This is a genomic window from Synechococcus sp. MIT S9220 (genome assembly GCF_014304815.1).
In the GTDB taxonomy this organism is placed as follows: Bacteria; Cyanobacteriota; Cyanobacteriia; order PCC-6307; family Cyanobiaceae; genus Synechococcus_C.
The window spans coordinates 1585209-1639544 of record NZ_CP047958.1; the positions used below are offsets into that span (position 1 = coordinate 1585209).

Below are 54336 nucleotides of genomic sequence, written 5' to 3' on the forward strand. Positions count from 1 at the left end.
CTGCCAGAACCATCCGGCGAAGGTGGTCGTACGCAGTCCGACGTTGGTGATCGTGTAGGCCTCAATCCCTTTCACGAGCATCGTGTCATCCGTAATCGACTCCTGCAGACAGTCAAGAAATTCACTCACCCGCGGTGGATGACTCTCTTCGCTCTGATGGATTCCATCGAGGTAAACGACATAGTGACGATGCTGACCAGAACCCTCACGTTCTGAGGCAAATAGTTGCCGGGGGTCCGGAAGGCCATGCATCCAGCCTTCCCAGAACACGAAATCCACCATCACCGAATACACGCCGACCAGGGCGACCACCACGACCAGCACGCTTCCGAACCAGGTCAGCAGTTCCAGTAACGATTCGGGTTGCAACAGCGAAGCCGCATCCCTGCGGACGGCAGTCAGACCCAGCAGCCCGAGCATGGCAACACAGACCAAGGCCACCACCAGCCAACGACGCACATGGCGAAGACGACGGCGCTGATGCTGAACAGCCGCGACTGTTTCTGTCGAAGCGGACCCTGTCATGGCGACGTCAGGGCTGAGACCTCTGTGGCGAGCATGGCGTAGCTAGTGCGCCAACGCTGGGCGAAGAGCAAGCCCACCAGGAGCAGTGCGAGCACGAAACCAGGGAGCGCCACCACCAAACTCGTCTCCAGGGGAATGTTGTAAACCGCCTGAAGCAGCAGCATCACATTGAGATGGATCCAGGCCAGCAAGGTCACTGCAATCAGATCACTGACGTAAGGAGCAGCTGCCAGCACATAAAACAAACCGGGCCACATGGCTGCACCCATGTGATTGGCAAAGGTGATCGGCTGTAGAGGGACACCTTCCAGAAGCATCAGCATCAAGCTGTGGCAGAGGATTCCCAGGAGAAAAGCCAGGCTGAGCACGAGCGCATCAACGATCATGTGCATCAGGATCTGCATCGGAGTCAGACGGTTGGCGAGCAACGCAAACAGATGCGAAGCGGACATCGACAATCCAACGCCGATCAGCAGACCAACACCAGAGTCCATGGCCAGCAGCAGCTGCCCCATCGACTCAAGAGATGCCAACAACTGGTCAGCCATTGGCTTCAAGCCTGACGCAGATGGGGACGATTAACGATCCAAATCACCATGATCGAAAGCACGGCGCAATAGAAGCACCAGACCGAATTGAAGGTTGCGCTGTACGTCGCCCACGTCAGGAAGATCGACACGAAAATCAGCGCGCCGAACAATTTCACCGCCTTGTCTCTGACGGCCAGAAGCGGCAAAACAATAAAGCCCCAATACACCAACTCACCGACAGGTTCAGTGTTGACAAAGTTGTGAAAGATGCTGCGCAGACTGGCAATGTCGTAGAGAAGTCGACCATTGCTGTGAACCGCTGGCTGAATCGCCGGCGGGTTGAAGAGCATGGGCAGATAGAACGCGATCCCGAGAACCGTGGCCACAATCGCAACCCACTTCAAGCGGCGTTGCAATCCCTTGGAGTCGGTACTGCGGCTAATCGACCACGCGCTCCACGGAATCCAGATCATCCAGAAGCAGTAGGCGAAGAAGAGAAAGCCGAGACCACCAATCGTTGCAAGAGGTTCGATGTTTCCGCCGTCGATGGCTGTCCACTCGAGGCCCTCGACAAATTGCTGAACACCGAAGAAGAACGGCACCAGGGCGAGAGGCTTGTAGTCAGGCCGCTCATGACGCGTGGCCAGATGATGCGAATAAAGACCTAAAGGAACGAGCACGGCGGATGCCGTGAAACTTGCCGAAGCCGAAAAACACATGCGCGGCAGGACATGGATGACACTCAAAGTGTGCCCATCAGTACAGAACATGTCACTGTTCGTACCCCAATCAGTCACTCAGAAGCGTTCTCAGCAAAACATCGAGAGATTGGGGATGCGACATCAATTGCTGATGGGTGAAGACAGGAAGACTGCTCACGAGTCCACAAGGCAGATGGGCCTGCCATCCAGGGAAAACCATCAAATCCCAACGGCAGTAGTAACTGACGCAGTCCAATCTCTTGAGAACCTGAACATCATCATTGAGGGAACGCAACAGCGGACTGCCCCGTTTCATGTCGGCCAACCCGGCACAAAGCCACGAGGGAATCCACTGCGCCGTGACGGTACCCCGCTGCGGACTGCCAACACTCACAAAGCGACGGGTGCGTCGGGCACCGTCCAGCTGCTGCAGCCAGACTCGCCCGATGATGCCGCCCATCGAAAAACCAAGCAGGTCCACCTCAACGTCGCTACCCCAGCGCTGACGGATGTGATCGTCGAGTTGTTCCGCCAGGATGCGCAAGGGAACAGCGCCTAAGCGGTGCGGAAGATGAGGAACCAGAAGCGGAACCTCATGCTCCTCCAAGCGACGGACCAATCGACGAAACAGATGCGGCGTATCCCAGAGGCCATGCACAAGAACCAGCGGTCTCCGCAATCGAGAAGGCACCGTGGTGGTCATCTCATAACGGCTTGCGGCGCCAGCGCTCAAGGCTCACCGTACCTGCGAAACCTGGGATGGGTGCATGACATTTGCTCAGCCAAAGATGCATCGGCAAAGCTCCATAGATCCCCTCAAGCTCCTCAAACATGCGCTCACTGAAATGTTCGATGGTGTAGCAGGTGATCTCGGCAGCAAGACGCTGCAAAGCCTGAACTCCCAAGCTGTAATCAGCGGTTGCCGCCAGCGAGTCAGCAGAGGCCGACTGACTCAGATCAAGATGCAGCTCCAGATCAACGCGAAACCACTGACCGTGTTCACGCTCATGGTCAAGAACCCCCACATGGGCCCAAAGGCGAAGATTATCGACTCTGATGATGTCCAAAGGATGAGTGACGTTGCTCATCCCTCCAAGTCCACATGGCTGAAGCGACGTGCGCCCGAGGCATAGTCGGCAGCGGTATGGCCATCACCACGCAATCGATAGCGATAGGTCACCAACCCTTCCAAACCGACAGGTCCCCTTGGAGGCAGAGTCTGGGTCGAGATGCCCACTTCCGCGCCGAATCCGTAGCGAAAGCCGTCTGCGAAGCGAGTGGAACAGTTGTGATAGACACCGGCGCTATCGACTGAGCGCAGGAATCGCTCGGCAGTGGAGACGTTACGGGTTGCAATCGCCTCGGTATGACGCGAGCCGTAGCGACGGATGTGTTCAAGAGCTGCAGCGAGATCATCCACAACACGAACGGACAGGGTCAACGCCAAATATTCCGTGCTCCAGTCTGCGTCGGCCGCGGCCTCACTGATCCCGAGAGAGCAAGCGCCTGGATCACCGAGCAGCCGCACACCTTCGGCCTGGAAAGCAGGGATGGCCTTTTCCAGGAATATCTCGGCAATATCGGCATGAACCAGCAAAGTCTCCATTGCATTGCAGGCAGCCGGGTATTGCACTTTGCTGTCCAGGGCAATGGCCACAGCCTGATCTGGGTCCGCCTCGGCATCCACATACAGATGACACACCCCATCGGCATGGCCGAGCACGGGAATACGGGTGTTGTCCTGAATGAAGCGCACCAGTTCGTTGCTGCCCCTGGGAATGATCAGATCCACCAATCCCTCAAGCCGCAGCAAAGCAAGGCTGTCTTCACGGGTGGTGAGCAGAGCGAGGGCCTCGGAGGATACCGATGTGGCGACGAGGCCTTGCTGCAGCGCTGCCATCACCGCCTTGTTGGTGCACTCAGCTTCACGTCCTCCCTTGAGGATCGCCCCGTTACCTGAGCGGATGGCCAACGAAGCGATCTGAATCACAGCATCAGGACGGGCTTCGAAGATCACACCCACGACCCCGAGGGGAACGCTGACGCGTTCCAGCACAAGGCCGTCATCCAGTTCCCGATGCAACTGGCGTCGACCGAGGGGGTCAGCAAGCTCTGCCAGCTGTCGAACCCCGGCAATCGCACCTTCAAGCTTGACGTCATCGAGCTTGAGGCGGGCCATCAATGCCGAAGCCAGACCGTTTTGCTCAGCGTTTTCAAGGTCAACCTGGTTCGCGGCAACGATGGCGCCGGTGTTGGCACGGAGTGACTCCGCCATGGCCAGCAGCGCCTCCCGGCGCTGGTCATCGCTGGTCAGCCCCAGATCAGTGGCAGCACGGCGCAGGCCCGCCGCCAAAGACAGAAGCTCCGGGGAGGGGTCTGGAACGGCCTGCACGGGCAACATCTCAAAACGGCTTCCATCATCCCGCCTGGGGCGACGGAGAAAGCAGCAACCGTTGCATCGCCAGGCGAGCAGCACCGAGACGACCTGCGCCATTACCCAGGGCACACGCCTTAATTTGCAGGCCCTCGCGACTCACCGACTGAACACGGGTGGCGACCTCCTGACGCACCGCAGGAAGGAAATGCTCACTGGCACCAGCTAGCCCGCCCCCCACCAGCACCAACTGGGGCGTGAACAGATAAACCAGCGAGCTGATCCCCGTACCCAGAAGCTGGCCGTAGCGCTCCCAATGCTCCCTGGCCTGAACATCCCCACGGGATGCAGCCATGGCCAACGAAGACGGCTCAGCACCACTGAGTCGCTTCAGCCCGGCGATGCTCGCGAACTGTTCCAGAGAACCCCTGTTGCCGCTGTTGCACTCAGGTCCATCGGGAAACAGCGTGATCAGACCTGGTTCCGCGGCGGCTCCGTTGTGCCCTGTGAACAACTGACCCCCAAGCATCACACCTCCACCAACGCCGGTTCCGAGAGTGAGCAACACCACGTCGCTGCAGCCCTGAGCTGCGCCTTTCCAGGCCTCACCCACGAGAGCGCAATTACCGTCGTTGGCGAGGGTGACCCTTTTCTGGAGGCGTGATTCAAGCCAAGCGGCCAGTGGGACCTCTTCCCAGCCCGGCAGATTGATGCAAACGCGGGCCACCCGCGCTTCAGCATCCATGGGCCCCGGCAAACCAATCCCCACCACCGAAGCCAGACCATCAGGGTCAACGCTCCTAATGGCCTCGACAATCTCCACACAAACCGATCCGGGCGTAGCGGGTTGGGGTGTTGGTCGCTGGTGCTCTTCCAGCAACTCCCCTTCAAAGCTGAACAGACCAAGCTTGATCGCAGTTCCACCGAGATCAACACCCAGAACGCACCGATCTGCAACTCCTTCAGCCACTGATTGAGCCATCAATCAGAACCGCATGAACAGTTGAAGCTGACTTTGCCAAGTGCCCTGGCTATCGACCGATCCAGACAAACTCATGTTTGGGTTGAGTTGATACGTCACAGTTCCCTGCGGGGCGATGTCATTGCGGTTGGGGGCAGCCAGCACGGAAAAATCGAAGCGATCTGTGATGGACAAGCCCACATCCGTCACGAGAGCGAGCTGGGGTGGAACCTGACCAGAAACACGCTCCTCTTCATTCTGAACAACGGGACTGACGTAAGTCGGATAGAGGGCGAACTGCAGCCTCTGGTTGAAGGCGTCGGTCAAGGTACCCAGAACAGGGGACAGCAAGGATTGACCAAGCACGGCGGCCAGAGCTGTGCCGGCTCCGGCTCCGGAAAGACCCGCCAATGAGTTACCACCGATCAGCGCCATCAACTGCGGCTGGGGTAGCGAAGGTGAACTGCGCAGTTGGATGTTCTGCGCCAAACGATCAGCTGGACCGCTTGCGGCGAGCATCACTTTGATCAGCCTGAGCTGTCCTCCAGCTCCGAGGTTGCCGAGACCGTTGGAATCAAACACCGATGTAGAGAAAGCGTTGTTGTCATCGTTGTTGATGGTCACGTTGTCGGAAACCCTGGTAACCATGGCGATATCCACGTAGGGAATCAGCCCGAGGGCTGGAGTGAATACAGCGACGTTCGCAGCACTGCGATCAAGGCTGAAGGTTGTGGTGAACATGGACACCCGTCCAGACAGCAGCTGCACGACGCCCTGCAGCTCCAGGCTTTGGTCAAGGGCACCATTGACGCTGAGAAGACCTTGCGTGGTGAACGTGGCCAGGGGCTGCACCTCGACTTTCAGCTTGGGACCAAGCGTGAGGCGCAGGTCACGGAATCCGATGAAAGGAAGCTTGGGCAGAGAGGCCTTGATCGAGCGGCTGGTCGCCGCCTCCACATCAGCCCCCCGCAGCACCAGAGGCTCTTTGAAGTCCCACTGATCCTCGATCAGTTCATCAATGGAGACTGCCTTGGTGGAGCCAGAGTTTCGAGACTGTGGATTTCTGACGCGGGAAAGCAGGGAGCGGTTCGGGCGAATCGCTCCGTGACTGACCTCAAGAATTCCGCCAATCTGTGGGTTCACCACAGCTCCGGTGAGCATCAGGTCAGCGCCAACCTCGACATCGGCATTCGGAATTTTGATGCTTGCCTTTTCGAGCTGGATGCGTAGTGGATTGGGCTCGGAATAGGGGCGTAGAAGCGCCAGGGCACCACTGCCTTTGAGCTGACCACCCGAACCGAAACGACCCTTGAGCGACTGCACTTCCAGCCGATCAAAGTCGAAGACCATGGAGCCGTTGACTTTGGCAAGGCTCTGGCCCTGAGCCTTAAAGGCAGCATCCTTGATCACGATGTAGCCGTTGGCCTTCGGCGCTCGAAGCGTGCCGCCGAGCAACAGGCGAAGATCCACATCACCCTTGTCCCAAGACACGGTGTCATTGGTCAGCCCGGTGAGAAAGTTCAGGCCATCGCCAAGACTCACGATGCGGACATCAAGCGGCTGATCAGCAGCAAAGGGAATCCTGCCGGTGACGGTTACGGGCTCTGTGGAGGTCTCGGAGACGAGAGCCAGATCCAGCTTGAGAGCCTGATCGCTGAGCAGCACCTGGCCGCGTTTCAACGCAATCGGGTTGGGGCCGAGGCGTGCATCCTCGAGAACCAGCTCGCTACTGATCGCTGCCTTGGAACCATCGAGGCGGTAGGTCCCCCTCATACCCAGTGCTCCCAGCAGTGACCTCGGCACGGGAGCGACGAGGGCCAAGAGGCTGAAGGGGAAGTGAGCAAAGGAGAACTGCCCCTCTCCTCCCTGCAGTGGACCTTCAATCCGTGCAGTGAAGGGTTTCACCTGCAAGGCGTAATCCGCATCCTCACCCTCGATCCAAAGATGACCTCGGGCCTTGAGATCAAGATTGAGACGACTGAGCCGAGGACCGGTCAGATCGATCACCGCATCCACTTGCCCGCGGAGATCCTCAAGACGGAATGGTTCCCGTTCACGGTTCTGCAGACGCGCTTGCAGCAATGCCGTCCGGGCGTTCCGCAGGGCCTCCAGTTGCCCATCGAGATTGCCGCCGAATGTCTTGATCAGCAGCGTGCCCAGATCGGATGCTGAGCCCTGCTCTGAGGGAGCATCCTTGTTCAACCTGGGCAGGCTGAGAGCACTGTTGCTGAGCCAGCGTGCGCTCAGTCCCCTCGCCACAGCCTGTCCCTTGAAAAAGCCATCAAGCTGTCCTTCGGCATCCACGGTGATCTGGCCCGTATCCGGCGGCAGAAGTTCGCTCGTGATGGCATAACGACGGTCCGCGTAACGGCCCGTGAGCAGTATCTGCTGCAGCTGCAAGCCCATGATTCCAGGGCGACTGATGCTCAGATCGCCCGTCATGGCGAGCGGTTGCAGTCCGAGAGTGCCGTCACCACTCAAACGGCCATAAACCCCTTCCCAGCGTTGCCTAGGGGGAAGCGCCAGTTCCAGTCCATCGACCGTTAAATCAGTGGCTGTCCATCGGTAACCGGCAGGCGTTCCACGGAGCTGCAGATCCCCCTTGCGGCGACGCAGCATCACATCAGTGGGAAGCCAGTTCGCACCAAGCCGGGCCTCAAGAGATCCAGCAATGACTGATCCCACCGAAGCCATCGACAGCACACCACCGCCGCCGGTGCGACCGAGGAAGGTTCCACTCCAGTCCTCCATGAGGCGCACAGCACCCGCCCGCGGATGATTCACGGCAAGGCGCAGATCAGGTCGCAATGCATCGAGAGGACCAAGAACCCGACCGGATGCAGCAATCGTTCCATCCATCTCAGTGCCCAGAAGAGGACCCAGACGCTTGAGGGGATAGGAGTCAAGCCGTAGATCGGCCTCCAATGGACCGGGTTTCAGCCCACCTGCACCAAGGCTGAGCGGCATCCTGGCGCTGGCGGTGAAATCAGGACTGCGGAACTTCTCAAGCTCCAGCAGTCCTGATTGCGCAGTCCAACCAGCCTGCAGCGACCATGCTTCAAGCAAGGGATTACTGGCCTGAGCCATGTCCAGAGACAACTCAGGCTTTAACGATGCACCGCTCAACTGGAGCTTTCCCTTCAAGGGAGCTGCCGTACCGAGCAGAGGCGAGACGAGAGGAAGGCGCTTCCAGGCGGGCCCCGCCAGCTCAAGCCGCTGGGTGGCGACCTGCAGCTGAGGATGCAGGGCCCCTTTGGCCTTCACATCCACACCAGGCGCTTGAAGAACAAACCGATCCAGCGTTGCCGACCAGTCCTGGCGGTCCCGCCAATCGGCACTCAGCTGAGCTGCAAGGCGAAGAGGTCCGTCCAACGGAATGGAGTCAGGCAAGGCCCAGAGCCCATTGACGCGCAGATTCGGTTGAGACCAATCACCCTCGAGCCGAAACGCCAGATTGCGGTTCTCATCCAGTTCCTTGAGGGCTGCCTTCAGAGCAAAGGTGCGGTTGAGACGCACGTTGCCGCCCAGGGAAGCCACATAGGGCCCGTAAGTCCATCGACTGTTCGCGACTTTGAGCGTGTCCCCGCGACAACTGACTCGCAACTGCGGAGACTCCAGCCTGTGCTCCATGGCCTGGCCACTGAACTGCGCTCTCTGCAGAGACAGCCCGCCGCTGCAGTTGGCTTGTCCTCCACGCCAACCCAGGCGCAGATTGCCACCAAGCTGCCCCTGCATCTGAACGGGGAGCTTCAACGGCAACAGGCCCTGATAGCGAGCCAACTGAATCCGTTCCAGCTGGGTGGTGAGCTCAAATTCCGGGCGGACCCAACGGCCTCGTGCCTTGACGGTGATACGCCCCCTGTCTGGGAGCACGAGCTTGAGCACGCCATCAGCCCTGTGCTCATCAAGACGGATGCCGGTCCAACCAGCAGCTGTCAAGCTGAGACCCGCAGAGTCGATCTTGATCCTGGCGGGGTCGCTGAAACGCACCTGCAGATCCAAGCGGGGTGGGTCGCCTTGCTCTGGGAAGGGTCCTGGAACCCAGTAATGGCCCTGGTCATTACGCCGTAGATCGAGCTGAGCTCCTCTGACCCGCACCGTGAGAACGGGCTTGAATCGCAGAAGACTGGCGAAGGGATCGAGGCCGATGGTGAGGCGCTGAATCTCTGCAGTCGACTGATCAAGTGGACCTTTGCGGACCTGAACAGGACCTAGCGCAAGTCCCTGCAGACCCAGGCCGCGATAGCGACCGATGCTGACGGGGTGACCAAGAGGCTTGGAGATCTGAGCCTCGATGTCTGGACGCAGCCGCTGAAACAGCGAACTGGCCCAGTGATCGGCGGCAAACCACACCACTACCCCACCGATGAGGGATCCACCCAAAACAGACAGGACGAGCCTGTTACGCCGCATGCTGGTTGGACCTCCTCGCATCGATGCCCGTCAATACGCCGGAGGTCGACGCAATATAAGGACCACATTCCGAGCAGACCAGCCCATGCCACTTGAGGAATTGCTCTCCACCTCCAGCATCTGGCTCGCCAAAGGCGGGCTGGCGCTGTTTGGCTTGACCCTGATCGCCTTCATCGCCCGCTGGGGGGTTCGTTTCCGACTGGTGGGAGTGAGCAGCTTCACGCTGCTGTTGTCGGCCAGCTGCTGGGCTTTTGGTCTCAGCTATACACCCAGCGTCAGCGTGGAGGGAGCATTGCGAGCCCCGGTGGTTTTTGACAATGGTGATGATCTGGTGGTGGCTCAGGCCCAGGCCGATTTTCCAGACGAAGCGATCGCACCGACCCTGCAGCAATTGGCGGGGAATGTTCGTCCTGGCGGCCGCAACAGCCCTGAGGTGACTGTTCGATTACGTCAACTCCAGCCTGCGGGTGAAGGAGCTTCCAGATCAGTGGTTCTGGGCGAAACCGTTCGCGACTTCCGAGCCGAATGAGACCAGAGGATCCATTACAGGAGCTACCCCAGGGCCTGCGCGATGAACTGAAACAGCTGCTGGCTTCCGGCATCACCACCTGGGGGCAGCTGCAGTCTCTGGACGAGCTGCAAATCAGTCGACTGGCCTCCAGCGGTCGGGCGTCAGCACGCAATCTCAGACGGCTGCAAGGCATGGCCGATCTGGCCTGCGCGTTGGACCTGGCCCCTCAGGATGCTGCCCTGCTGATGCACGCAGGACTGGCCACCGTGACAGCGATCGCTGGGGCCACCCCACAGGACGTGCTCACCCGCACCGGACGACTGGAACGTCAGTTGCGAAGCGGACGGCCCCCGGTTGTGGATCTTGCCGTGGCCCGCCGCTGGATCCTCCGTGCCAAGGAGAGGCAAAACACGAACTGACCGTCCAGACCAGCAAGCTCCGTCTCACCCGTTTCAAATGAGGGACAGATTCGGACAGAGGTTCCGATGCGTTTCCTCAACAACCTCAGATTCGCAACAGTTGCCGCAGTTTCAACCCTGCTTGCGGTGAGCCCTTTCAGTCAGGCCCAGTCGTCTCTTTTGGAAAGCGTTAAGCGCAATCCCGGTGAAGCCCAGGCACTCTGCCAACAGTTCAAATCCATCAATGCCCAAGGGGAGTCGGCACTTTCCAGCCAATCCATTGCTGTGATTGCTGGCCAACGCAACCTCAACAAGACGGAAGCTGAAATTGTGGCGACCTACGTGATCGGACTCAATTGCCCGGATGTTCGCTGATGCGTCACTGATCACTCGCGACGGCGTTGAGCTGGTCTCGCGAGTGTGGCGACCCTGCGGAGATGGCCCCTGGCCTGCGCTGTTGATGCGACAGCCCTATGGCAAGTCCATCGCTTCAACTGTCACGCTCCCTCACCCTGAGTGGTGGTGCAGTCACGGCTTTGTTGTGGTCGTTCAGGATGTGCGCGGCCAGGGAGCGTCGGGAGGACATTTCCGCGGCTTCTCCCAGGAAGCGCACGACACAGCCGACACCTTGAGTTGGCTGAGGCAAAGGCCAGAGGTCAATGGTCGAGTCGGGATGTACGGCTTCTCCTATCAAGGCCTGACCCAACTGCTGGCGCCTTCGGAGTGCCCACCACCCGATTGCCTGGCACCGGCGATGTGCGGCCTGGACGAACGGGACCACTGGAGTTGCGACGGCAACGCCCACTGGTGGCATCTGGGGCTGGGTTGGGGCTTGCAGCTGGCCAGTCTCCAAGCCAAAAGGCGGGGAGACCATCAGGCCTGGAACGAGATGCGACGCAGCCTTGAAGACGGCAGCTATCTGAGTGAAGGCATGTCGATGCTTGAACACCACGATCCCGAGGGCATGGCCCTGCGCTGGCTCAAGCAAAGCCCCGAACGGGACAGCGACTGGATCCAACACTCCATGCCACATCGATGGCTGCAGCAACCGATGCTGTTACTTGGGGGCTGGTGGGATCCCCATCTCCGCGGCGTGATTGCTCTTGCGGAACAAGCCAGAGCGGCGGGAGGGCGACCTGAACTCCACATCGGCCCTGCCACCCATCTGCAGTGGTGGGCAGAGAGCAGCGAACTGCTGCTGAAGTTCTTCCAGCGGCATCTGATCGACTCTCCCAGCGACTGCGCCCCCCCACACAGTGCGGATGACATCGTCGTCTGGCTGTGGGACCAAGTCAGCGACAGCTGGTGCGGAGCAGACGATCTGAGTCCAGCATCGATCAACCCCCTATCCCCGGTCTCCTCACAACCTTTCGATCAGCAACGGTGGCATCTCTGCAGTCGAGGCCTCGCCTGCCTTGACCCAGAAGAAGGACAGATCCTTGACGCAGCATCTGACCATGGCGGCAAGGTGGTGATCGTGCATGACCCATGGCGGCCTGTACCCGCCATCGGTGGGCATCTCAGCCCAAGCGCCGGCCCCTGCGATCGAGCATCCCTTGATCGTCGCAGTGACGTGGCGGTGTTCACCGGTGAACCCCTTAAGGGCGCCCTGCCCCTGCAGGGCAAGCCGAAGCTCAAACTTCACGTCTGCGCAGACCAGCCTGGATTTGATCTTTGTGTGGCCTTGTCGCGATTGCCTCGGGGCAAGAACACGGTGCAACAGCTCTCAACCGGGATGCTGCGAATCCGCGGACAGCAAGCCCTCGAGCTCTGTGAACGGGAGCTAGACCTTCAGCCGCTGCTTGCCACGCTCGAACCCGGCGACAGGCTGCGTTTATCGATTGCAGGAGCCGCCTGGCCAGCCATTGCCATCAACCCTGGGCATGAGGCCGTGGCCTGCAGCGCACCCAGTGCCGATTGCCGTGTGATCAGCATCGAGTTGCATCTTGAGATGGCTCAGTTGTGGATGCTGCCTCTGCTGGCGCCCCAACACCTGGGAACTCCGGCAGACTGATTCGACCGTTCTGACGATTGCCGTGAAGTTCACCTCCTGTCTTCTGGCCGCTGCCATGGCCACCTGCACTGTGGAGATGATCCCTGCGGCAGGCGTCCGAGCAGAGATCCAGGTTGCACAGGCCCTCAATGCGCCGCGGACCAATCTCACTCCAAGCCAAGCCCAAAACGCCGCCAAAGAACTGCTCACATCGATCCAAGCGAAGAACGCGCAGGGGATTTACAAGTTGTTGGCGACGCCCCTGAAATCAGCCACCAGCGTGGAAGCCATCAGCCAGCGGCTTCAAAGCGCGCCCATGATCGAATCCTTCCGAGTGGTCTCGGTCAATCCAGGTCTTGACGACACGACCGTGGAAACCGTGGCCATCACCAACAGCGGCACCCGTGAACTGCCTCTGTTACTGGTGCTCGATGACGACGGACAACTGCTGGCCTGGAAGTGGGTCGAGACGGTGCTCCCGATCGAACAGACCGCACTGAAGTTTGTGCAAGATCTGGATGCCGGTCGTTGGATCGCAGCCCGGTATTACCTGGACCTCGACTTTCAAAAGGAGATCTCCCCAGCTGACCTCAAACGCAAGTGGTCGAAGCTGGAGCGGGTTCTCGGAGGGGTGAAGAGCATCAAGAGCGCGCTTGCAGCCTCGAGCAGCAGTGAGCAGCAACTGGTGTTGGTCACGATTGAATTCGGCAACATGACCGACAACCTCTTTGTGATCTTCAACCGCCAAGGGCGGATCATCAACGTCGACTTCTCAGCAGATCTGGTCTGAAATCCCTGGCAGGAAAGGAGTTTGAGCAGGCTTTCCGCTTAAGCTCCCGGCCTACGAAAGCTCCGTCGTCATGACCATCACTGTGCAGGACTGGATGGTTGAGGATGCCCAGCGACTGGCGGAGTGTCGTCACGACCACCCCTTCTCCATTCTCGGCCCTCAATCGCAAGACAACGGTGGCTGGGTCATCCGTGTCTGGATGCCCGAAGCCGACAACGTGACTCTTCTGACCGGTTCAGAGGAGATCGCTATGGCAACTCCACACCATCCCTGGATCTTCGAAACCGAGGTCAATCGCAACCCAGGGAGTACTTACAGGGTGCGCGTGAACCGTGGAGGAATCACCCATGAACAGCATGATCCGTGGGCCTTCCGTCAGGAATGGATGGGCGAAATGGATCGCCATCTGTTCGCGGAGGGGAATCACCATCACATCTGGCGGCGCATGGGTGCCCATCGCTGCGATCAAGACGGCGTCCAGGGTGTGATGTTCTGCCTGTGGGCTCCCAACGCCCGCAGCGTCAGCGTGATCGGCGATCTCAATAGCTGGGATGGTCGACAGCACCCCATGCAACAGCGCCTGGGAGGGATCTGGGAGCTGTTCCTCCCCGGAATAGCTGAAGGAGAGCTCTACAAATACGAAATCCGAACCCAGGACGGCCACTGCTACCAAAAGGCCGATCCCTACGGCTTCCAGCACGAAGTGCGTCCAGACACAAGCTCCCTGGTGAGCCATCTCGATGGTTTCAACTGGACGGACAGCAGCTGGATGCAGACGCGCGACAGCAGCAATGTGCTGGACCAGCCGATCTCTGTGTATGAGATGCACCTTGGCAGCTGGATTCACGCCTCCGCGGAAGAGCCTTTCATTGAGGCCGATGGCAGTGCCAGGCCACCGGTTCCCGCAGCAGATCTCAAACCAGGTGCTCGCCTGCTCACCTATCCGGAACTGGCTGATCGCCTGATTCCCTACGTCAAGGAGAGGGGCTTCACGCACATCGAACTGATGCCGATCACCGAGCATCCATTTGATGGCTCCTGGGGTTACCAGGTCACTGGCTGGTATGCCCCGACCAGCCGCTACGGAACCCCTGATGAATTCCGGGGTTTTGTCGATCGATGCCACGCCGAGGGCATCGGCGTGATCATCGACTGGGTGCCAGGTCACTTCCCCCGTGACAGTCACGGTTTGGCCTTTTTTGATGGCTGCCACTTGTATGAGCACGCCGATCCACGCATCGGCGAGCACAAGGAATGGGGCACGCTGATCTTCAACTACAGCCGCAATGAAGTTCGCAACTTTCTTGTGGCCAACCTGGTGTTCTGGTTCGACCAGTTCCACATCGACGGCATCCGGGTGGATGCGGTGGCCTCCATGCTCTACCGCGACTACCTGCGGCCGGACGGCGAATGGCTACCCAATGAGAACGGCGGCCGTGAGAACACTGAAGCGGTGCGTTTCCTTCAGCAGGCCAATCACGTGCTCTTCCAGCATTTCCCAGGAGCACTGTCGATTGCGGAGGAATCCACCACCTGGCCGATGGTGACCCAGCCCACCGACATCGGGGGCCTTGGCTTCAACCTGAAATGGAACATGGGTTGGATGCACGACATGCTCGATTACTTCGAGCTGGATCCCTGGTTCCGACAGTTTCATCAGAACAACATCACTTTCTCGATTTGGTACACCTACACCGAGAATTTCATGCTTGCCCTAAGCCACGATGAAGTGGTGCATGGCAAGAGTCATCTCCTGCACAAGATGCCTGGAGACGACTGGCAGAAATATGCGAACACGCGCGCTCTTCTGGCCTACATGTGGACTCACCCAGGCAAGAAAACCATCTTCATGGGCATGGAATTCGGTCAGCGAGCCGAATGGAATGTGTGGGGCGATCTGCAATGGGATCTGCTGAACCACGAACCGCATCAAGGGCTTCAACTCCTGGTGGGCGATCTCAATGCTCTTTACAAGGCCGAACCTGCTTTATGGAGGGATGACTTCGATCAGTTCGGCTTCCAATGGATCGATTGCAACGACAATCGCCATTCAGTGATCAGCTTCATGCGCAGGGAAAGCAGCAGCGGAACCTGGCTGGTGGTGGTTGCCAATTTCACTCCTCAGAGTCATTCCCACTACAGAGTGGGCGTGCCACTGGCGGGCTTCTACGAGGAGATTTTCAACACAGATGCAGCCAAATACGGCGGCAGCAACCTGGGCAACATGGGAGGCAAACCCACCGATGAGTGGGGCATTCATGGATACGAGAACTCTCTCGATCTGTGCCTGCCACCGCTAAGCCTGATGGTGTTCAGACACGATCCGAAACGCAGCTTGAGCGCTCTTGAGCAAACCGAGAGCGTCTGAAACCAGGCGAACGATGTGACGAACAGCTCAGCATGCCTGGAATCCAGCGCTTCTGCACAGTTTCTTCAGGTAGGTTTCCGACTGATTTGATTTCGGCTTGATGAGCAACTCTCTGCCTCTGTTACTGCGTGCAGCCCGTGGTGAAGCGGTGGAGCGTCCTCCGGTCTGGATGATGCGTCAGGCCGGCCGTTACATGAAGATCTACCGCGACCTGAGGGACAAGTACCCCAGCTTTCGCGAGCGCTCTGAAAATCCAGACCTCTCCTACGAGATCTCGATGCAACCCTTCAGGGCCTTCAAGCCAGACGGGGTGATCTTGTTCTCCGACATCCTCACGCCTCTTCCTGGCATGGGAATCGACTTCGACATCATCGAGAGCAAAGGGCCTCAGATCGGTGATCCGATCCGCAATCTCGACCAGGTCAATGCTCTGCGACCCTTGATTCCCAGCGAATCCATGCCCTTTGTGGGCGAAGTGCTGGGTCGTTTACGTGAGAGCGTCGGCAATGAGGCGGCTGTGCTGGGTTTCGTTGGTGCTCCCTGGACGCTGGCTGCCTACGTGGTGGAAGGCAAAAGCAGCAAAAACTATGCGGTGATCAAGGCCATGGCCTTCCGTGAGCCCGAATTGCTGCACAAACTGCTCGACCATTTCGCCGAGTCCATTGCCAACTACCTGCGCTATCAGATCGATTCCGGGGCACAAGTGGTGCAGATGTTCGACTCTTGGGCAGGGCAACTCAGCCCAGCCGACTACGACGTCTTCGCGGCTCCTTACCAGAAAAAGGTGGTCGACCTGGTCAAGCAGACCCATCCCGATACCCCGTTCATCCTCTATATCTCCGGCAGCGCCGGCGTGATCGAACGGATGGCCCAGACCGGTGTGGACATCATCTCCCTCGACTGGACCGTGGACATGGCAGAGGCCTGTGCACGCCTGCCTGAACACATCGGTGTACAAGGCAATGTTGATCCCGGCCTGCTGTTCGGAACCCCGCAGGCCATCGAAGCCCGAATCGATGACTGCGTTCGTAAGGCCAGAGGTCGCCGCCACATCCTGAACCTTGGCCATGGAATTCTTCCCGGCACACCCGAGGAGAATGGAGCTGCCTTCTTCACAGCAGGCAAGAGCGTGATGGACCGCGTTGGGGCTCTCGCTTGAGTCAGACCACAACTCCGTCGCGCATCCTGATCACGGGTGCCAGCGGCTGCGTCGGGCAATACACCACTTCATGGCTGCTGGAGAACAGCGACGCAGAGCTGCTGCTCTGGCTGCGTGATCCCAGCAAACTCACTGCGGTTTCCGCGGATCATCCGCGGATCCAACTGCTGGTGGGCGACCTTCGCGAAGCTGATCGATTCGCATCTGAGCTGGCCCGTGTGCACCGCGTGATCCACACAGCCACTGCCTGGGGGGATCCCGAACGGGCTCAGCAGGTGAATGTTGTGGCCGTGAAGCGAATGCTGTCACTGCTCAATCCATCCTTGATCGAGCAAATCACCTATTTCTCAACAGCCAGCATCCTGGATCGGCATCTGCAGCCCCTCACCGAAGCACTGGCCTACGGCACTGAATACATCCAGACCAAAGCCCAGTGCCTGAAAGATTTAGAGGAGCATCCTCTCGCCGAGAAAATTGTCGCCGTCTTCCCCACCCTGGTGTTCGGAGGCCGAGTCGACGGCAGCAGTCCTTTCCCCACCAGCTACCTCACCGAAGGCCTCGCAGAAGCCAGCAAATGGCTCTGGCTGGCTCGATTCCTTCGGGCCGATGCCAGCTTCCACTTCATCCACGCAGCAGACATCGCTGCGATTTGCGGCTATCTCGCCACCCATCCCCATCAACGCAACCCGGAGCCCGGCCAGGGAGCTGTGCGCAGAATTGTGATGGGACAGAAGGCCATCAGCGTGAATGAAGCAGTGGCCAGCCTCTGCCGCTGGCGTGGGATTCGACGAACTCCTGGTATCCCGCTCTGGCCCTGGTTGATCGAAACACTGATCAAGGTGCTGCCGATCGAGGTCAATGCCTGGGATCGCTTTTCCATTCGTCAGCGCCATTTCATTCACGAACCCGTGACCCAGCCAGAGCGCTTCGGCGTCAAAAGCCATGCCGCAGATCTTGAATCGGTCTTGCTGGATTCAGGTTTACCGAAACGGGGATCACCCTGAGATACGCCTATAATGAGGCAACTTCAACAGTCGTCATGCTGAAGAGCCTTAAATCGATTTTCTACACCGCCCTCGCTTTTGTGCTGGCCTGCACCGTGGGTGTTGCTTCCGCAAGTGCCGCCACCGTTGAGGTGAAGCTTGGCGCAGATTCAGGAATGCTGGCGTTCGAGCCCAGCTCGGTCACGATCAAAGCCGGTGACACCGTCAAGTTCGTCAACAACAAGATGGCCCCTCACAACGCCGTCTTTGAAGGTCACGACGAATACAGCCACCCAGACCTGGCCTTCTCCCCAGGCGAATCCTGGGAAGAAACCTTCAGTGAAGCCGGTACTTACGACTTCTATTGCGAGCCCCACCGCGGTGCTGGCATGGTTGGCCAAGTGATCGTCGAGTGATTTGTTCAGACAACACCTGATTTTTCAGGTTTCAACATATTCAGACCCCAGATTGTCAACGTTCAACCTGGGGTCTTTTCTTGTTGTTGATGATGGATAGGTTTGGCATAGAGATGAACGCCAAGGGATGCCAAACCCTGCTTCTGCACTGGCACTGATCCTCAGCCTCTGCCTCACTCTCGGAGCGGCTCTGCCGGTAAGAGCCATGACTGACGCTGACCTGTCTCATGGAGCCCAGCTGTTCTCGACCAACTGTGCTGCCTGCCATATGGGTGGCGGCAATGTGATCAGAGCCACTCGCACCCTGAGCCAGGCTGACTTGCAGGCCTACCTCGATTCCTACAGCCAGCATCCGATTGAAGCCATCGAGCATCAGATCGAAAACGGCAAAAATGCCATGCCTTCCTACGAAGGCAAGCTGAGTCTCACGGAAATCGATGATGTCGCTGCATTCGTCGAAAAACAGGCCGAAAAAGGATGGTCACGATGAGCAGAGAAGCATTGAGTGCCTTTGTGCATGCGCTGGAACACAGTGAATCGCTCAGACGACAACTGCATGGCTGCTCAGATGATGCTGAGATTGTGGCTTTGGCAAGAAGTCTTGACTTCGCTTTGAATCGTGCCGACCTGGTCGCAGACGATCAGATGTCAAAGATGGAGAGCTGGTTCAGCCGCAGTGCTCTGGGAATCAGAACGCACGGCAGCACAGACTGACCCTTTATGGCCTAGGCCATGCCAGTCGTCACCCTGCTGAGCGACTTCGTTGATGGAACATCGATGGCGCTCAGCGAAGACACCGAGGCGCCAAGTCTCAATCACTACATGATCCGCAACCCAGGTCAACTCTGGGCAGGCATGCAACAACGACGGCTAGCGAGAAGCCTCACTCGCCGCCGAAGGGGACCTGGAACGCTGTATTACGCGCCGACAGAGACTGCCCAGGCTTACGTCAATGCCTACCTACAGAGCGAGACGGGGTCGAGCGAAGAACAAGAGCAGCAGCACGCCATGCAGACCAGTGGCGTCGAAATCGCACCCCATGTGGGAGAAGCGATGGAGCGCAAAGCACTGTTCAGCCGCCAGCAACGCAACCTCACCCGCCAGGCGCAAGCCAAAGGCTTTGGCCGAACACAAGCCGCGTCAGGAAAGTAGCAACCGACACACTTTTAACTTCCTTTAAGGATTTCAGGTGGGTGCTTTCCGGTGTCCTGCTGATCACCGAAAGTGCATTCGCTCGAGAATGCTCATGAACGACACCGTTCACAACCGTCGCGGGACCAGCCTGAAGTGGGAAACCAACGGAGAACTGGCTGGAGCCGATCTGCGCAACATCCTGCATCGACTTCAGGAAGCCGACCCCAACGCTCAGGGGTTGAATCAATGCGACCTGATTGATCGACCACAACAGAAGTAACTGAACTTGCCGGGACGCCGACCGTCAACAACTGAGATCAGAGCAGCTCGGCCATACGATCCACACTGGATCCGATGCATTCGACCACATATCCCTCCAACCCCTGATCATCACGGCCTGGCCTGAGCCTGAAGAGATAGGCATTCACCCAGGCCGTTTCGGCGTTATTGACCTCGTGACCGCGATCGACAAAACCAGGTTTCTGATCAAACAGGTGTAACAGAATCGACAGCACATCCTGCCGGGACAGACATTCAGGATCGATCAAGGGCAGCTGATCCCTGATCTCAAGAAACGAGATCGCAGCCGAATAATCGAAATCCTCAGGCACCACAACCGACATCAGCACCGCCTCGATGCTGGGATGGTAGATGCGACAGACACAACGACTCTCCGTCAGCCATGAGCATTGAAGCCAACGACCGCCACCACTGGATCGAAGAGATCGCGTTTCTTGAAGCCCGCCTGAATGGCAGTCAGGGAGACATCGACAAGGAGGATCGTGCCGCCTGTGAGGAAGCCCTCAAAGCAGCAAAAGTCAATCTTGCGGCCTGTCGCTGAGACGGCCTTACGACCGAAGGGTGTGGCACGGAGAGACAAAACTCTGCCGCTTCGCGAAGAGCTGCTTGCGAGGTCTTGAAGCACTCTGCAGACGAATCGTTTCAGACAAGAGCTTGGCCTGCAGCGACTTCTGACGGTTCTCTTGATCACGCCAGTACTGCTGAAGCGTGCGCGGCCAGTACTCAGACACACGATCCAGCTTGGGGGTCTTTTCGCCGGAGATATTGATCACGGACATGCAGCTCACCATCAATGAGGTCATCTCCAACCCCTAGCCAGAGACGAACGGAGTGGCAGCAATAACGTCACTGATACTTGGACGTTATCTGCCAGCTGACCTTGTCGCATCCATGTCGCTTTTCAGCTCACAGCAGGGAAGTTGCTGGTGATACTGGGCGGGTTCACGCATCGCCCAGTACTCATCGACCACACCAAGAAGGTGAGCACCGATCCGAGTCAGCCATGACCGTATCTTCATCCCTTCATCCTGCCGAACAGAGGACGATTCAGCCACGGATGCCAGCCTGCCGGTCAGGGTTACTGAGTCTGCGATCGGACTCTGACTGTTCAATCCATTGCCTCCACTCCGAAGCTGTGGTTGGCGACACAGACTCAACCAGAGCGTTGTCGGTCCAGTAGTCGGGTGAATCGAGAATCCCCAGATGCAGGGGACAGGACGGGGCAGCCTTCACAACCCACTCCTTCAGATTTGCTTAACCATGGCTCAGGTCTCGATTGCGATGCAACTGCGCGAAACACAGAAAATTCTGACGACCAGCCTGGCGCGAAGACCAAAGAAAACCTGGAGTAGGAGCCACTGAATAGGTCCTCTTCACACCCTTTCAGGAGGAGCTGCAGAAACGTGATGGCCTCAACGATGCAACGAGCCCTGGCCATGGGGGTTGGTATCGGAATCGCCAGCGCCAGCATCGGCACAGCCTCCGCCTGCACAAGTTTCACCTTGAGAGGCAATGACGGTGGAATGGTGTATGGCCGAACCATGGAATTCGCCCAACCACTGAACAGCGAGGCCGTGCTGATCCAACGCGGCACCCTGATCCAAGGAGCCGGGCCATCAGGCCAGGAGGGGAGTGGTCTGAGTTGGACAAGCCGGTACGCGGTGATAGGCCTGAACGCCGTAGGAGTCAACGACGCGCTCGTCGATGGCATGAATGAGAAGGGAATGGCAGGAGGATTGCTGTATTTCGAGGGCTACGCACAGTTTCAAAACGTTCCAGCCAATCAAAGCGATCGCTCGATTGCCAGCTGGCAATTACTCGCTTATGTCCTGAGCAATTTTGAATCCATTGCCGAAGTCAAACAGTCGCTCCCGAGTGTTCTGGTGAATGGATCAGTCCTGCAGGCCTTTGGAAGAAGCGTTCCAATTCACATGATCCTGCACGATCCCGAAGGCAACAGCCTCTCTGTGGAATACATCAAAGGGGAGCTGAACATGCTCGATAACCCGACCAATGTTTACACCAACTCCCCACCGCTTCCCTATCAACTGATTGCAGCAGGTAACTACGGCAACCTCAACGCCATGCCTCCGGAAGAGATCACCGTGAATGGGCTGGCATTACCTCCTGTCAGCGCAGGTGCAGGATTGCTGGGCTTACCAGGCGATTTCCTCTCCACATCAAGGTTTATCAAGGCATTGACCTTCAGCAGAAATGCACCCACCAATCTGAGTTCAGCCGAGCAGGTGGGGACAGCATTCCATCTGCTCAACCAATTCGATTTACCTCCGGGAAGCCAGGGCATTCCTGCTGGAGGCGGATTTGGAGGAGGTGGCTCGAAAGCCACCTATGAAATTACGGAGTGGTCAGTCGTCTCCGACCAGAAAAACGGCACCTATTCCATCAAAACGTTTGAGAATCCCGATATCAGACAGATGCGCTTTGCAGATATGCCTCTATCGGGTGGAGCCATCAAAGTAATGGCACTTGATCAACCGCAAAAGATCACCATTCTGAGGCCTTAAAAGAGGCTGACGAGTTCTTTTTCAAGATTCAAGCCAAGAACACAGTGGCCCTGAAATTCCAGGGACCAATCAAGTTGCATCTCTACAAAATCAACTTCAAATACTGAAAAAAGAAAATCCAACTCAAATGCTGCTTATTCAGGCTGACGGGCCGCAGTGAGCACAGCCAGATAGAGATCTTCGTCAACCTCACGGATGTCGTACTCGGAGGGCATGGCGCCGTGATGATGTTCATGAACCACGGTCCAGCACATCCTCTCCAGGTCAGAGGGCGACGGTCCATAGAGCTCTCGAACTCTGGCCACCAGCGTCGTGACCAGAGTCGGGTTAACAGGGGTTCCATCCACCTTGATCGCTGCATGATTCGGTGGACCCTACCGATCCGGATCGGTTGACCGCATGCTGGCGTGCAGACCGAACCAACTGGATCGGTTCCCCCTGGCTCGAGCAGGGATAAGACCCATACGGTGACAGCAGTACCAACGGACTCATGCAACCCACGGCCGAACAATTCACTGAGAAGGCCTGGGCCGCGATCCTCTCGGCCCAGAACCTGGCCCAGAAGCGACGCCATCAGCAACTGGAGACCGAACATCTGATGCTGGCACTTCTCGAACAGGACGGACTAGCCAGTCGCATTCTCGAAAAAGCCGGTGTGACGCCATCCGCTCTGCAGAGCAACCTGGAAGCCCATCTCAGTCAGCAACCGGCGCTGCAGTCTCCGCCGGAATCCGTTTACCTGGGTAAAGGTCTTAACGCCCTGCTGGATCGTTCCGAATCTCTCAAGCAGGGGTACGGAGACAGCTATATCTCCATCGAACACCTGCTGCTCGCATTAGCAGAGGATTCCCGCTGCGGACAACGCCTGCTCAGCCAGGTGGGTGCCGACGCCAAAGCCCTGAAAACCGCCATTGATGCCGTGCGCGGCAGCCAGACCGTGACCGACCAAAACCCAGAAGCAACCTACGAATCACTAGAGAAATACGGACGTGATCTCACGGCGGCAGCCCGCGACGGCAAGCTTGATCCTGTGATCGGCCGCGACGAGGAGATCCGCCGCACCATTCAGATCCTCAGCCGCAGAACCAAGAACAACCCTGTGCTGATCGGCGAGCCGGGGGTTGGCAAGACCGCCATTGTCGAAGGCCTCGCTCAGCGCATCGTCAACGGCGATGTTCCTCAGGCGCTGCAGAACCGACAGCTCATCGCCCTCGACATGGGGGCCCTGATCGCCGGGGCCAAATATCGCGGCGAATTCGAGGAACGGCTCAAAGCGGTTCTCAAGGAAGTCACCGACTCCGAAGGACAGATCGTTCTGTTCATCGATGAGATCCACACGGTGGTTGGGGCCGGCGCCGCAGGTGGCGCCATGGATGCAAGCAACTTGCTCAAACCGATGCTGGCTCGAGGTGAACTGCGCTGCATCGGCGCCACAACACTCGACGAACATCGTCAGCACATCGAAAAGGATCCAGCTCTGGAACGTCGCTTCCAGCAGGTGCTCGTAGACCAACCCTCGGTGGAGGACACGATCTCGATCCTGCGCGGACTGAAAGAACGCTACGAAGTGCACCACGGTGTTCGCATTGCCGACAGCGCACTGGTGGCTGCCGCCGTGCTCAGCAGCCGCTACATCGCCGACCGTTTTCTGCCGGATAAGGCCATCGATCTGGTGGATGAATCCGCCGCACGACTGAAGATGGAGATCACCTCCAAACCGGAGGAGATCGATGAAATCGATCGCAAGATCCTGCAACTTGAGATGGAGAAACTCTCGCTCGGCCGAGAATCCGATGCCGCCAGCCAGGAGCGGCTGGAGAAGCTCGAGCGAGAACTCGCGGAACTCTCGGAACAGCAGAGCACTCTCAATGCTCAATGGCAGCAGGAGAAGGGAGCGATTGATGAGCTCTCCAACCTCAAGGAAGAGATCGAGCGTGTGCAGCTGCAGGTGGACCAGGCCAAGCGCAATTATGACCTCAACAAGGCAGCTGAGCTTGAGTACGGAACACTGGCCACACTGCAGAAGCAGCTGGCAGAGAAAGAGGCCGCACTGAGCGAAGACGACGACAACGGTCAGGAGAAGTCGCTGCTGCGTGAGGAGGTCACCGAAGACGACATCGCCGAGGTGATCGCCAAATGGACCGGTATTCCTGTGGCCAAGCTTGTGCAATCGGAGATGGCCAAGCTGCTCGGTCTCGAGAACCAGCTGCACGAGCGAGTGGTGGGTCAGCAGCAGGCCGTCACCGCGGTCGCCGATGCGATTCAACGTTCACGTGCCGGGCTCAGTGATCCCCACAGACCGATCGCCAGTTTCCTGTTCCTCGGTCCCACCGGTGTTGGCAAAACCGAGCTGTCCAAGGCCCTGGCAGCACAGCTGTTTGACAGTGAAGACGCGATGGTTCGCATCGACATGAGTGAATACATGGAGAAGCACACGGTCAGTCGTCTGATCGGTGCTCCTCCTGGATACGTCGGCTATGAGGCGGGAGGACAGCTCACTGAAGCCGTGCGCCGTCGCCCTTACGCCGTGATCCTGTTCGACGAAGTGGAAAAAGCGCACCCCGATGTGTTCAACGTGATGCTGCAGATCCTGGATGACGGTCGCGTCACCGATGGTCAGGGCAGAACAGTGGATTTCACCAATGCCGTGCTGATCCTCACCAGCAACATCGGCAGCCAGTCGATCCTGGATCTCGGCGGCGATGACGGGCAGCACGACGAAATGGAACGGCGGGTGAATGACGCCCTTCGCGGTCATTTCCGTCCTGAATTCCTCAATCGGCTCGATGATCAGATCATCTTCCACAGCCTGCGCAGAGACGAACTACGCCAGATCGTGAGTCTGCAGGTGAACCGCCTGCGTCAACGTCTCATGGAGCGCAAGCTCGGTCTGAGCATCAGCGACAACGCCACCGATTGGCTTGCCAATGCTGGATATGACCCGGTGTACGGCGCCCGTCCGCTCAAGCGTGCCATCCAGCGTGAACTGGAAACACCAATTGCCAAAGCCATTCTGGCCGGACGTTACGGCGACGGAGATGACGTCACTGTGGATGTGCAGCCGACCAGCGGCAACGAAGAGCAACTGAAACTGGTGCTGAGCTGATCACTGACCCGATTGGTTCGCAGTGCCGAACCAATCGGGCAGAGCCTCATAACAAGCGCCATTTGCCTGGTTCTCACGCGCCTCCACTTTCCAGCAGCAGCTGCGGCCGGAATCACGTTCTTGCAACAGGGTGTTGGCCCAACCCCACACCAACCGCGCAGTGGCTTCCATCCCAACGTTGTCCATCACCCGCAGATCCAGAGCACCTTGCTCATGCAGGGTCTGCCATTGCTGCATCAACGGATCATCAGCATTCACCAAAAAGGTGTGATCGAACTGGTGACTGAGCTGCTTCTCCAGGGGCCTGAGACTGGAGAAATCCACGACAAACCCACATGGGTCGAGGTGGGTCGCGGCGAACCACACGGTGAAACTACGGCTGTAGCCGTGGACAAATCGACAATGTCCTGGATGCTGCCACTGTCGATGGCAACAGGGGTACCCCTCGAAATGCTTGCTGCAGGTGTGACCAGCGGAGGGCAGAGGCATCGGGCGGAGAAGAGGGACGGCACTGCGGCAGGATTCTTCCTGTCTACATCTGCAGCACACGCAGACCGATGCAGCCCCTCACCTCAGCCTTCATTGATCAGCTCCGTTTCAATGACGCGGGCCTGATCCCCGCGATCGCCCAGGACTGGCTGGATGGTGCCGTGCTGATGGTGGCCTGGATGAACAGGCACTCCATCGACCTCACCCTGAGCAGCGGTGAGGTCCATTACTGGAGCCGCTCTCGCCAAGAGCTTTGGCACAAAGGCGCCACCAGCGGCCACACCCAGAAAGTGAGAAGCATCCGTTACGACTGTGATGCGGATGTGATTTTGGTCTCGATCGAACAGACCGGTGATGTGGCCTGCCACACCGGCGCTCGCAGCTGCTTCTACGAAGACAGCGACCAGCGTGCCCCGGGCGGAGCTGACGCGCTTCCGCCTCCGGCGGATGCCTGCACGGAGTTGATGCGCGTGATCGAAGGCCGCCGAGATCACCCGGAGGAAGGCAGCTACACCAACAAACTGCTGAAGGAAGGTGACAACAGCATCCTCAAAAAAATCGGGGAGGAGAGTGCGGAATTTGTAATGGCTTGCAAGGACGACAACGCCGACGAGATCGCTGGAGAAGCGGCCGACATCCTCTTCCATCTGCAAGTGGCCCTAGCCCATCACGGTGTGAGCTGGCGCCAAGTGCAGGAAGTCTTGGCGGCCAGGCGTGGAGCCCCGCGCAGACATTGATCAAGATGGACGGGGATCAAGGTGTGCAGGGAGACTCAGAACTGATCACCACTTCATCTCCAAGCTGCACCGTTTTGAGCAGGTCAGTCATCACCTTCTGATCCACGTTGATGCAGCCACCGGTGATCGACTGCCCCACCCGGCTGGGATCGTTAGTGCCATGAATCGCGAAGCTATACCAACGGAATTTGCCGTCGTAAGTGTTGAAACGGAACGGCTGAGGCGTGGCAGGCACAGGCGCCAGGCTGATGTATCCATCGCCGTACTCCCCCGTTTCACCATCACCCTTGAAATCGATTGAACTCATGTTGTGAAAGAGGTTCTCGCGCAGATAGGTCTCAGTCTTTCCGGACTCCTTCACCAAAGCGGGATCCATCAGGAAGCGATCCTTACTGAGGATGGCGTTCACGCGAAAGGTGCCCAGCGGAGTCCAGCCCTCTTCAAACGTTGTTCCAGCGCAGGCGATACCGTTGCGGCCGTAGCCAACCTTGAAGCGACGCTCTTCCCGTCCCTGATTGAGCTCTCCCGTGCTGGCGGAGGGATCGGCAGCATCCAACTGAATGCGAATGCTGTCTTTGGAGGTCCGTCCGTCTCTGGAAAGAGGGCCTGAGGAACCACATCCGGCAACCGAAACGAGCACAAAGCTCATGAGCAGTGAACGCATCAGGCTGCGTGAGCACAGCAAGGTCGCAATCCTCAAGTCCAGCAATCGATGACTGCAGGCAGCATGCCGAGTTTTGAGCGGCCTGTCAGAAGCTTGAAGCGTGCGTCAAAAGCATCATCATTGCTCTGCGGCATCGGCAGGATTGAAGGGCTCACCGAAACGGCTGGGCTGGTCACGCAACCAGTTCAGCGTGCTGCGATCCCCGGCGGATGGAGCGAGCACAGGCGAGGCTCCTTGCACCGGAGCAAGGGCATCAGCCGGATCAACGCTGTGCCCCCAGAGACCAAAGGCATGGCCCAACTCATGCAACGCGGTGGCCTGCAGGGACTGCGCCCTCAGCTCCGGCGAGACCAGCACGGTCACGCCTGGTTCCAGTCGCCAGATGTCTGCGCGACGCACTTCCAGCAGTTGCAGCACAGCACGACCATTACTGGCTCTCCAGCCCCCCGCCAACTTGCGCCGCGGCGGCCGACGGCGTTCCACCCGAATGTGAGCACGGTTGCGATCACTCACCCGCGTGATCGGCAACAGAGGCATCCATTGACCCAAAGCAGCATCAATGGCATTCAGCCAGCGTCGCTCCCATCGATCCGCCAGCTCACCAGCAGCAGGCTCGACCCAGACACACCAGCGAGGCAGAGATGGAATCCCGAAAGCCGTGGTCGCCAAACGTGCCCCATATCCAGGTGCTGTTTCGGCAGCCGCAGCAATGAAGGGCTGACCATCCAGCTTGCGAACTTGCTGAACCGGTGGACAGGGGTCATCAAGCATCGAACTCGTTACTCAAGCAGCGGGAAGACCAACACCCCTGGCCATCAGTGTGGCGAGCATCGGAACCAGGGCAAATCCCACCAGCTCCACATTGATGATCCAGCCAAGACGGGTTGCTAGCGCCTCGCCCACCTTGGGCAACTCGCCCTTGCGGAGCGGAAGTGCCCAGAGGATGTAGGTGACAGTGGGATAGAGCGACAGCCCACCCACACTCAGATAAAGGCCGACTTTCCACCAAAACAGTGGGTTTTCGGTGTAAAACTCGCTGCCCTGACCGAAATAGAGCACCCGCAGAATTCCAGTCACCAGCAGAGCCAGTGCTGCAATTCCGTAAATGATGTCGGTGATCACCATGGCCGTGGCAGTCCTGCGATCCGGATCAGGACGAATCAGCCGGCGCTCCACCACCAATGCTGCGAAGCAGAGCATGAAGCTCAGGTAGTGGACGTAAGCCACTCCAGCACTCTTGGCAATCTCCGGAGTCAGCGCAGAGGCCAGCAACATGAGCTCGAATCATTTGTTGCTGGCGACAGTAGCGGCTGAGAGGAAGCCTGCGTCGCTTTCACGGGGAAGGTCTGCACAACCAATTCAAGGCAAATATGAAGCGAAACGAATCACACTATGAACAAAACTTGAATTCGGTACAAATTCAGAATTACGTCTGAAATGTGAATTCCGCAGTCTTCATTACACGCACCAAATAAAAAGGCTTTCGCCCTAGGTTCAATAAACCTGGCAACCATGTGATGGTGAGTTCACTGAGTGCATTTCTAGGCGAAATCGGCAGACATCAACTATTGACTCCTGAACAGGAGTTAACGATGGGGCGCAAAGTTCAAGCGATGGTCGCTCTGAACGAGCGCTGTCAGCTTGCCGGCGGAAGTGGACCCGCATGTGTTTACAACGATGAAGAGAAGCGGACGATTAAGCGGGGAGAAAGAGCCAAAAATCAGATGATCACGTCCAACCTCAGGTTGGTCGTGAATCTTGCGAAGCGATACCAGGGCAAGGGACTTGACCTACTGGATCTGATTCAGGAAGGCACCCTTGGACTCACACGCGCCGTCGAAAAATACGACCCAACGCGTGGTCACCGTTTTTCCACCTATGCCTACTGGTGGATTCGTCAGGGCTTGAACCGCGCTCTTTCAACGCAGAGCCGCACCATTCGTATTCCCGTGAATGTGAATGAAAAACTCACCAAACTTCGTGCTGCCAAGGCTCGACTGATGCAGAGCAATGGCTTGCCTCCAACATCAGAACAACTGGCGGAGTCGATGCAAATCTCCCTCAGCGAAGTGGAAGATCTGCTGGGTTGTGAATTACGCAGTGTGACGGTCAGCCTTCAGGGGGTCGTGAAGTCAAAATCTGATCCTTCAGAGCTGGTTGACGTTCTCCCTAGCGATGAAATTCCACCGATGGAACGGGCGGAAATCGCTGAAAGGACTGCTTCGGCCTGGAAGCTGTTGGACAAATCCAATCTCACGCCCAAAGAACGGACGGTCGTGATGCTGAGATTCGGCCTCGATGGCAGCCATGAATGGCGCACATTGGCTGAGGTAGCCCGGCACATGAACTGCAGCCGTGAGTACTGCTGCCAAGTGGTGCAACGCGCCCTGCGCAAACTGCGCAAAACCGGCATCCAACACGGCCTTGTCGAGATGAGCATCTGAACGGGAACCCACCCCCCGGAGATTCGGCTCACCTCATGGCATATTCGCCTGGAGGGGTGAGATTCTTAAGGCTGACCGCGTAACCGCCATCGCCATGACATCGAGCTCCCCTTCAGGCACCACGGAGTTCAACGCCGGGTTCAACGGTGAGGTAGTGGATGCCGAAGTGCTCGACAGTGAAGTCATCGATGAGTCTGCCTTTCGGCAACTGCTGAAGCGGGCTGGACGATCGATTGCTCGCCCAGCCCTTGAAGCGCTGGAGATGATGCTTGATCCGGCAACGCCTCCTCAAGCCAGGTTCACCCTGCTGGCAGCGCTCACTTACCTTCTCGTCCCCACAGACCTCATCCCGGATCTGTTGCCGGTGGCTGGTTTCAGTGATGACCTGGTGGCCATCACCGCAGTCATGGGTCTGTGCCGGAATCACATCACTCCCGAGATCAGGCAACGGGCGCAACGCAAACTGGATCAATGGTTCCCGATCCACCGCCCATGAGCCGCTGGTCACGTGACTTAGAGGACGACCTTGCAGCACTGCTGAAGGACTGGCTCAAGCAGCAAGGGCGTACCCAGTCGGACCTCCGCCGCAGCCTCAGAGCGACATCCACCCGGATGCCAGCCCTGATGGAAGTACTGCAAAGAGAGCATGTCCTTGGGGGCATGCCTCGATTAGCAGCCCGGCTCTGCTCGATCGAAGCTGAGTGGGCCGCTGATCCAGGAGCACCTGCGCATGAGGGTTCAGGCTCCAGCCCCGCTCAGACCAATGCCGATCCCTTCGGTCAGTTGGATCTGCTGCTGAGAGAAATTAGAGACGACTGCACCGGCTGAACACGATCGCAGGCAACATGGGAATATCGATTTGATTCTCCATGGCATCCGTCCCGCAACGACTGCTCGGCGTCAGCCTCCTCACCGCTGTCAGCGTGACGCTTCCTCAAGCCGCGATGGCTCAATCAGAGGTCTGGTTGCTGGGCCCCAACAGCCGCACCGGTGAACAGAGCACCGTGGTTCCCACGGACTGCGTCGAAGCAGCGGATGGATCGATCACCTGCAACACCAAGATCGAGAATCCCCCTGGCGACACACCCGCCAAGCCTTACTTCAACCCGTTCAGCAGCAACTGAGCACCGTGATTCAATCCCGCCGCAAACGTCGAAGTTTCCTGCAATGGGTTGATGCGGGTGAAAAGCAGGTCGCCATCCTGCTCACCGCAATCACTGCTGTTGTGATCGCGGCTTCGATCGTGCAGCTCACAATCCGGGTTGCGTTGTCGCTGATCACCAATGAACAGGATTCCTACTGGCTCGGTGATGGTCTGATTCGCATCCTTGGCGATCTGCTGACCGTACTCATCGCCCTTGAAGTGCTGCAGAACATCACCAGTTACCTGCGTCGCCATGTCGTGCAGATCGAACTGGTGCTAGTCACCGCACTCACAGCCGTCGCCAGAAAAGTCATTGTGCTGCCCAAAGGTGCGGAAGATAAGCCTCAGCTATTGATCGGCCTTGGTGTCTCCACTATCGCGTTGGCGGGGGCTTACTGGCTCGTCAAACGATCGAATGAACCCGATACTCGCCCGGACTCTCATTCCAGTAGAGAGCGAGCCATACCGTTCCAGGATCAGCATCCGTCCTCTCAACCCGATGACGCCGACCGGCTGGAAGCATCAGCTGATCCCCAACGCTGAGTTCAATCCATTCCTCTGGATCTTCAAGACGCAGGCGAGCGCTCCCTTTCAACAGGGTGAGCCACTCATTCTCTGTCTGTTGATACCAGAAACCATCAGGACTGCGCGATCCATTGGAGCTGATTCTCATCAGCCTCCAATCCCGGCCTGAACACAACTCCTCCTCGGATTCCTGCCCTGAAGCTGAAGGTGCCTCCGCCAGCAGATTCGATCGACGTGGCGACTCAACACTCGGCTCTCCCCAGCGTCGGCCGATGCTGTATCCCCAAGACCGGGCGAGTTGCACAACCGCATTGTGATCAGAGCATGAGGCCAACTGACGACGTCGTTCCGGATCAGCATCAAGACTGCTGACTAATGCGTTGAGCTGTTGAACCTTCAACAGAAAACGCTGGAGATCCTCTTCCGCCATCAGATCAGGAACAACTGTTGTGATCCTGACAACCCGCAGATTCAGATCAAGCCATTGGCTTGCACCAAGGCAGACTGAAATCACCGGCTGATGGACGATGAGAACTCTGCTGGCAGGGGCCCTGATGCTGATCGCACTGCTTTGGCAGAGTTCAAGCGCCTGGGGCCTAAGTGGATCAGGAGCGCAACTCTTTGATCTGCATTGCGCTGGATGTCATCCCAACGGTGGCAACATCATTCGTCGAGGACGAACACTAAAGCTCAAGGCTCTCGAAAAACGAGAGCTCAACAATGCTCAAGCGATCGCGCAGATTGCCCGTGAAGGGATTGGCCAAATGAGCGGTTATGCCGATGTTCTAGGAGAAGGGAATGACGTCGTGGTTGCCGACTGGATCTGGCAGCAGGCTCAGAATGCCTGGATCCAGGGATAAACATCCAGATGAGTCCAGATTCCCTCTCGCCAATAGACATCTGCTTCCAGCAGAGCTCGCACAGTTGATTCACTGTCGGACTCAAAGACTGCGAAAACGTGTGTACTGCCAACAGTCGGTCCGAGAGTGATCAATGTCCCACTTTCCTTGAGGGCTTTAAGCCGCTCGAGATGCTCATCGCGAAACGGAGCTCTTTTTTCCAATGCGTTGTCGCAATAAGTCCCCCAGAGAACGAAGCGGGCCATAGTTTCACCTCCGGTTAAAAAAATCTGCGCCGAATGGTTGACGCATACTGCACATTAAGCGCTATGTTCAGAAGGTAGATTGTTTTTATGATGATGCTCACTGGTGCTGAACTCCTTGCAAAGGTCAAGGATTTAGGTGACGTCTCCAAGACAGACCTGGCTACTGCCTGTGGGTATGTCTCAAAAAAGAAGGATGGTTCTGATCGCGTTAACTTCACAGCTTTCTATGAAGCTCTTCTCAATGCCAAGGGCATTGAACTTGGCGGTGGTTCCGCTGGTATTGGCAAGGGTGGTCGCAAGCTTTCCTACGTTGCAACTGTCCAAGGAAACGGCAACTTGTTGATCGGCAAGGCTTACACCGCCATGCTTGATCTCAAGCCTGGTGATGAGTTCGAGATCAAGCTGGGGCGCAAACAGATCCGCCTCGTTCCCGTTGGTGGCACAGACGAAGACGAAGAGTGATTTTCAGCCGGCTGCTGCACGCAGTTCACGGCAAAATTCACCTGCTTCCGCCGCTGCGCAACCTTGTTGTGCAGCGGCGATTCTTTTGACTAAGGCACTGCCAACAATGGCTCCATCGGCGCCCCATGCCCTCACCTGACGGACCTGATCAGGACCGGAGATTCCAAATCCCACAGCAACAGGACCGGCTTCACATCGCTTCAGAGAAGTAACTAATTGGCCGACACGTTCTTGAAGACTTGATCGTTCTCCGGTGACACCCGTCACAGAAACCAAATAGGTGAACCCACGGCTGGAAGCAGCAATGCGCTCCATCCGCTGTTCAGGTGTCGTGGGAGCCACAAGCAAAACAAGATCAAGGCCATGTTGTGCTGCAAGTGGAGACAAACGTTCCGCTTCCTCAAGGGGGAGATCAGGCACAACCAACCCAGAAACACCAGCGGCGGCAGCTTCAGAAAAAAAGCGTTCCGCGCCTCGATTCAGCAGTGGGTTGCTGTAGGTGAACAGCACAACCGGCATGGTGAGTTGTTCACGTAATCCACTCAACATCTCCAGCACTTTTGCCGGAGTTGTGTTTTGTTCAAGAGCTCGGTGAGCTGCAGCCTGGATCACTGGTCCATCCGCCAGAGGATCGCTGTAAGGAATGCCAAGCTCCACCACATCAGCTCCATGGCTCTGAAGACTGATCAATACTTCAGCTGTACTCTTCAAATCAGGATCACCAGCCATCACAAAAGGCATCAGTGCCAGACGCTGCTCACTGGCGGTCTTCACAAAGACCTCTGCAATGCGTGAGGACAGCTCTGCCACGGATTCTGAAACTGTGATGCAGGCGAGCCTAAAGGTCGACTGAAACTACTCAGAGGCCTGAGTGGTCTCCTCTTCAGCAATGGAGGCCATCAGTGCCTGCTGCTGCTCGGGAGTCATGGCATCAAACCGCTCCTGCAGCTGTTGAGCGGTGAGCTGGTCGTAACCGCTGCGATAGCGACGGCGTTGCTGCATATAGGTCATCCGCCCCGTCACCACTCTGAACAGATAGGAGCTGGTCCAAATCACCACAACCACAACCAGAAGCGCCTCAGCGGCAATACCCGCAGAAAACCCCTCTAATCCAAGAGCTTCAAACAGCCAGTAGCCCAAACCACCAGCCAGCAGAAGGCCAAGGCCAAGTTTCAGGACACCGGCACGCGTCAAGGATCAGACCTCACCCTGACCGCTGAAGCGGAGATTAAGGAATGGAGCAAACACAATCAATCCAGGAAAAAACAGGAACACCAGGGAATAGATCCCCAAACGCTCGTATTTACCCATCACGGTCCAGCGACGTGTCATCCAGGCATAAAGCAGGAGAGGGACGACGACCAGGTAGGCACCACCTAGAGCCACATAGGCTCCGATCACGAGCAAGGTATCCAAGGAAACCGCGTTGAGGAGAGTCTCCATGGTTTGCAGAATGGGCCTTCTGGGGGGAATCTAGAATGCCATCACGGTGCCGGTGGCTCGTGGGGGCGTGGCGGAATCGGTAGACGCACGCGACTTAAAATCGTTTGGGATGAAAATCCTGTGGGGGTTCAAGTCCCCCCGCCCCCACCACCGGCAGTGAAAGAAGTCCTTTCGTCATGGGCATTCCAGATCACCCTCATTCACTTCGCAAACATGAGGGTGTTTCGTTCATATCAACTGTGGCGATCTCCAACGCACAGCTGGGCGAAGAATCTGCAGGACTCATGCGTTGAGCTGATCCAAACTCAACAACCGAATTCAATGCTCCAGGGGAGGGTTTCTCCTCCATGAAATAAGACAGGCCATTCAGTCTCTGGCAGTGACTCTTCACCTGTTGGCGGTGAAGGAGGTTCACGCAGCTTGAGAGGAACCTGTTGATCACGTCGAACCAGGGTGACAGTGTCTTCGTTTAAGGGGAGTCTGTAAAAGTTGGGCCCATGTTCACTGGCAAAGCCTTCGAGTCGACCCAAAGCATTCTCCTGCTCGAAAATCACGGCATAACTCTCCAATGCATGAAGGGCATTGAAGATGCCTGCACAACCACAGGATGACTCCTTGCCGGAGCGGGGATGGGGAGCGGAATCCGTGCCAAGGAAGAAGCAGGGCAGACCACTCGTTGCAGCCTTCACCAACGCCCTTCGATGGCATTCCCTCTTCACGACCGGAAGACAATAAAAGTCACTGCGTAGCCCACCCATGAACATGGCGTTGCGGTTGAGATGCAGATGATGCGGAGTGATTGTGGCGGCGATGCGGTCATCACCACTCTGATAAGCATCTCGGATATAGATCGCCGATTCCTCGGTAGTGATGTGCTCAAGCACGATCCGCAACCGAGGATGGCGCTGGCGCAACGGTTTCAGATGCCGTTCGATGAACAGGGCTTCACGGTCGAAGACATCAACATCAGGGTCCGTGACCTCACCGTGAATCAGCAGGGGCATGTCGATGGCCTCCATGCAGGTCAACACCGATGAGATCCTGGACAGATCACTGACACCGGCTGCTGAATTGGTGGTTGCATTCGCGGGATAAAGCTTGGCCGCTCGGAACACATCCTGAGCGAATCCCCTCGCCAGCTCATCGGGATCGAGATCGTCTGTGAGATAAGCCGTCATCAGCGGCTCGAAGCTGATCCCCTCAGGCAGAAACTCAAGAATCCTGCTGCGATAGGCCTCCGCTGCATCCACCGATGTCACCGGTGGGCGCAGGTTGGGCATCACGATGGCCCGGGCAAAGGTTCTGGCTGTGGCAGGCAGCACAGCCCGCAGCATGGCTCCATCCCTGAGGTGCACATGCCAGTCATCCGGACGGCGAAGCACCAGGGACGTTGGAACCTCCGCCAAGTCAGACCTCCTGAAGGACAGGGAGCTCCCCCACCGCACGACGCAAAATCTCTTTCCGATCTTCGCTCACATGATTCTCAGGCAGAAGCTCAAGCAGCTTCAGCTTCTCGAGGCGATTGCGTGTGGAGCCGTTCATCACAACCAGATAAACAGACCGGCCCACTTCAACAGCTTCCTTAATGGCGTTTTCAAGGGCCAATGATGCAGTCACTCCGAGATGGGAGACCTCCGTCAGGTCGAACAGAACGGCTTCGCAGTCTTCAATAGCGTTGTGTTCTCGGCTGATGGTCTTGGCCACACCGAAGATCATTGGACCTGTGAGCTGGAACAGCAACAGCCGTCCTCCCGCCTGATCCAGCAGTGCTTGCTGATCCTCAGGAAGTTCAACGTCATCGTCGGTCGTACTGATGGTTTTGACACCCCGTGCCTGCAGGGCCGTCATCCGTTCAATGGTGAGGACATTGGCCACGAACACACCGATGAACACGGCCCAGATCAGGTCAACCAGCACGGTGAGTGCAATCACCCCATAGGTGATGCATGCCGCCTTGATCGAAAGGTGGTGAGCACGCTGAAGGAAGCTCCAATCGATGATGTCGAAACCCACCTTCAAAGCGATTCCTGCCAGCACCGCCAGAGGAATTTGCGCTGCCAGCGGCGCTGCCAGCAGGATCACCAGCATCAGGATCAGGGCCCGGACGATCCCGGACAGAGCCGAGCGGCCCCCCGCCTGAATATTGACCACGGTGCCCATGGTGGCTCCAGCTCCTGGCAGTCCACCGAACAGACCCGACATCACATTGCCGAGGCCCTGGCCAATCAGTTCCTTATTGGAATCGTGCTCCGTACGGGTGAGGCTGTCTGCCACCACCGAGGTGAGCAGGGCATCGATGCATCCCAGCATGCCGAGCACGGCACCATTCACCACCATCAACCGGATCTGATCACCTGAAAAGGTCGGTGGATTGAAACTGGGAAATTCGGCTGTGAATTCAGGAATCCTGCGCAGTTCAACGTCACCGAAGAGCGTGAGCGACAACAGAGTCCCCACCACAAGAGCCAGCAGCTGAGGAGGGCAGAAGCGCTTCAACTGCTCGGGTGTGAACCAAAGGATCAACAAGGTGATCACGGCCAGTCCCAGCTCAAGAGGCTGAACACCCGACAACAACGCGGGGAGAGAACTCAGAGTCCCGATCACACCGCCGGGAGGGCTGCTCTGTCCCAGAAAGGGAGCGAGCTGCAAAATGACCAGAATCACACCAATCCCGGACATGAAGCCCGAGATCACCGTGTAGGGCATCATCGTGATGTAGCGGCCCAGACGGAAGAATCCAAACAGGATCTGGAACACGCCAGCCAGCACCACCACAGTGAAGGCCATGGCCAGTGCAGTGCCCTTGTCGGGAATCTGGCTTGTGAAACTGAGAATGACGGCGGTGAACACCACCGTCATGGGACCCGTCGGCTCGGAAATCAGTGTGGGAGTGCCACCGAAGAGCGATGCCACCAGGCCAATGATCACAGCGCCCCAAAGTCCGGCAGCGGCTCCCGCGCCGGAGGCCACGCCGAAGGCGAGGGCCATCGGCAACGCCACGACGGCTGCCGTCACACCACCGAAAACATCCCCGCGAACGTTGCGTGTACTGATGTGATTCAGAAGCATGCCAGACCGTTTCGAATGTGGCGGAATGCTAATTCCCTGTCAGCGCAATGGACTGAATCCGTGCAGGCTCGTTCCCTTATGAGAACTGGGTGGCATCGCACAATGAGAGCAGGCTGCGACGCACGATGCCCGAGTTTCTGACATCCGCCCTGGAGGTCCTCATCGGGATCGGCCTGTTGTTTGCAGGGGGAGAAGTTTTCGTCCAGGGAGCGGTGACGCTCTCGTTGATTTTCGGAATCCCTCAACTGGTGATCGGACTCACTGTCGTGTCGATCGGAACCAGTGCTCCTGAACTGTTCGTGAGTATCAATTCCGTTTTGCGTGGATTGGATTCCCTGGCCGTGAGCAACGTGGTGGGCAGCAACATCTTCAATGTGATGGTGGTGCTAGGCAGCAGTGCTGTGGTGATGCCACTGCGCGTCGAAAGCCGTCTCGTTCGCAGGGATGTGCCGTTAATGATCGCGGTGTCCGCGGCGGTCTGGGGCATGGCCTCGGCTGGGAGGGTGACCTGGCAGTCGGGCGTGGCACTACTGCTGGCCCTGGTGATCAACTCAATCTGGGAAATCCGCACAGCCCGAGAGGAGCCAGCAGGTGTTGAAGGAGCCGAACCCGATGTGAATCCCGACCAGGGCAAGCGCGGCATCCTCAAAGCGGTGTTGTCACTGTTACTGGGAATTCTGCTGCTGGGTATTGGGTCGCGGGTTCTCGTCAGCGGTGCCAGCGGCGCCGCTGCTTATCTGGGCGTCAGTGAAGCGGTGATTGGACTCACGATCGTGTCCGCCGGCACCTCAATGCCCGAATTGATCACCTCTCTGGTGGCTGCCATCAAGGGCCGAACCGATCTGGCAATCGGCAATGTTGTGGGCAGCAACCTGCTCAACCAGCTGCTCGTACTGGGCGCTAGTTCCGTGGCAGCGGCTGGCGCCGGCGGTTTGCAGGTGAGTCCCTTGCTGATTCAGCGCGACATGCCGGTCATGGTGCTGACCGCACTGGCCTGCATGCCAATCTTCTGGACCAAAGGCCAGATCACCCGACTGGAAGGGGGAATCCTGCTGGCCCTGTACGTGTTTTACGTGGTTGATCAGGTGCTGCCTCGCACATTGCCCACCTGGCAGGACGAATTCCGACTGGTGATGCTTTGCCTCGTGGTTCCAGCTGTAGTTGTCGTGATCGTTGTTCAAGCTGGTCTGTACTGGCGACAGCTACAACGCAAGCGTCTCAAAGAGCCCAATGAGCTGAGCTGAATTGAGAGATCTCGCTTTGGGAGCGATGTCACAACATCGCGAACATTCGTAAATGAAAGGCTGACTGCATCCTGAATGCTGTCCATCCTTGGAGGACGTTGCGCGGCTTGCCGATGCTCGAGCTGCTTCCACCTCTCAACGATAAAAATCTTCCCTGGCTGGATGTCATCCATCCAATCGTTGTTCACTTCGTGATCGCAATGGCGCTGATCACCGTGGTATTTGATCTGATTGGAGTCATCACCAACAAACGCAATCTATTTGAAGTCAGCTTTTGGAATCTTGTGGTGGCGACCATTGCAATCTTCGTCGCCATTATCTTCGGCCAAATTGAAGCGGGCCTGGCCAACCCCTATGGAGCTTCCAGAGACATTTTGAATTACCACAGCACGATCGGCTGGTCGCTCGCCGGTGTGCTTGGTCTTTTCACAGGCTGGCGCTATGTGGTGAGACAAAAGGATCCAACTCGGCTGCCTGCAGGTTTTCTCGTACTCGATGGTGTGCTCGCCACGCTCGTTTTTTGCCAGGTGTATCTGGGAGACATGCTCGTTTGGATTTACGGACTGCACACTGTGCCTGTGGTTGATGCAATCCGCAGTGGAGCGGTGTCATGAACTCTGAGAAATTCTTCCAACTGATCGCGATTCCTTCTCCCATCAACCAGATCGCAGACCAGCTCGGGGCCAATGATCTTCCCTACAGGATTCCAATCCATCCGAACCTGGTTCACTTCACAATCGGATTGTTCGCAATCGGCATTGCTTTCGATTTCGCAGGTGCGTTCTATTCACTGGAAAAAAGGATCTTCCGTTTCCTGGCATTACCTGTGACGCGCACCGGCTTTCATGACGTGGGCTGGTACAACGTTTTGGCCTGCAGCGTGATCACTTTTTTCACGGTGGCCGCCGGCTTCTACGAAATGCTCCTGGCCGTACCGCTGCCAGGGGAGATTCGCACCGTGATCGGACAAAACGCCATCAACACAATGATCTGGCATGCCATCGGCGGCGTGGCCCTGCTGCTGATCATCGTGGTGATGACCATCTGGCGGGGATATCAACGCTTCGTATGGCGCAAAGACTTCGGTCGAGAAGTGACCTGGCTGTATCTCTTCTGTGGAGCAACAATCCTGCTTGTGATGGGCGTGCATGGAAGTCTTGGTGCCTGGCTTGCCAGTGAGTTCGGCGTACACATCACGGCAGATCAACTTTTAGCTGCCGGGGCAGATCTCAAGGAGTCGCTTCCATGACATCGACTCGCCGAATGAATCAAAAACGCTTTCCAGTCAAGCTGTTCCTGACAATCCTGATCGCGACAGCCATTGATCTTCTGGCAAGCATTCAGATCTCACGTTGGGCTTACGGATGGCTCCCGATCCCAGCCTCCTCTGCCGCACCTTATGTGGATGATCTTTTCAGTCTGGAAGTAGGAATCGGAGCATTTATCTTCATCGGCTGCGTTGGATTCATCATCTGGTCCGTTTTATTCAGTCGTGCCGAAAAATATGACGAAAGTGATGGTCTGCCAATTGAGGGCAACACGAAACTAGAAATCATATGGACCGTGATTCCATTCTTCGTTGTCATGGCTCTGGCCTTTTATTCAATTCACGTCAACGAAACACTGGCCACTCTTGGTCCAAAACAAAAATATGACGTTGCCATCAATCAGGCACCCGAAGCCGTTGCCACTCTGGATGTCACTCGTGAGGTCGGACCCATCGAAGTGATTTCGAGGCAATGGTCCTGGGAGTTCATCTATCCAAGTGGAGTTCGCAGTTCCGAGCTGCATCTTCCTGTGAATTTGAGAGCGAATTTTCTATTGAGTTCTAAGGACGTCATTCACAGCTTCTATATCCCAGCCTTCCGTCTCAAACAGGACATCATTCCAGGCAGCGTGATTTCCTACAGCCTCACACCCACAAAAGAAGGACGCTTCCGGCTGCGCGATGCAATGTTTAGCGGCGCTTATTTCTCCCAGAACCAGACCGATGTGATCGTTGAATCGGAAGAGAACTACGACGCATGGCTGACAAGAACCGCCAAGCGCCCGATGGTGAAGGGACTGAGCCCAGGCACCACTCTCTACGAAAAACGCCTCAAGGAAGGTGACCGGGGCTGGGCCACGGTTGCTCCAGCGCCCCCTCCCATGGTCAACGACCCCGGCAATCCCGAAGCGCCCCACGACTCCTGAAACGATGACGCTCACTAATTACGACCCGAGGGTGCTCAAGGCTCCCCACCCCGTTCCAGGAGCTCCGGACAACTGGAAGCGCTTCTTCAGCTTCAATACCGACGCCAAGGTCATCGGCATTCAATACATCGGTCTCTCCCTGCTCTTTTTGCTTCTGGGTGGGTTACTGGCCATGGTCATGCGCGGGGAATTGATCACGCCACCTGCTGATCTAGTCGACCCGAGTGTCTACAACGGTCTCTACACAATGCACGGAACAGTGATGCTGTTCCTGTTTCTGTTTCCGGTTCTGAACGGCTTCAACAACCTGTTAATCCCCACCATGATCGGTGCTCCCGACATGGCTTTTCCCAAGCTCAATGCCGCGGCCTTCTGGCTGGTACCTGTGTTTGCTGTCGTGCTGCTGAGCAGCTTCTTCGTGCCGGGCGGACCAGCTTCATCGGGATGGTGGTCTTATCCACCCATGAGCATTCAGAACCCACTCGGACATTTCATCAATGGTGAATTTCTCTGGATCCTTGCTGTAGCAATTTCGGGGGTGTCTTCGATCATGGGAGCCGTCAATTTCGTCACCACAATCATTCGAATGCGGGCTCCGGGCATGGGATATTTCCGCATGCCGGTGTTTGTGTGGACCGCATGGGCAGCGCAGACCCTTCAGCTGATTGGTCTTCCGGCACTCACCGGTGGAGCCATCATGCTCCTGTTCGATCTCAGTTTCGGGACCAGTTTTTTCAAGCCTGAAGGAGGTGGAGACCCCGTCCTTTACCAGCACTTCTTCTGGTTCTATTCACATCCCGCGGTGTACGTGATGGTGCTTCCCGTGTTCGGCATCTTCTCGGAGCTGATCACGGTGTATTCACGTAAGCCTCTGTTCGGCTACAAGTTCGTAGCGCTGGCCTCCTTCATCATCACCTTCCTGGGACTGATTGTCTGGGTACACCACATGTTCTACACGGGAACTCCTCAGTGGATGCGCAATCTGTTCATGATCACCACAATGCTGATCGCTGTGCCCACTGGTGTCAAAGTGTTCGCCTGGCTGGGAACGCTTTGGGGAGGAAAAATCCGTCTCACCACACCGATGCTGTTTGTGCTGGGAGGCCTGGTGAATTTCATTTTCGGAGGTATTACAGGCGTCATGCTTGGCACGGTTCCGATTGATATCCACGTCGGCAATACTTACTTCGTTGTTGCTCATTTTCATTACATCATCTTCAACACCATTGGATTCGGAGTCTTCGCGGGAATTTACCACTGGTTTCCGAAATTTACCGGTCGCATGTACTACGAGGGATTGGGAAAAGTTCATTTCACTCTCACCTTCATCGGTGCCACGCTCAACTGGCTTCCTCTTCACTGGGCAGGCCTCTACGGCATGCCTCGACGGGTTGCCTCCTATGACCCCGAATTCGCTCTCTGGAATGTGATCGCGAGCATCGGAGCCTTTATGCTTGGAGTGGCTTCTATCCCCTTCATTCTTAACATCGTCAGCTCTTGGGCGAGGGGTGCCAAAGCCCCCGCCAATCCCTGGAGAGCAATCGGCCTGGAGTGGTTACTTCCCTCACCGCCTCCTGCTGAAAATTTCGAAGACGATATTCCCACTGTGATCAGCGAGCCCTATGGCTATGGCCTAGGAAAACCCCTTGTAGAAGACGAAGATTTCTATATCAGACGTTCTATGGAGGCCTAAGTAATGACCAGCACCAATGCTGAATTACCACTGAAGCATGTACCCGGACACATCCAACATGACGGGCACAATCTCACTGGCTTTATCATATTTCTCTGCTCGGAAAGCATCATCTTCCTGGCATTTTTTATCGGCTATGCGCTACTGAAGATTACCAGTCCCGAATGGTTACCTGATGGCGTCGAAGGCCTGGAAACCAGGATGCCTCTCATCAACACGGTCATTCTCGTAAGCTCCAGCTTTGTGGCTTATTTTGCCGAGCGCTATCTCCACAAAGAGAATCTCTGGGGATTCCGGGCCATGTGGTTACTCACGATGGCCATGGGCAGCTACTTCGTCTACGGGCAGTATGTCGAATGGTCGGAGCTGAAATTCGGCCTGGGCAGTGGAGTTTTCGGTGGAACGTTTTATTTACTGACCGGATTTCATGGCCTACATGTAATCACAGGAATTCTACTGATGGGCCTGATGCTGGCGCGCTCCTTCCGCCCAAACAACTATGCCAAAGGTGATATGGGTGTCACCGCAGTGAGCCTGTTCTGGCATTTTGTGGATGTGATCTGGATCATCCTTTATGTCCTGATTTATGTGTGGCAGCGAACCAGCTGATCGCCGTTTGTATCACTTAGTCCTCAACGACATCAGCCAAATATGATCATCGACGACCGCCATTACGACATCATCATCGTCGGAAGTGGTGCAGGCGGAGGAACTCTTGCAGGAGCGCTCACTCGCCAGGGCAGAAGCGTTCTGTTGTTGGAGCGGGGTGCAGCGATGGCACTCAGTGATCAGAACGTGGCCGATGTGGATCTACTGCGCAAGGATCGCTATCACCCCAAAGATGAACGATGGTTCGGTCCTGACGGAGACCCGTTTGCTCCTCAGACGTCCTACAGCCTCGGTGGCAACACCAAGATCTGGGGAGCCGTGCTGGAACGCATGCGCGAGCAAGATTTCGGTGACCTGCCGCTCCAAGAGGGTGTGTCACCGGCCTGGCCTTTCGATTACGCCCATCTAGCGCCCTATTACGACCAAGCCGAGACGCTCTACCGGGTTCACGGTCAAGCCCATGTTGACCCGACAGAGCCTTCACGTCGCAAGGACTTCGATCATGCACCGCGGCCGGTCGTGCCCTTCCTTGAACAGCTTCGCGAAGGACTTCAACGCCATGGCTGCAAGCCGTATGACCTACCGCTCAGCTGGTCTGAAAGCGAGGAGGATCCCAGTGGTGACGCCCAACTCTTCGGCCTGGACAATGCCGAGCAAAGCAAGCTGGACATCCGAACGATGGCCAAGGTCCTGCGGTTGCACGTGAACCCGAGCGGACGAGAGGTGAAGAGAGTTGAGACCGATGTGGACGGCGAGATCTGGCTGTTCTCGTCTGATCTGGTCGTCCTGGCGGCCGGTGCGATTAACACTCCGGTCATCCTGCTGCGGTCCGGCAGTGAACGGCATCCCCGTGGTCTCAGCAACAAGTCCGACCAGGTGGGCCGAAACCTGATGAATATTCAGCTCACCTCAATCCTGCAGCGTTCCGCAGAAGCCAACAGCGGTCGCTACGCCCGCTCCTTGGGCATTAACGACTACTACTGGGGAGACAAAAATGTGAATTTCCCCCTTGGGCACATTCAGTCGGCAGGCGGTGTTCTGCAGGACGCACTCTTTGCGGAGTCACCGCCAGTATTGTCGCTGATCAGCAAATTAATTCCTGATTTCGGCCTCGAGCGACTGGCATCGCGATCAGTGGCCTGGTGGGCCATGACCGAAGTGCTTCCCGATGCGGAAAACAAGGTATGGCTCAACAAGGAACAGATCCGCATCAATTATCTCCACAACAATTTGGAGGCTCACGACCGACTTGTTTATCGCTGGATCGACACGCTCAAAAGTGTGGAGGCCGATCCGGTCACCAAGGTGGTGACCTCAGAGCCCGTACATCCCCGTGGTGAAGCACCTCTCAGTGTGGTGGGCTACGCCTGCGGGACCTGTCGCATGGGTGAGGATCCCATCGCATCCGTTGTGGACGCAGATGGCAAGTGCCATGACCTAGAGAACGTCTATATCGCCGACAACAGTGTGTTCCCAAGCTGCCCCAGTGTGGGGCCCGGCCTCACCACAATCGCTATGGCATTGCGCATGGCCGAGACACTGCACCAACGGCTTCAGCACTGATCCTCGAAGCTCTGATCATGAACCGATCGGCTCATCGAGGAACAGTGATGCGTGATTAGCCCATAGTCACGAACTCTTCCGACACCGTGGGATGCAGAGCCATCGTGCGGTCAAAGTCGGACTTGGTCGCTCCCATCCCAACCGCGATCGCTGCCATCTGAATGATCTCAGCGGCATGCTCACCAACCATATGGCAACCCAGCACTCGCTCGGTTTCCGCTTCAATCACAAGCTTGAGTAGGCAGCGGGGGCCGCGCTTCGGCAGTGCCTGCGCCATGGAACGGAACCGGGCTCTGTGAATCACGACGCCATCGGCGCCGTACTGAGCGATGGCGTTTTCTTCCGACAATCCCACCGTTGCCAGCTCAGGCTGACTGAACACGGCACTGGCCACCAGCTCATGGTCCACCTGACGCGGACGGCCTCCAAAAATGCTGTCAGCGAAGGCGCGACCCTCATCAATCGCGACTGGCGTGAGGCAGATGCGATCAGTCACATCACCGACGGCGAACACATGGGAGACGTTGGTGCGCTGATCAGCATCGACAGGAATGCGATTCCCCTGAGTCGAGACGCCCGCTGCATCAAGATTGAGTCCCTTCAGGAAAGGCCGGCGTCCTGTGGCAAGCAGCACCCCGCCACAGGCGATGCGATCTCCACGATCCGTGCGCACCACGAGATCTCCCGGCGTTCCCTCAATACTTTCAGGACTTGTTGTGAACTGAAGATTCACGCCCTTCTCCGCCATACCTTCTTGAACCACTCCAGCCAGTTCGGCGTCGAAGCCCCGCAGCAGATACTCACGCCGCACAAGCTGGGTGACTTCAACACCAAGACCGCTGAGGATGCCGGCGAATTCGCAGGCGATGAAGCCAGCACCCACCACAACCATCCGCTCAGGGAAACGTTCCAACAGAAACATGTCGTCGCTGACCCAGCCCAGCTCGACTCCCTGAATATCAGGTCGCTGAGGGCGACCACCGACACCGATAAGCACCCTCTCAGCCTGCAGGCGGTGCTGCGGGTCACCACCGGGATCCGTCGAGACAAGGATGTGATGGTCGTCCTCGAACCGGCCCCAGCCTTGGATCAGGGTGACTCCGGCCTTCGCCAGAAATTCAATGTGCATGGCATTGAGGCGATCCACCTCAGCACGCACATTGGCCAGCAACTGTGCTGAATCAATCCGGACCTCAGAAGGATGGACGCCATAACTGGAGGCCTCCTCCATCTGCTCCGCCATCTGGGATCCATACACCAGCAATTTCTTGGGGACACAGCCCCTGATCACACAGGTGCCACCAACGCGGTCACCCTCCACGATGGCCACGCGAGCACCATGACGTGCCGCCCGCTTGGCAGCCGCCAAGCCACCGGAACCAGCACCAAGCACCACAAGATCAAACGACTGATCCACCGCAGCTGACGTTCAACTACCAACCATTCTGATGGGTTTGGTTTCCAGCTCTTCACAGGGTGCGATTCAGATCAGCAAACCAAACAATCGCTGAGATCCGCATAGGGTTGAGTCAATCGAGACCTGGAGTCCGGTGTGCATCTGCCTCGCTACGACCGGATTCCTGATCATGACGATGACCACAGCCTGATTGAAGTCAGGGTGAGTGATCTCCAGCCCACGCAAATGTGCGTTGGGCTGGCGGAAGTTCACAGCCGTCAGAAAGACTTCAGCCAGGAAAGCAAGAGAGAACGTCTCGAGTATCTGCGCGGCAAGCCCGTGCCCCTGGTGCGCAACCGCCTTGGGCAGCTCTGGATGGTGGATCGACACCATCGCCTGAGGGCACTGCTGGAGATGGATCCCGACGTCACCACCTATGGCTACGTGATCGCAGAGCTTGAAAGCGACAGCCGCGATACAGCCTTGCTGGCCCTGCAGGATCGGGGCTGGCTCTATCTCCATGACGGACGCGGCAACGGTCCCTGGGAACCCTCGAAGCTGCCCCATTCACTGCTGGGCCTTGAAGACGACCCCTACCGCAGCCTCGTCTGGAAACTCAAGAAGGAAGGCCTGATCAAACCACAGCGCTTAATCCCGTATCACGAGTTCCGCTGGGGGGCATGGCTGCGAACTCGCCCTCTGCCGCCGTTCAGTTCCTCCCAGCTGGACCCTGCTCTGCCAGCATCCCGGCGACTGGCTCAGTCTCGAGCTGCAGCTCATCTGGCCGGCTGGACCGGCGGAAACTGAACCAATCAGCAATGACGAACAAACGGTCGACGTGCGGTTCCCATCAGTGGTGAGCAAGGGAGGAAGCGTCACGATCCACGATCGTCGTTCAGGCAAGAATGATTTCAGCCGATGCGATCGACATGGTCTCGCATGCAGGCGTTTCCTCAAGCCACAGTCAGCGCTTGCGGCGTGAATCGATCTGAAGCAAATCACGCACCCTCTGCACCTGACTGGCCAGCTGTGGATCAGTGCCGAGCTTTTTTTCCACCTGCTCAATGGCGTACATCACCGTGGTGTGATCCTTACCGCCGAAGGTTTCACCGATGCGCGGCAGGCTAAGGCCGGTGCCCTGACGCATCAGGAACATGCCCACCTGTCGGGCCTGACTGACGGCCCGGCGACGACTGCTGCTGCGCATGTCATCCGCAGTCACCCCGAAGACCTCTGACACCTTGTCGATCACCTGCTGAGGTGTGACGTCAACACCCTGGCCGCTGGGATCCAGCATGGGAGCAACCGATTCAACGGTCATCGGCATCCCTGTGATCGAGGAAAAGGCGACCGCCCTCGTGAGCGCTCCCTCCAGCTCACGGATGTTGGAGGTGAAACGGCCAGAGATGTACTGAATCAGATCTCTCGGCAAGGCAACACGTTCCTGTTCGGCCTTTTTCTGAAGAATCGCCATGCGCGTCTCCAGGTCCGGAGCCTGAATATCAGCGATCAAACCCATGGAGAAGCGCGAGATCAGACGTTCCTGCAGTCGAGGGATCTGGCTAGGGGGACGATCGCTCGCGATCACAATCTGTCGACCTGCCTCATGCAGCGCGTTGAAGGTATGGAAGAACTCTTCCTGCGTGTATTCCTTTCCCTCGATGAACTGAATGTCATCAACAAGGATGAGATCAGCGGCCCGGTAACGATCGCGAAAGGCCTGCATGCCGTCTTTGCGGATCGCCACGATCAGGTCGTTGGTGAAGGTCTCAGTGGAGACATAGAACACCTTGGCCTCAGGATCGATCTCGAGGCGGTAATGGCCGATGGCCTGCATGAGGTGGGTCTTACCGAGGCCGACCCCTCCACAGATGAACAGCGGATTGAATTCGCGACCCGGGGCCTCAGCGACAGCGAGGGCAGCGGCATGGGCCATGCGGCTGTTAGGCCCCACGACAAATCGGTTGAACACATACCGCATGTTCAGCCCGGGCAGACGTCGGGGCGCCTTCTTCACTGGGGTTGGGGGCGCTAAAGGAGCCGGCACCGCTGCAGCTGAAGCTGCAGCCGTGACAGCTTCAGCTGCCGAACCTGCCTGGAGGTCCTCGGCATCACGCGCCAGAACCGACACCGTCACAGGCTGACCAATGATTTCACCAGCCACGTCCGCGATGGTGCTCGCGTAGTTCTTGCGCAACCAGTTACTGGCAAAGCTGTTGGGCGCCAGCAATATCAGAGTCCCCTCCCTGAATCCACTGCACTGGGCAGGGCGGATCCAGGTCTCGAAGGTCGGCTTGCTGAGGTTGCTCTGAAGGGCCTGCTGAACCTTGCTCCAAAGCTCACTGCCCGTCAGCACTACACCCTCCGAATCACGGTGGCTGAATCTACGCACTCCAGGCCGATCGGTCCGTCTTTAATGAGGTGCTGACGACATCACAGATCTTCATGGCCTCCGCCATCCAGCGTCCACTGCAGCGCGCACTCACGCTCATCGGCGTCGGCCTCATCGGCTCCAGTCTCAGCGGCTGCGGAACCGCCTGGAAGCAACGCATCGGACTGGATCAGGCCCCTGCCAGCGACCCCTTACCGGAGGTCAGCGATGGCCCCCGCTCAGCCCCCCTTCAACCGGGGAAAAACATCATTGTTGAAGCGGTGGATCGGGTCGGTCCCTCAGTGGTGCGAATCGATACGGTGAAACGTGTCGTGAACCCGCTTGGCAACCTCTTCGGCGGCAGAGCACCGATCCAGCAACAGGCGGGTCAGGGATCCGGATTCATCACGCGTTCTGACGGGCTGATCTTCACGAACGCACACGTTGTGGAGGGCGCGGACCAGGTCTCAGTGACACTGCCCGACGGTCGCAGCTTCAGCGGTCGCGTTCTTGGCAGTGACGCACTCACGGACATCGCTGTGGTGCGGGTGGTTGCCGACAAACTGCCGGTCGCTCCCCTCGGCAATTCCAACAATCTCAAGCCCGGGGAATGGGCCATCGCCATCGGCAATCCCCTTGGCCTCAACAACACGGTGACAGCTGGGATCATCAGCGCCGTGGATCGCACCAATGCCATCGGAGAGGGGCAGAGAGTGCCCTATATCCAGACCGATGCTGCCGTTAATCCGGGCAACAGCGGCGGGCCGCTGATCAACGCCGCTGGTCAGGTGATCGGCATCAACACCGCCATCAAAAAGGCCCCCGGAGCCGGCTTGAGTTTTGCCATCCCGATCAATCTGGCCAAGCGAATCGCGCAGCAGATCATCAGTACCGGCCAGGCGTCTCACCCCTTCATTGGCGTCCGTCTCCAGAGCCTCACACCCCAGCTCGCTAAGGAGATCAATGCCGCGGCCAACAGCAATCTGTGCACGGTGCCTGAATTGAACGGCGTGGTGGTGATCGAAGTGGTGGAGAACAGCCCTGCTGCAGAGGGCGGATTCCGCCCCTGCGACCTGATCCGTGAAGTGAACGGCACCAAAGTGCAGGATCCTTCCCAGGTGCAGCTGGCAGTCGACCGGGGCCGTGTCGGCCAGGCCATGCCCATCATTGTTGAGCGCGATGGCGAAAGCCTCGAGCTGATGGTGAAACCTGAGGAACTCCCGCGGCAGCAGTAATCCTTGGCGGGCTGACCCGATGACCGAGCCCATCCTGGTGGTGATGACCCGCTGGCCTGCCAGCGGGCGTTGCAAACGTCGCCTTGCAAGCACGCTGGGGTCTTCGCAGGCTGCAGGGATCCAGGCGCGGCTGATCGCTCACACCCTGGCAGTGGCCCAAGGTCTTGCCAGAGATGGAACGCTCAGATTGCACATCGCCATCAGCGGTGCCGGCTCAAGAGCCTGCCGTCGCTGGCTCGCCTCGATTCCTGAGGCCAGCATCAGCGCACAGGGAAGAGGAGATCTTGGCAACCGCATGCGCAGGGAGGTGTTGAGGGCACGTTCCACTGACCCTGCGGCTCCGGTGATCCTGATCGGCACGGATCTTCCCGACCTGGCCGCAAGAGATCTGATCAGGGCTATCGAGCTTCTTCGCCAGTCACCACTGGTGATCGGACCATCACGGGATGGTGGCTACTGGCTGTTCGGTCTGTCGGCAACGGCACCAGGAGCACCCCGCTGGCCCTTTCATTCGATCCCGTGGGGTAGCGACCAGGTCTTTGGCCTCACTTGGCAGCGAGCCTGCCAGCGCGGTCTGAAGGCGGCACAGCTCGACATACGCAATGACATCGACCAGCTCGAGGATCTTGAGGGATGGCTGGCATGACCAGGCAAGAAGCTCTGAGCGTGGTCATCCCCTGCCTCAATGAGGCAGAACGGCTGCCGTTGCTGCTGGCGGACTTGCAGTGCGTTGGGAGCGGACTGCAGATTCTGCTAGCGGATGGGGGGAGCAGCGATGCCACATCGGAGATCGCAGGCTTGGCCGGTGCTCATCTGATCAAAATTCATCCCGCTGGCCGTGGCCGTCAACTGCGCGCCGCAGCGGCTCAGGCCCATGGCGACTGGTTGCTGTTCTTGCATGCAGATAGTCGTCTTCCCCTTCAATGGTTCAGGGGGGTCAGCCCGCTACTGCAAACCTCTGCCGCAGCAGCTAACGCCTGGTATTTCGATTTTCGAATTGCTCCCTCCACTGCGTCGCGACGTCTGCTGGAGCAGGCTGTGGCCTTGCGCAGTCGCTGGCTACAGCGTCCCTACGGTGATCAAGGGCTGCTGCTGCATCGAGAGCTTTATCACCGTTGCGGCGGCTTTGCCGAGCTGCCGCTGATGGAGGATCTGGATCTGGTGGAGCGCCTGAGCCGCATCGCTGATCTCAAGCGGATAGGCCTGCCACTGACCACCGATGGCCGACGTTGGCAAGACGACGGAGTCCTACGGCGCAGCTGGCGTAATGCATGGCTGCGTCGGCGCTGGAAGCAGGGCGAGTCTGCGGAGCGGCTAGCCGAGGATTACTACGGCACTCAGTTCGCGTACCAGAAACCGCAGCGATGACCATTGGGCTCAAGGTCCCAGCCCAGACGTTGATAGAAAGGCAGGACCCCTGGGTCGGCGAACAAGGTGGCGCGTTCAGTCCCAAGAGCGCGCAGAGCATCGAGGATGTAATCCATCAGCTGACTGCCGAGACCGGAGCCCTGGTACAGGGGGTGAACAGCAACATCCCAGATAGTCGCTTCGAGCACCCCGTCGCCTGTGCAGCGCGCAAAACCCACCAAACGTGGGATCCGGGCATCGTGGCGCCAGAGACCAACCCGGATCAGGCTGTTGTCGAGAGCCTTGCGAACCCGTCGGACAGGTCGCCGGCTCCAGCCCACCGCTTCCAGAAGCTGCTCCAACTCCACCAAATCAAAGGGTCGGTGCTGGCTGAACACCAGAGTGAGCTGGCTGGCAGGGGTCGCACACAGCTTCGCCTGATCGCCATAAATCACTTGCAGTGTCTCTGGCGTAAGGGAAGGGTCGTCGATCACTGACGATGCTGCATTGTCACGATCCTGGCGCACGGAAGGTGCGGAAGGCGGCAAGGTGGATGAGCAAGTTCTGCACAGATGCCTGCAAGTCAACTGCTGATAGCTGTTCATGGCTGGCTTTTGAGCAAGCAGGTCTGGTCGCCTCTTGCCGCATGCTGGAAAGAACGCCATCCAGAGATTGAGCTCTGGTGCCCCGATCTACCTGGCTTCGGGGATGCGGAGCGCCCTTCAGGACTGCTTCCCAACTTGTCGGCCTACGGCCGCTGGCTGGCGGACGACGCCATTCACAGAGCGAAGGGACGACCCTTCGTGCTGTTGGGCCACTCACTCGGCGGCAGCGTGGTGCTGCATGCCGAAGCACATCTGCGACGACAGAAACAGACCGATTTATTGGGCGTTGTTCTGCTGGCAGCAGGGGGAGGGATCTATCAGCCACGGCCCTTTCGTCGACTGCGCGGCTTCGGGAAGTTGATTCTGGAGCTGCTTCCCGATGGCCTGGCTCAGCTACCAGCACCCCTTGGAACCCTTGGACCGTTCAAGGCCGAGCGGCGGGCTGCCCGCGGACTGCTGGTGAACAGCACCAGCCGGGGCGCGGTTCGAGAGCTGCCTGGATTGGTGTCTGACCTAGCCGTCGACAGCCTCTGGATCAGTGGCGACAACGATCAGGTGATGGAACCTGGCTATGTGCGCCATCTGGCGGCTTACAGCCCTGGGCATGACTATCGCCAGATCGCTGGCTGTGGCCACCTGCCGATGCAAGAGAAGCCGGAGATTCTGAGCGACATCCTGTCCAGCTGGATTGAGGCTCAGAGCCTGGCAAGACCCCGTTCCTGAAGCTCGGCGAGTTCGGCATAGAGACCGCCCTGAGCGCGCAACTGCAGATGGGTTCCCTGCTCGATCAAACGGCCACGACGCAGAACGAGGATCCGATCGGCGGCCTCAACGGTGGCCAGACGGTGCGCAATCACCACGGCGGTTCGGCGTTCCAGCAAGCGGTCGAGATCTCTTTGCAAGGTGGCTTCCGTGGAAGGATCCATGAAGGCGGTGGCCTCATCCATCACAAGCACATTGGGATTGCGAATCGCCACCCGAGCCACAGCAAGCAGTTGACGTTCTCCAGAGCTGAGGTTGCCACCGCGCTCGCGCAGCTCCGTGTCCAGCCCTTGAGGAAGCCGGCCCAGCAGTGAGCTGAGGCCGAGATCTCTGCAAACCTCCTTGAGCTGCTTGTCATCGATCTCCCGGTCGAGTCGGAGGTTGTCACCGACGCTGCCACTGAACAGAAAGGTGTCCTGGAGAACCACCCCCAGCTGGCGACGGAGATCCGCCAGAGAAAGGCTGCGGATGTCGCGTCCATCGAGAAGAATCCGGCCCTGCTGGGGCTCATAAAGCCTGCAGAGCAAGCGGATCACCGTGGTCTTTCCGGAACCGGTGGGGCCCACCAACGCCACATGCTCACCGGGCGCAAGCCTGAAGCTCAGATCCTGAAGAATCGGCTCATCAGGTCGATAGGCGAAATGAACACCTTCAAACACGACTTCGCCGCGGGCTGACGGCATCACCTGCCGCGGAGCAGGCAAGGTTTCAATAGGCGATTCCTTGGTGTTGCCAGGGCCCGCAAGGGTGTGATCTCGAATTTCCAGTGGCTCCTCGAGCAGTTCTCCGATGCGCTCAACCGCGGTCAAGCCACCCTGAATCTGGGTAAAGCGCTCGGCCATCTGCCTCAGCGGATCAAACAGCCGCTGTGAATAGAGGATGAACGTTGTGAGGATGCCCAGCCCCATTGCCCCGGAGGTGACCATCCAGCCCCCCAGAGCCAGCACAATCGCCACCGCTCCGAGGGAAACCCACTCCAGGAATGCGGAGATGCTGCTGTCAAACAAAATCGTTCCATTCACCGCCTCGCGATAGGCCAGGCCGGTGCGTTGGAAACGGTCACCGTTGAAGGCTTCACGGCGAAACATCTGAACCACGTCCAGACCTTGCAGATTTTCCTGAAAATCTGCATTCAGCTGCGACAGCTCCTCACGCACCCGATAGTTGGCTTTGCGGTAGCGCCCCTGCAACCAGAGCACGACCAGGGTCACCGGAACCTGAGACACGAGCAAGAGCAGCCCGAGTCGCCATTCGATCAACAACATGGTCACCGCAATCACGGTGAGCGTGACCAGATCACCAAGAACGCCAACAGCCCCGCTGCCAAACACCTCAGCCAGTGCATCAACATCACTGGTGAGGCGCGTGAGCAACTTGCCTACCGGCATGCGGTCATGGAACCGCAGGGAAAGATCCATCGCATGGGCGAACAGATCACGGCGAATTCTGGCTGTGAGTCGCTGCCCGACGGATTGGATGTTGTAGCTCTGCACCCCCTGTAGAGCCAGACGCACCAGCACAGAAATCAGCAGAGCACCAATGATCAGCCGCAGGGCCAGGGTGCTGTCGAGGGGCTGCAGGATCGGAGCGACCGCCTCGTTGGTGGCACCGGAGACGGTGCGCAGAATCGAGATGGCCTGACCGACAAGCAGCGGCTGAATCGCGCCGGCGAGCGCCACCGGAATCAGCAGAATCAGGGTGAGCAGCAGACGACGACGGTCGCGTCCGAGGTAGCGCCCCAGTCGACTGATGCGCTGAAGATCGGAACCGGCCATCAGGTCGTGCTCACCATCTCTCTCTTGGGAGCATCCATCGCCTCAATCACCTGTTGCAGCTCTCCCTGATCCAAGCGCAGCGAAAGCGGATGGCCCACGAGTCGGGCTGTGGTGTGGAAGAGGTCTTCAATCGCCACCAAACCGTTATCCCTGAGGGTTCGTCCTGTGGCGACCAGGTCGACAATTGCTTCGGCGATTCCTGTGATTGGACCAAGCTCCACGGATCCTGTGAGGTGCACCAGCTCAACCGGGAGATCGATGGAATCGAAATACT

At 57.8% G+C, this 54336-nt stretch carries 63 protein-coding genes, 1 tRNA gene and 1 pseudogene (2 of these 65 running past the window's edge); 37 read left to right on the plus strand and 28 right to left on the minus strand.

All coding sequences use genetic code 11. The annotated features are described in order from the left end of the window. From SynMITS9220_RS08760 to SynMITS9220_RS08795, 8 genes are all read right to left on the minus strand, one after another. Positions 1-525 carry the 5' end (the start) of an alpha/beta hydrolase gene (locus SynMITS9220_RS08760; RefSeq protein WP_186988682.1) on the minus strand. It extends 603 nt beyond the left edge of the window, so 525 of the gene's 1128 nt are visible here — the first part of the coding sequence; it begins with the start codon at positions 523-525; its stop codon lies off the left edge, out of view. Beyond that, entirely contained in the window at positions 522-1073 is a 552-nt protein-coding gene (locus tag SynMITS9220_RS08765; RefSeq protein WP_115124959.1) for a hypothetical protein, read from the minus strand. Before SynMITS9220_RS08765 ends, SynMITS9220_RS08760 begins: the two co-directional genes overlap by 4 nt. Before the next feature lie 5 nt (positions 1074-1078). Continuing rightward, entirely contained in the window at positions 1079-1774 is a 696-nt protein-coding gene (locus SynMITS9220_RS08770; RefSeq protein WP_186992037.1) for a DUF6629 family protein, read from the minus strand. Between the two features lie 70 nt (positions 1775-1844). Next, on the minus strand, positions 1845-2459 hold the full coding sequence (locus SynMITS9220_RS08775; RefSeq protein ID WP_186992039.1) for a triacylglycerol lipase: 615 nt from the start codon (positions 2457-2459) through the stop codon (positions 1845-1847). A 1-nt stretch (position 2460) separates the two neighbouring features. Continuing rightward, the gene (gene folB, locus SynMITS9220_RS08780; protein WP_186988684.1) at positions 2461-2844 is read right to left on the minus strand and encodes a dihydroneopterin aldolase; all 384 of its coding nucleotides are present in this window, start codon (positions 2842-2844) and stop codon (positions 2461-2463) included. Continuing rightward, positions 2841-4157 carry a glutamate-5-semialdehyde dehydrogenase gene (locus SynMITS9220_RS08785; protein ID WP_186992041.1) on the minus strand — a complete coding sequence of 439 codons (1317 nt, stop codon included), beginning with the start codon at positions 4155-4157 and terminating at the stop codon, positions 2841-2843. The genes folB and SynMITS9220_RS08785 overlap by 4 nt, the downstream gene beginning before the upstream one ends. Before the next feature lie 16 nt (positions 4158-4173). Beyond that, the gene (locus SynMITS9220_RS08790; RefSeq protein ID WP_186988686.1) at positions 4174-5112 is read right to left on the minus strand and encodes an ROK family protein; all 939 of its coding nucleotides are present in this window, start codon (positions 5110-5112) and stop codon (positions 4174-4176) included. A 3-nt stretch (positions 5113-5115) separates the two neighbouring features. Continuing rightward, on the minus strand, positions 5116-9504 hold the full coding sequence (locus tag SynMITS9220_RS08795; protein WP_255483009.1) for a translocation/assembly module TamB domain-containing protein: 4389 nt from the start codon (positions 9502-9504) through the stop codon (positions 5116-5118). 85 nt (positions 9505-9589) lie between these two features. On the opposite strand from SynMITS9220_RS08795, the gene SynMITS9220_RS08800 reads away from it, so the two are divergent. From SynMITS9220_RS08800 to SynMITS9220_RS08860, 13 genes are all read left to right on the plus strand, one after another. Beyond that, positions 9590-10033, plus strand: coding sequence for a Ycf51 family protein (locus SynMITS9220_RS08800; RefSeq protein WP_186992043.1), 444 nt, complete (start codon positions 9590-9592; stop codon positions 10031-10033). After that, a complete protein-coding gene (locus SynMITS9220_RS08805; RefSeq protein ID WP_186988690.1) occupies positions 10030-10434 on the plus strand; it encodes a DUF4332 domain-containing protein in 405 nt (134 codons plus the stop codon). The genes SynMITS9220_RS08800 and SynMITS9220_RS08805 overlap by 4 nt, the downstream gene beginning before the upstream one ends. Before the next feature lie 66 nt (positions 10435-10500). Next, positions 10501-10788: a hypothetical protein gene (locus SynMITS9220_RS08810; RefSeq protein WP_115124966.1), complete on the plus strand. Its 288-nt coding sequence runs from the start codon at positions 10501-10503 to the stop codon at positions 10786-10788. Next, positions 10778-12427 (plus strand): CocE/NonD family hydrolase, encoded by a 1650-nt coding sequence (locus SynMITS9220_RS08815; protein WP_186988692.1) that lies wholly within the window; start codon positions 10778-10780, stop codon positions 12425-12427. Before SynMITS9220_RS08810 ends, SynMITS9220_RS08815 begins: the two co-directional genes overlap by 11 nt. 22 nt (positions 12428-12449) lie before the next feature. Beyond that, entirely contained in the window at positions 12450-13196 is a 747-nt protein-coding gene (locus SynMITS9220_RS08820) for a DUF3887 domain-containing protein (protein WP_186988694.1), read from the plus strand. Between the two features lie 70 nt (positions 13197-13266). After that, positions 13267-15564 carry a 1,4-alpha-glucan branching protein GlgB gene (gene glgB, locus SynMITS9220_RS08825; RefSeq protein ID WP_186988696.1) on the plus strand — a complete coding sequence of 766 codons (2298 nt, stop codon included), beginning with the start codon at positions 13267-13269 and terminating at the stop codon, positions 15562-15564. Between the two features lie 100 nt (positions 15565-15664). After that, on the plus strand, positions 15665-16723 hold the full coding sequence (gene hemE, locus SynMITS9220_RS08830) for a uroporphyrinogen decarboxylase (protein WP_067092980.1): 1059 nt from the start codon (positions 15665-15667) through the stop codon (positions 16721-16723). Next, positions 16720-17727, plus strand: coding sequence for an NAD(P)-dependent oxidoreductase (locus SynMITS9220_RS08835; protein ID WP_186988698.1), 1008 nt, complete (start codon positions 16720-16722; stop codon positions 17725-17727). The genes hemE and SynMITS9220_RS08835 overlap by 4 nt, the downstream gene beginning before the upstream one ends. Before the next feature lie 35 nt (positions 17728-17762). After that, positions 17763-18122 (plus strand): plastocyanin, encoded by a 360-nt coding sequence (gene petE / locus SynMITS9220_RS08840; protein ID WP_114992261.1) that lies wholly within the window; start codon positions 17763-17765, stop codon positions 18120-18122. Positions 18123-18249: 127 nt separating this feature from the next. Further along, complete coding sequence (locus tag SynMITS9220_RS08845) at positions 18250-18612, plus strand: c-type cytochrome (protein ID WP_186988701.1); 363 nt, start codon at positions 18250-18252, stop codon at positions 18610-18612. Beyond that, positions 18609-18836, plus strand: a complete 228-nt coding sequence (locus SynMITS9220_RS08850; RefSeq protein WP_186988703.1) for a Nif11-like leader peptide family natural product precursor — start codon at positions 18609-18611, stop codon at positions 18834-18836. Before SynMITS9220_RS08845 ends, SynMITS9220_RS08850 begins: the two co-directional genes overlap by 4 nt. Before the next feature lie 18 nt (positions 18837-18854). Further along, entirely contained in the window at positions 18855-19274 is a 420-nt protein-coding gene (locus tag SynMITS9220_RS08855) for a hypothetical protein (RefSeq protein WP_186988705.1), read from the plus strand. A 94-nt stretch (positions 19275-19368) separates the two neighbouring features. After that, positions 19369-19536 (plus strand): hypothetical protein, encoded by a 168-nt coding sequence (locus SynMITS9220_RS08860; RefSeq protein ID WP_186988707.1) that lies wholly within the window; start codon positions 19369-19371, stop codon positions 19534-19536. Positions 19537-19573: 37 nt separating this feature from the next. Here the strand turns inward: SynMITS9220_RS08860 and SynMITS9220_RS08865 are convergent, their stop codons facing one another. Next, the gene (locus SynMITS9220_RS08865) at positions 19574-19879 is read right to left on the minus strand and encodes a hypothetical protein (RefSeq protein WP_255483287.1); all 306 of its coding nucleotides are present in this window, start codon (positions 19877-19879) and stop codon (positions 19574-19576) included. Between the two features lie 59 nt (positions 19880-19938). Here SynMITS9220_RS08865 and SynMITS9220_RS08870 point away from each other — a divergent pair, with 59 nt between their 5' ends. Beyond that, positions 19939-20097, plus strand: a complete 159-nt coding sequence (locus tag SynMITS9220_RS08870; RefSeq protein WP_170951736.1) for a hypothetical protein — start codon at positions 19939-19941, stop codon at positions 20095-20097. A 7-nt stretch (positions 20098-20104) separates the two neighbouring features. On the opposite strand, the gene SynMITS9220_RS08875 is transcribed toward SynMITS9220_RS08870, so the two are convergent. After that, positions 20105-20359, minus strand: coding sequence for a hypothetical protein (locus SynMITS9220_RS08875; protein ID WP_186988709.1), 255 nt, complete (start codon positions 20357-20359; stop codon positions 20105-20107). A gap of 244 nt (positions 20360-20603) precedes the next feature. Then, positions 20604-20789: a hypothetical protein gene (locus tag SynMITS9220_RS08880; protein WP_186988711.1), complete on the minus strand. Its 186-nt coding sequence runs from the start codon at positions 20787-20789 to the stop codon at positions 20604-20606. 173 nt (positions 20790-20962) lie between these two features. Here SynMITS9220_RS08880 and SynMITS9220_RS08885 point away from each other — a divergent pair, with 173 nt between their 5' ends. After that, positions 20963-22081: a choloylglycine hydrolase family protein gene (locus SynMITS9220_RS08885; protein WP_186988713.1), complete on the plus strand. Its 1119-nt coding sequence runs from the start codon at positions 20963-20965 to the stop codon at positions 22079-22081. Positions 22082-22215: 134 nt separating this feature from the next. Here SynMITS9220_RS08885 and SynMITS9220_RS08890 read toward each other — a convergent pair whose 3' ends face one another. Then, entirely contained in the window at positions 22216-22428 is a 213-nt protein-coding gene (locus SynMITS9220_RS08890; protein ID WP_186988715.1) for a hypothetical protein, read from the minus strand. 143 nt (positions 22429-22571) lie between these two features. On the opposite strand from SynMITS9220_RS08890, the gene clpB reads away from it, so the two are divergent. Continuing rightward, the gene (clpB, locus tag SynMITS9220_RS08895; RefSeq protein ID WP_186988717.1) at positions 22572-25187 is read left to right on the plus strand and encodes an ATP-dependent chaperone ClpB; all 2616 of its coding nucleotides are present in this window, start codon (positions 22572-22574) and stop codon (positions 25185-25187) included. Here the strand turns inward: clpB and SynMITS9220_RS08900 are convergent, their stop codons facing one another. Further along, entirely contained in the window at positions 25188-25676 is a 489-nt protein-coding gene (locus tag SynMITS9220_RS08900; RefSeq protein ID WP_186988719.1) for a 6-carboxytetrahydropterin synthase, read from the minus strand. Between the two features lie 68 nt (positions 25677-25744). On the opposite strand from SynMITS9220_RS08900, the gene hisIE reads away from it, so the two are divergent. After that, on the plus strand, positions 25745-26413 hold the full coding sequence (hisIE, locus tag SynMITS9220_RS08905; protein WP_186988721.1) for a bifunctional phosphoribosyl-AMP cyclohydrolase/phosphoribosyl-ATP diphosphatase HisIE: 669 nt from the start codon (positions 25745-25747) through the stop codon (positions 26411-26413). Between the two features lie 16 nt (positions 26414-26429). On the opposite strand, the gene SynMITS9220_RS08910 is transcribed toward hisIE, so the two are convergent. The 3 genes from SynMITS9220_RS08910 to SynMITS9220_RS08920 form a co-directional block, all read right to left on the minus strand. Continuing rightward, positions 26430-27077: a L,D-transpeptidase gene (locus tag SynMITS9220_RS08910; RefSeq protein WP_186988723.1), complete on the minus strand. Its 648-nt coding sequence runs from the start codon at positions 27075-27077 to the stop codon at positions 26430-26432. A 117-nt stretch (positions 27078-27194) separates the two neighbouring features. Further along, positions 27195-27848: a peptidase gene (locus SynMITS9220_RS08915; protein WP_186988725.1), complete on the minus strand. Its 654-nt coding sequence runs from the start codon at positions 27846-27848 to the stop codon at positions 27195-27197. A gap of 12 nt (positions 27849-27860) precedes the next feature. Next, positions 27861-28352 carry a DUF2214 family protein gene (locus tag SynMITS9220_RS08920; RefSeq protein WP_186988727.1) on the minus strand — a complete coding sequence of 164 codons (492 nt, stop codon included), beginning with the start codon at positions 28350-28352 and terminating at the stop codon, positions 27861-27863. A gap of 242 nt (positions 28353-28594) precedes the next feature. Here SynMITS9220_RS08920 and SynMITS9220_RS08925 point away from each other — a divergent pair, with 242 nt between their 5' ends. The 5 genes from SynMITS9220_RS08925 (at position 28595) to SynMITS9220_RS08945 (ending at position 31208) form a co-directional block, all read left to right on the plus strand. Continuing rightward, positions 28595-29521 carry a sigma-70 family RNA polymerase sigma factor gene (locus SynMITS9220_RS08925; RefSeq protein WP_186988729.1) on the plus strand — a complete coding sequence of 309 codons (927 nt, stop codon included), beginning with the start codon at positions 28595-28597 and terminating at the stop codon, positions 29519-29521. Positions 29522-29615: 94 nt separating this feature from the next. Then, positions 29616-30017: a YkvA family protein gene (locus SynMITS9220_RS08930; RefSeq protein WP_186988731.1), complete on the plus strand. Its 402-nt coding sequence runs from the start codon at positions 29616-29618 to the stop codon at positions 30015-30017. Then, positions 30014-30349, plus strand: a complete 336-nt coding sequence (locus SynMITS9220_RS08935; protein WP_186988733.1) for a hypothetical protein — start codon at positions 30014-30016, stop codon at positions 30347-30349. The genes SynMITS9220_RS08930 and SynMITS9220_RS08935 overlap by 4 nt, the downstream gene beginning before the upstream one ends. A 41-nt stretch (positions 30350-30390) precedes the next feature. Further along, positions 30391-30645 (plus strand): hypothetical protein, encoded by a 255-nt coding sequence (locus tag SynMITS9220_RS08940; protein ID WP_082824968.1) that lies wholly within the window; start codon positions 30391-30393, stop codon positions 30643-30645. Positions 30646-30650: 5 nt separating this feature from the next. Next, positions 30651-31208 (plus strand): phosphate-starvation-inducible PsiE family protein, encoded by a 558-nt coding sequence (locus tag SynMITS9220_RS08945; RefSeq protein WP_255483011.1) that lies wholly within the window; start codon positions 30651-30653, stop codon positions 31206-31208. Here the strand turns inward: SynMITS9220_RS08945 and SynMITS9220_RS08950 are convergent. After that, positions 31171-31620 (minus strand): annotated as a pseudogene (locus SynMITS9220_RS08950) (Nif11 domain/cupin domain-containing protein); the annotation flags it as partial. The gene SynMITS9220_RS08945 and the pseudogene SynMITS9220_RS08950 overlap by 38 nt on opposite strands. Before the next feature lie 97 nt (positions 31621-31717). On the opposite strand from SynMITS9220_RS08950, the gene SynMITS9220_RS08955 reads away from it, so the two are divergent. Next, positions 31718-32050: a c-type cytochrome gene (locus SynMITS9220_RS08955; protein WP_186988735.1), complete on the plus strand. Its 333-nt coding sequence runs from the start codon at positions 31718-31720 to the stop codon at positions 32048-32050. On the opposite strand, the gene SynMITS9220_RS08960 is transcribed toward SynMITS9220_RS08955, so the two are convergent. After that, on the minus strand, positions 32026-32295 hold the full coding sequence (locus tag SynMITS9220_RS08960) for a YciI family protein (protein ID WP_115124988.1): 270 nt from the start codon (positions 32293-32295) through the stop codon (positions 32026-32028). The genes SynMITS9220_RS08955 and SynMITS9220_RS08960 overlap by 25 nt on opposite strands. 93 nt (positions 32296-32388) lie before the next feature. Here SynMITS9220_RS08960 and SynMITS9220_RS08965 point away from each other — a divergent pair, with 93 nt between their 5' ends. After that, positions 32389-32757 (plus strand): AbrB family transcriptional regulator, encoded by a 369-nt coding sequence (locus tag SynMITS9220_RS08965; protein WP_114991946.1) that lies wholly within the window; start codon positions 32389-32391, stop codon positions 32755-32757. Positions 32758-32760: 3 nt separating this feature from the next. On the opposite strand, the gene trpA is transcribed toward SynMITS9220_RS08965, so the two are convergent. The 3 genes from trpA to SynMITS9220_RS08980 are packed head-to-tail and all read right to left on the minus strand — an operon-like array spanning position 32761 to position 34200. After that, positions 32761-33567 (minus strand): tryptophan synthase subunit alpha, encoded by an 807-nt coding sequence (gene trpA, locus SynMITS9220_RS08970; protein ID WP_186988737.1) that lies wholly within the window; start codon positions 33565-33567, stop codon positions 32761-32763. Between the two features lie 45 nt (positions 33568-33612). Then, the gene (locus SynMITS9220_RS08975; protein WP_067092961.1) at positions 33613-33951 is read right to left on the minus strand and encodes a DUF3007 family protein; all 339 of its coding nucleotides are present in this window, start codon (positions 33949-33951) and stop codon (positions 33613-33615) included. 3 nt (positions 33952-33954) lie between these two features. Then, a complete protein-coding gene (locus SynMITS9220_RS08980) occupies positions 33955-34200 on the minus strand; it encodes an NAD(P)H-quinone oxidoreductase subunit L (protein WP_067092960.1) in 246 nt (81 codons plus the stop codon). A gap of 61 nt (positions 34201-34261) precedes the next feature. Between SynMITS9220_RS08980 and SynMITS9220_RS08985 the strand changes: the two genes are divergently transcribed. Next, positions 34262-34350: transfer RNA gene (locus SynMITS9220_RS08985), tRNA-Leu, on the plus strand. 155 nt (positions 34351-34505) lie between these two features. Here the strand turns inward: SynMITS9220_RS08985 and pyrC are convergent. Further along, on the minus strand, positions 34506-35606 hold the full coding sequence (gene pyrC, locus SynMITS9220_RS08990) for a dihydroorotase (protein ID WP_186988739.1): 1101 nt from the start codon (positions 35604-35606) through the stop codon (positions 34506-34508). 1 nt (position 35607) lies between these two features. Further along, positions 35608-37269, minus strand: a complete 1662-nt coding sequence (locus SynMITS9220_RS08995) for a SulP family inorganic anion transporter (protein ID WP_186988741.1) — start codon at positions 37267-37269, stop codon at positions 35608-35610. 125 nt (positions 37270-37394) lie between these two features. Between SynMITS9220_RS08995 and SynMITS9220_RS09000 the strand changes: the two genes are divergently transcribed. From SynMITS9220_RS09000 to SynMITS9220_RS09030, 7 genes are all read left to right on the plus strand, one after another. Further along, positions 37395-38513, plus strand: coding sequence for a calcium/sodium antiporter (locus tag SynMITS9220_RS09000; protein WP_186988743.1), 1119 nt, complete (start codon positions 37395-37397; stop codon positions 38511-38513). Positions 38514-38626: 113 nt separating this feature from the next. After that, the gene (locus SynMITS9220_RS09005; protein ID WP_115124992.1) at positions 38627-39127 is read left to right on the plus strand and encodes a DUF2231 domain-containing protein; all 501 of its coding nucleotides are present in this window, start codon (positions 38627-38629) and stop codon (positions 39125-39127) included. Continuing rightward, positions 39124-39762 (plus strand): DUF2231 domain-containing protein, encoded by a 639-nt coding sequence (locus tag SynMITS9220_RS09010; RefSeq protein ID WP_186988745.1) that lies wholly within the window; start codon positions 39124-39126, stop codon positions 39760-39762. Before SynMITS9220_RS09005 ends, SynMITS9220_RS09010 begins: the two co-directional genes overlap by 4 nt. Then, on the plus strand, positions 39759-40706 hold the full coding sequence (locus SynMITS9220_RS09015) for a cytochrome c oxidase subunit II (protein WP_186988747.1): 948 nt from the start codon (positions 39759-39761) through the stop codon (positions 40704-40706). The genes SynMITS9220_RS09010 and SynMITS9220_RS09015 overlap by 4 nt, the downstream gene beginning before the upstream one ends. Before the next feature lie 4 nt (positions 40707-40710). Further along, positions 40711-42399 carry a cbb3-type cytochrome c oxidase subunit I gene (locus SynMITS9220_RS09020; protein ID WP_186988749.1) on the plus strand — a complete coding sequence of 563 codons (1689 nt, stop codon included), beginning with the start codon at positions 40711-40713 and terminating at the stop codon, positions 42397-42399. A 3-nt stretch (positions 42400-42402) separates the two neighbouring features. Beyond that, entirely contained in the window at positions 42403-43008 is a 606-nt protein-coding gene (locus SynMITS9220_RS09025) for a heme-copper oxidase subunit III (protein ID WP_186988752.1), read from the plus strand. A 42-nt stretch (positions 43009-43050) separates the two neighbouring features. Continuing rightward, complete coding sequence (locus SynMITS9220_RS09030; protein WP_186988754.1) at positions 43051-44571, plus strand: GMC oxidoreductase; 1521 nt, start codon at positions 43051-43053, stop codon at positions 44569-44571. A 55-nt stretch (positions 44572-44626) separates the two neighbouring features. Here SynMITS9220_RS09030 and gorA read toward each other — a convergent pair whose 3' ends face one another. Next, positions 44627-45988: a glutathione-disulfide reductase gene (gene gorA, locus SynMITS9220_RS09035; protein ID WP_186988756.1), complete on the minus strand. Its 1362-nt coding sequence runs from the start codon at positions 45986-45988 to the stop codon at positions 44627-44629. Between the two features lie 135 nt (positions 45989-46123). On the opposite strand from gorA, the gene SynMITS9220_RS09040 reads away from it, so the two are divergent. After that, a complete protein-coding gene (locus SynMITS9220_RS09040; protein ID WP_255483012.1) occupies positions 46124-46774 on the plus strand; it encodes a ParB-like protein in 651 nt (216 codons plus the stop codon). A gap of 157 nt (positions 46775-46931) precedes the next feature. Here SynMITS9220_RS09040 and dnaA read toward each other — a convergent pair whose 3' ends face one another. Further along, positions 46932-48359 carry a chromosomal replication initiator protein DnaA gene (dnaA, locus tag SynMITS9220_RS09045; protein WP_255483013.1) on the minus strand — a complete coding sequence of 476 codons (1428 nt, stop codon included), beginning with the start codon at positions 48357-48359 and terminating at the stop codon, positions 46932-46934. Positions 48360-48412: 53 nt separating this feature from the next. Here dnaA and SynMITS9220_RS09050 point away from each other — a divergent pair, with 53 nt between their 5' ends. Genes SynMITS9220_RS09050 through SynMITS9220_RS09060 form a run of 3 tightly spaced genes read left to right on the plus strand, consistent with a single transcriptional unit; the run spans position 48413 to position 50941 of the window. Beyond that, positions 48413-49573, plus strand: coding sequence for a trypsin-like peptidase domain-containing protein (locus SynMITS9220_RS09050; protein WP_186988758.1), 1161 nt, complete (start codon positions 48413-48415; stop codon positions 49571-49573). A 19-nt stretch (positions 49574-49592) separates the two neighbouring features. Then, the gene (locus SynMITS9220_RS09055) at positions 49593-50219 is read left to right on the plus strand and encodes a TIGR04282 family arsenosugar biosynthesis glycosyltransferase (protein ID WP_186988760.1); all 627 of its coding nucleotides are present in this window, start codon (positions 49593-49595) and stop codon (positions 50217-50219) included. After that, positions 50207-50941 carry a TIGR04283 family arsenosugar biosynthesis glycosyltransferase gene (locus SynMITS9220_RS09060; protein ID WP_186988762.1) on the plus strand — a complete coding sequence of 245 codons (735 nt, stop codon included), beginning with the start codon at positions 50207-50209 and terminating at the stop codon, positions 50939-50941. The genes SynMITS9220_RS09055 and SynMITS9220_RS09060 overlap by 13 nt, the downstream gene beginning before the upstream one ends. Here the strand turns inward: SynMITS9220_RS09060 and SynMITS9220_RS09065 are convergent. Further along, on the minus strand, positions 50911-51411 hold the full coding sequence (locus SynMITS9220_RS09065; protein WP_370594395.1) for a GNAT family N-acetyltransferase: 501 nt from the start codon (positions 51409-51411) through the stop codon (positions 50911-50913). The two genes, SynMITS9220_RS09060 and SynMITS9220_RS09065, sit on opposite strands and share 31 nt — an antisense overlap. A gap of 81 nt (positions 51412-51492) precedes the next feature. On the opposite strand from SynMITS9220_RS09065, the gene SynMITS9220_RS09070 reads away from it, so the two are divergent. Continuing rightward, positions 51493-52248 (plus strand): alpha/beta fold hydrolase, encoded by a 756-nt coding sequence (locus SynMITS9220_RS09070; protein ID WP_186988764.1) that lies wholly within the window; start codon positions 51493-51495, stop codon positions 52246-52248. Here SynMITS9220_RS09070 and SynMITS9220_RS09075 read toward each other — a convergent pair. Further along, the gene (locus tag SynMITS9220_RS09075; protein WP_186988766.1) at positions 52221-54062 is read right to left on the minus strand and encodes an ABC transporter ATP-binding protein; all 1842 of its coding nucleotides are present in this window, start codon (positions 54060-54062) and stop codon (positions 52221-52223) included. The two genes, SynMITS9220_RS09070 and SynMITS9220_RS09075, sit on opposite strands and share 28 nt — an antisense overlap. Then, positions 54062-54336 carry the end of an ATP phosphoribosyltransferase gene (gene hisG / locus SynMITS9220_RS09080; RefSeq protein ID WP_115125162.1) on the minus strand. 379 nt of this gene lie beyond the right edge of the window, so the window shows 275 of its 654 coding nt (coding positions 380-654); the start codon falls outside the window, past its right edge — the gene reads right to left on this strand; its stop codon occupies positions 54062-54064. Before hisG ends, SynMITS9220_RS09075 begins: the two co-directional genes overlap by 1 nt.

Coding starts and splice junctions, on each gene's coding strand:
- SynMITS9220_RS09010 (WP_186988745.1), top strand. CDS start 39,124: ATGAACTCTGAGAAATTCTTCCAACTGATCGCGATTCCTTCTCCCATC.
- SynMITS9220_RS08785 (WP_186992041.1), bottom strand. CDS start 4,157: ATGTTGCCCGTGCAGGCCGTTCCAGACCCCTCCCCGGAGCTTCTGTCT.
- SynMITS9220_RS08770 (WP_186992037.1), bottom strand. CDS start 1,774: ATGTGTTTTTCGGCTTCGGCAAGTTTCACGGCATCCGCCGTGCTCGTT.
- petE (WP_114992261.1), top strand. CDS start 17,763: ATGCTGAAGAGCCTTAAATCGATTTTCTACACCGCCCTCGCTTTTGTG.
- glgB (WP_186988696.1), top strand. CDS start 13,267: ATGACCATCACTGTGCAGGACTGGATGGTTGAGGATGCCCAGCGACTG.
- SynMITS9220_RS09005 (WP_115124992.1), top strand. CDS start 38,627: ATGCTCGAGCTGCTTCCACCTCTCAACGATAAAAATCTTCCCTGGCTG.
- SynMITS9220_RS09030 (WP_186988754.1), top strand. CDS start 43,051: ATGATCATCGACGACCGCCATTACGACATCATCATCGTCGGAAGTGGT.
- SynMITS9220_RS08995 (WP_186988741.1), bottom strand. CDS start 37,269: ATGCTTCTGAATCACATCAGTACACGCAACGTTCGCGGGGATGTTTTC.
- SynMITS9220_RS08855 (WP_186988705.1), top strand. CDS start 18,855: ATGCCAGTCGTCACCCTGCTGAGCGACTTCGTTGATGGAACATCGATG.
- hemE (WP_067092980.1), top strand. CDS start 15,665: ATGAGCAACTCTCTGCCTCTGTTACTGCGTGCAGCCCGTGGTGAAGCG.
- SynMITS9220_RS08965 (WP_114991946.1), top strand. CDS start 32,389: ATGCTCACTGGTGCTGAACTCCTTGCAAAGGTCAAGGATTTAGGTGAC.
- SynMITS9220_RS08925 (WP_186988729.1), top strand. CDS start 28,595: ATGGTGAGTTCACTGAGTGCATTTCTAGGCGAAATCGGCAGACATCAA.
- SynMITS9220_RS08935 (WP_186988733.1), top strand. CDS start 30,014: ATGAGCCGCTGGTCACGTGACTTAGAGGACGACCTTGCAGCACTGCTG.
- SynMITS9220_RS08930 (WP_186988731.1), top strand. CDS start 29,616: ATGACATCGAGCTCCCCTTCAGGCACCACGGAGTTCAACGCCGGGTTC.
- SynMITS9220_RS08810 (WP_115124966.1), top strand. CDS start 10,501: ATGCGTTTCCTCAACAACCTCAGATTCGCAACAGTTGCCGCAGTTTCA.
- SynMITS9220_RS09055 (WP_186988760.1), top strand. CDS start 49,593: ATGACCGAGCCCATCCTGGTGGTGATGACCCGCTGGCCTGCCAGCGGG.
- folB (WP_186988684.1), bottom strand. CDS start 2,844: ATGAGCAACGTCACTCATCCTTTGGACATCATCAGAGTCGATAATCTT.
- SynMITS9220_RS08940 (WP_082824968.1), top strand. CDS start 30,391: ATGGCATCCGTCCCGCAACGACTGCTCGGCGTCAGCCTCCTCACCGCT.
- SynMITS9220_RS08765 (WP_115124959.1), bottom strand. CDS start 1,073: ATGGCTGACCAGTTGTTGGCATCTCTTGAGTCGATGGGGCAGCTGCTG.
- SynMITS9220_RS09000 (WP_186988743.1), top strand. CDS start 37,395: ATGCCCGAGTTTCTGACATCCGCCCTGGAGGTCCTCATCGGGATCGGC.
- SynMITS9220_RS09060 (WP_186988762.1), top strand. CDS start 50,207: ATGGCTGGCATGACCAGGCAAGAAGCTCTGAGCGTGGTCATCCCCTGC.
- SynMITS9220_RS08920 (WP_186988727.1), bottom strand. CDS start 28,352: ATGTTGCTGGCCTCTGCGCTGACTCCGGAGATTGCCAAGAGTGCTGGA.
- clpB (WP_186988717.1), top strand. CDS start 22,572: ATGCAACCCACGGCCGAACAATTCACTGAGAAGGCCTGGGCCGCGATC.
- SynMITS9220_RS08790 (WP_186988686.1), bottom strand. CDS start 5,112: ATGGCTCAATCAGTGGCTGAAGGAGTTGCAGATCGGTGCGTTCTGGGT.
- SynMITS9220_RS09020 (WP_186988749.1), top strand. CDS start 40,711: ATGACGCTCACTAATTACGACCCGAGGGTGCTCAAGGCTCCCCACCCC.
- SynMITS9220_RS08800 (WP_186992043.1), top strand. CDS start 9,590: ATGCCACTTGAGGAATTGCTCTCCACCTCCAGCATCTGGCTCGCCAAA.
- SynMITS9220_RS08795 (WP_255483009.1), bottom strand. CDS start 9,504: ATGCGGCGTAACAGGCTCGTCCTGTCTGTTTTGGGTGGATCCCTCATC.
- SynMITS9220_RS08900 (WP_186988719.1), bottom strand. CDS start 25,676: ATGCCTCTGCCCTCCGCTGGTCACACCTGCAGCAAGCATTTCGAGGGG.
- SynMITS9220_RS08865 (WP_255483287.1), bottom strand. CDS start 19,879: ATGTCGGTTGTGGTGCCTGAGGATTTCGATTATTCGGCTGCGATCTCG.
- SynMITS9220_RS08875 (WP_186988709.1), bottom strand. CDS start 20,359: ATGACCTCATTGATGGTGAGCTGCATGTCCGTGATCAATATCTCCGGC.
- SynMITS9220_RS08815 (WP_186988692.1), top strand. CDS start 10,778: ATGTTCGCTGATGCGTCACTGATCACTCGCGACGGCGTTGAGCTGGTC.
- hisIE (WP_186988721.1), top strand. CDS start 25,745: ATGCAGCCCCTCACCTCAGCCTTCATTGATCAGCTCCGTTTCAATGAC.
- SynMITS9220_RS08915 (WP_186988725.1), bottom strand. CDS start 27,848: ATGCTTGATGACCCCTGTCCACCGGTTCAGCAAGTTCGCAAGCTGGAT.
- SynMITS9220_RS08885 (WP_186988713.1), top strand. CDS start 20,963: ATGGCCTCAACGATGCAACGAGCCCTGGCCATGGGGGTTGGTATCGGA.
- SynMITS9220_RS09070 (WP_186988764.1), top strand. CDS start 51,493: ATGCCTGCAAGTCAACTGCTGATAGCTGTTCATGGCTGGCTTTTGAGC.
- SynMITS9220_RS08980 (WP_067092960.1), bottom strand. CDS start 34,200: ATGGAGACTCTCCTCAACGCGGTTTCCTTGGATACCTTGCTCGTGATC.
- SynMITS9220_RS08910 (WP_186988723.1), bottom strand. CDS start 27,077: ATGCGTTCACTGCTCATGAGCTTTGTGCTCGTTTCGGTTGCCGGATGT.
- SynMITS9220_RS08870 (WP_170951736.1), top strand. CDS start 19,939: ATGAGCATTGAAGCCAACGACCGCCACCACTGGATCGAAGAGATCGCG.
- SynMITS9220_RS09050 (WP_186988758.1), top strand. CDS start 48,413: ATGGCCTCCGCCATCCAGCGTCCACTGCAGCGCGCACTCACGCTCATC.
- SynMITS9220_RS08850 (WP_186988703.1), top strand. CDS start 18,609: ATGAGCAGAGAAGCATTGAGTGCCTTTGTGCATGCGCTGGAACACAGT.
- SynMITS9220_RS09075 (WP_186988766.1), bottom strand. CDS start 54,062: ATGGCCGGTTCCGATCTTCAGCGCATCAGTCGACTGGGGCGCTACCTC.
- SynMITS9220_RS08805 (WP_186988690.1), top strand. CDS start 10,030: ATGAGACCAGAGGATCCATTACAGGAGCTACCCCAGGGCCTGCGCGAT.
- SynMITS9220_RS08775 (WP_186992039.1), bottom strand. CDS start 2,459: ATGACCACCACGGTGCCTTCTCGATTGCGGAGACCGCTGGTTCTTGTG.
- SynMITS9220_RS08960 (WP_115124988.1), bottom strand. CDS start 32,295: ATGGCCCGCTTCGTTCTCTGGGGGACTTATTGCGACAACGCATTGGAA.
- SynMITS9220_RS09025 (WP_186988752.1), top strand. CDS start 42,403: ATGACCAGCACCAATGCTGAATTACCACTGAAGCATGTACCCGGACAC.
- SynMITS9220_RS08860 (WP_186988707.1), top strand. CDS start 19,369: ATGAACGACACCGTTCACAACCGTCGCGGGACCAGCCTGAAGTGGGAA.
- SynMITS9220_RS09015 (WP_186988747.1), top strand. CDS start 39,759: ATGACATCGACTCGCCGAATGAATCAAAAACGCTTTCCAGTCAAGCTG.
- SynMITS9220_RS08845 (WP_186988701.1), top strand. CDS start 18,250: ATGCCAAACCCTGCTTCTGCACTGGCACTGATCCTCAGCCTCTGCCTC.
- SynMITS9220_RS08955 (WP_186988735.1), top strand. CDS start 31,718: ATGAGAACTCTGCTGGCAGGGGCCCTGATGCTGATCGCACTGCTTTGG.